This is a genomic window from Shewanella sp. UCD-FRSSP16_17 (assembly GCF_001675935.1).
GTDB classification, from domain to species: domain Bacteria; phylum Pseudomonadota; class Gammaproteobacteria; order Enterobacterales; family Shewanellaceae; genus Shewanella; species Shewanella japonica.
The window spans coordinates 1-57,671 of the sequence record NZ_LZFV01000003.1 but is presented as its reverse complement, the minus strand read 5'-3'; the positions used below and the strand labels follow the sequence as shown (position 1 = coordinate 57,671).

General features: G+C 41.4%; 53 protein-coding genes and 1 rRNA gene. 28 read left to right on the top strand and 26 right to left on the bottom strand.

Annotation, left to right across the window (positions count from 1 at the left end; all coding sequences use genetic code 11):
• Positions 1 to 305: 305 nt before the first annotated feature.
• Positions 306 to 758, bottom strand: coding sequence for an FMN-binding protein MioC (mioC, locus tag A9267_RS07720; RefSeq protein WP_065108814.1), 453 nt, complete (start codon positions 756 to 758; stop codon positions 306 to 308).
• Between the two features lie 114 nt (positions 759 to 872).
• Between mioC and A9267_RS07715 the strand changes: the two genes are divergently transcribed.
• A complete protein-coding gene (locus A9267_RS07715) occupies positions 873 to 2,258 on the top strand; it encodes an alanine/glycine:cation symporter family protein (RefSeq protein WP_065108813.1) in 1,386 nt (461 codons plus the stop codon).
• A gap of 61 nt (positions 2,259 to 2,319) precedes the next feature.
• Here the strand turns inward: A9267_RS07715 and A9267_RS07710 are convergent, their stop codons facing one another.
• Entirely contained in the window at positions 2,320 to 2,811 is a 492-nt protein-coding gene (locus A9267_RS07710) for a MarR family winged helix-turn-helix transcriptional regulator (RefSeq protein ID WP_065108812.1), read from the bottom strand.
• Between the two features lie 99 nt (positions 2,812 to 2,910).
• On the opposite strand from A9267_RS07710, the gene A9267_RS07705 reads away from it, so the two are divergent.
• Complete coding sequence (locus A9267_RS07705; RefSeq protein ID WP_065108811.1) at positions 2,911 to 4,113, top strand: multidrug effflux MFS transporter; 1,203 nt, start codon at positions 2,911 to 2,913, stop codon at positions 4,111 to 4,113.
• A gap of 202 nt (positions 4,114 to 4,315) precedes the next feature.
• On the opposite strand, the gene fghA is transcribed toward A9267_RS07705, so the two are convergent.
• Positions 4,316 to 5,152 carry an S-formylglutathione hydrolase gene (fghA, locus tag A9267_RS07700; protein ID WP_065108810.1) on the bottom strand — a complete coding sequence of 279 codons (837 nt, stop codon included), beginning with the start codon at positions 5,150 to 5,152 and terminating at the stop codon, positions 4,316 to 4,318.
• Between the two features lie 113 nt (positions 5,153 to 5,265).
• Positions 5,266 to 6,396 (bottom strand): S-(hydroxymethyl)glutathione dehydrogenase/class III alcohol dehydrogenase, encoded by a 1,131-nt coding sequence (locus tag A9267_RS07695; protein WP_065108809.1) that lies wholly within the window; start codon positions 6,394 to 6,396, stop codon positions 5,266 to 5,268.
• A 143-nt stretch (positions 6,397 to 6,539) separates the two neighbouring features.
• On the opposite strand from A9267_RS07695, the gene A9267_RS07690 reads away from it, so the two are divergent.
• The 3 genes from A9267_RS07690 (at position 6,540) to A9267_RS07680 (ending at position 9,529) form a co-directional block, all read left to right on the top strand.
• Positions 6,540 to 7,415 carry a LysR substrate-binding domain-containing protein gene (locus A9267_RS07690; RefSeq protein WP_065108808.1) on the top strand — a complete coding sequence of 292 codons (876 nt, stop codon included), beginning with the start codon at positions 6,540 to 6,542 and terminating at the stop codon, positions 7,413 to 7,415.
• Between the two features lie 215 nt (positions 7,416 to 7,630).
• A complete protein-coding gene (locus A9267_RS07685; RefSeq protein WP_055025468.1) occupies positions 7,631 to 9,151 on the top strand; it encodes a flavocytochrome c in 1,521 nt (506 codons plus the stop codon).
• Positions 9,152 to 9,175: 24 nt separating this feature from the next.
• Positions 9,176 to 9,529, top strand: a complete 354-nt coding sequence (locus A9267_RS07680; RefSeq protein ID WP_055025469.1) for a cytochrome c3 family protein — start codon at positions 9,176 to 9,178, stop codon at positions 9,527 to 9,529.
• 218 nt (positions 9,530 to 9,747) lie between these two features.
• Here A9267_RS07680 and A9267_RS07675 read toward each other — a convergent pair whose 3' ends face one another.
• On the bottom strand, positions 9,748 to 10,623 hold the full coding sequence (locus tag A9267_RS07675) for a LysR family transcriptional regulator (protein WP_055025470.1): 876 nt from the start codon (positions 10,621 to 10,623) through the stop codon (positions 9,748 to 9,750).
• A 134-nt stretch (positions 10,624 to 10,757) separates the two neighbouring features.
• Between A9267_RS07675 and A9267_RS07670 the strand changes: the two genes are divergently transcribed.
• Positions 10,758 to 11,405 carry a TetR/AcrR family transcriptional regulator gene (locus A9267_RS07670; protein WP_065108807.1) on the top strand — a complete coding sequence of 216 codons (648 nt, stop codon included), beginning with the start codon at positions 10,758 to 10,760 and terminating at the stop codon, positions 11,403 to 11,405.
• Positions 11,406 to 11,410: 5 nt separating this feature from the next.
• On the opposite strand, the gene A9267_RS07665 is transcribed toward A9267_RS07670, so the two are convergent.
• The 6 genes from A9267_RS07665 to rpmH form a co-directional block, all read right to left on the bottom strand.
• On the bottom strand, positions 11,411 to 12,016 hold the full coding sequence (locus A9267_RS07665; RefSeq protein WP_055025472.1) for a 3'-5' exonuclease: 606 nt from the start codon (positions 12,014 to 12,016) through the stop codon (positions 11,411 to 11,413).
• Positions 12,017 to 12,022: 6 nt separating this feature from the next.
• Positions 12,023 to 13,381, bottom strand: coding sequence for a tRNA uridine-5-carboxymethylaminomethyl(34) synthesis GTPase MnmE (gene mnmE, locus A9267_RS07660; protein WP_055025473.1), 1,359 nt, complete (start codon positions 13,379 to 13,381; stop codon positions 12,023 to 12,025).
• A gap of 84 nt (positions 13,382 to 13,465) precedes the next feature.
• Complete coding sequence (gene yidC, locus A9267_RS07655) at positions 13,466 to 15,097, bottom strand: membrane protein insertase YidC (RefSeq protein WP_055025474.1); 1,632 nt, start codon at positions 15,095 to 15,097, stop codon at positions 13,466 to 13,468.
• Positions 15,098 to 15,100: 3 nt separating this feature from the next.
• On the bottom strand, positions 15,101 to 15,355 hold the full coding sequence (gene yidD / locus A9267_RS21470) for a membrane protein insertion efficiency factor YidD (protein ID WP_082972277.1): 255 nt from the start codon (positions 15,353 to 15,355) through the stop codon (positions 15,101 to 15,103).
• Positions 15,322 to 15,678: a ribonuclease P protein component gene (gene rnpA / locus A9267_RS07650; protein WP_055025475.1), complete on the bottom strand. Its 357-nt coding sequence runs from the start codon at positions 15,676 to 15,678 to the stop codon at positions 15,322 to 15,324. Before rnpA ends, yidD begins: the two co-directional genes overlap by 34 nt.
• A 16-nt stretch (positions 15,679 to 15,694) precedes the next feature.
• Positions 15,695 to 15,832 (bottom strand): 50S ribosomal protein L34, encoded by a 138-nt coding sequence (rpmH, locus tag A9267_RS07645; RefSeq protein ID WP_011867659.1) that lies wholly within the window; start codon positions 15,830 to 15,832, stop codon positions 15,695 to 15,697.
• A gap of 448 nt (positions 15,833 to 16,280) precedes the next feature.
• Here rpmH and dnaA point away from each other — a divergent pair, with 448 nt between their 5' ends.
• From dnaA to A9267_RS07620, 5 genes are all read left to right on the top strand, one after another.
• Entirely contained in the window at positions 16,281 to 17,669 is a 1,389-nt protein-coding gene (gene dnaA, locus A9267_RS07640; RefSeq protein ID WP_055025476.1) for a chromosomal replication initiator protein DnaA, read from the top strand.
• Positions 17,670 to 17,688: 19 nt separating this feature from the next.
• The gene (gene dnaN, locus A9267_RS07635; RefSeq protein ID WP_055025477.1) at positions 17,689 to 18,789 is read left to right on the top strand and encodes a DNA polymerase III subunit beta; all 1,101 of its coding nucleotides are present in this window, start codon (positions 17,689 to 17,691) and stop codon (positions 18,787 to 18,789) included.
• A 103-nt stretch (positions 18,790 to 18,892) separates the two neighbouring features.
• Positions 18,893 to 19,975 (top strand): DNA replication/repair protein RecF, encoded by a 1,083-nt coding sequence (gene recF, locus A9267_RS07630; RefSeq protein ID WP_065108806.1) that lies wholly within the window; start codon positions 18,893 to 18,895, stop codon positions 19,973 to 19,975.
• Between the two features lie 15 nt (positions 19,976 to 19,990).
• Entirely contained in the window at positions 19,991 to 22,408 is a 2,418-nt protein-coding gene (gyrB, locus tag A9267_RS07625; RefSeq protein WP_065108805.1) for a DNA topoisomerase (ATP-hydrolyzing) subunit B, read from the top strand.
• A 107-nt stretch (positions 22,409 to 22,515) separates the two neighbouring features.
• The gene (locus A9267_RS07620; protein WP_065108804.1) at positions 22,516 to 23,598 is read left to right on the top strand and encodes an HDOD domain-containing protein; all 1,083 of its coding nucleotides are present in this window, start codon (positions 22,516 to 22,518) and stop codon (positions 23,596 to 23,598) included.
• Between the two features lie 94 nt (positions 23,599 to 23,692).
• Here A9267_RS07620 and glyS read toward each other — a convergent pair whose 3' ends face one another.
• Complete coding sequence (glyS, locus tag A9267_RS07615; protein WP_065108803.1) at positions 23,693 to 25,762, bottom strand: glycine--tRNA ligase subunit beta; 2,070 nt, start codon at positions 25,760 to 25,762, stop codon at positions 23,693 to 23,695.
• A 10-nt stretch (positions 25,763 to 25,772) separates the two neighbouring features.
• Complete coding sequence (gene glyQ, locus A9267_RS07610) at positions 25,773 to 26,678, bottom strand: glycine--tRNA ligase subunit alpha (protein WP_055025482.1); 906 nt, start codon at positions 26,676 to 26,678, stop codon at positions 25,773 to 25,775.
• A gap of 120 nt (positions 26,679 to 26,798) precedes the next feature.
• Here glyQ and A9267_RS07605 point away from each other — a divergent pair, with 120 nt between their 5' ends.
• On the top strand, positions 26,799 to 27,359 hold the full coding sequence (locus A9267_RS07605; RefSeq protein WP_065108802.1) for a DNA-3-methyladenine glycosylase I: 561 nt from the start codon (positions 26,799 to 26,801) through the stop codon (positions 27,357 to 27,359).
• Between the two features lie 74 nt (positions 27,360 to 27,433).
• Here A9267_RS07605 and A9267_RS07600 read toward each other — a convergent pair whose 3' ends face one another.
• The 5 genes from A9267_RS07600 to fadB form a co-directional block, all read right to left on the bottom strand.
• Entirely contained in the window at positions 27,434 to 30,622 is a 3,189-nt protein-coding gene (locus tag A9267_RS07600; protein ID WP_065108801.1) for an amidohydrolase family protein, read from the bottom strand.
• Positions 30,623 to 31,046: 424 nt separating this feature from the next.
• Positions 31,047 to 31,487, bottom strand: a complete 441-nt coding sequence (locus tag A9267_RS07595) for an MOSC domain-containing protein (protein WP_055025485.1) — start codon at positions 31,485 to 31,487, stop codon at positions 31,047 to 31,049.
• A gap of 2 nt (positions 31,488 to 31,489) precedes the next feature.
• Entirely contained in the window at positions 31,490 to 31,735 is a 246-nt protein-coding gene (gene tusA / locus A9267_RS07590; protein WP_055025486.1) for a sulfurtransferase TusA, read from the bottom strand.
• A gap of 207 nt (positions 31,736 to 31,942) precedes the next feature.
• Positions 31,943 to 33,112, bottom strand: a complete 1,170-nt coding sequence (gene fadA / locus A9267_RS07585) for an acetyl-CoA C-acyltransferase FadA (protein WP_065108800.1) — start codon at positions 33,110 to 33,112, stop codon at positions 31,943 to 31,945.
• Positions 33,113 to 33,134: 22 nt separating this feature from the next.
• Positions 33,135 to 35,288: a fatty acid oxidation complex subunit alpha FadB gene (gene fadB, locus A9267_RS07580; protein WP_065108799.1), complete on the bottom strand. Its 2,154-nt coding sequence runs from the start codon at positions 35,286 to 35,288 to the stop codon at positions 33,135 to 33,137.
• A 247-nt stretch (positions 35,289 to 35,535) separates the two neighbouring features.
• On the opposite strand from fadB, the gene pepQ reads away from it, so the two are divergent.
• The 4 genes from pepQ (at position 35,536) to hemG (A9267_RS07560) (ending at position 39,588) form a co-directional block, all read left to right on the top strand.
• Positions 35,536 to 36,858, top strand: a complete 1,323-nt coding sequence (pepQ, locus tag A9267_RS07575; protein ID WP_065108798.1) for a Xaa-Pro dipeptidase — start codon at positions 35,536 to 35,538, stop codon at positions 36,856 to 36,858.
• Positions 36,851 to 37,465, top strand: coding sequence for a YigZ family protein (locus A9267_RS07570; RefSeq protein WP_065108797.1), 615 nt, complete (start codon positions 36,851 to 36,853; stop codon positions 37,463 to 37,465). Before pepQ ends, A9267_RS07570 begins: the two co-directional genes overlap by 8 nt.
• 94 nt (positions 37,466 to 37,559) lie before the next feature.
• Positions 37,560 to 39,017: a TrkH family potassium uptake protein gene (locus A9267_RS07565; RefSeq protein ID WP_055025491.1), complete on the top strand. Its 1,458-nt coding sequence runs from the start codon at positions 37,560 to 37,562 to the stop codon at positions 39,015 to 39,017.
• A 28-nt stretch (positions 39,018 to 39,045) separates the two neighbouring features.
• Positions 39,046 to 39,588 (top strand): menaquinone-dependent protoporphyrinogen IX dehydrogenase, encoded by a 543-nt coding sequence (gene hemG, locus A9267_RS07560; RefSeq protein WP_065108796.1) that lies wholly within the window; start codon positions 39,046 to 39,048, stop codon positions 39,586 to 39,588.
• Between the two features lie 32 nt (positions 39,589 to 39,620).
• Here the strand turns inward: hemG (A9267_RS07560) and A9267_RS07555 are convergent, their stop codons facing one another.
• Complete coding sequence (locus tag A9267_RS07555; protein ID WP_055025493.1) at positions 39,621 to 39,929, bottom strand: ArsR/SmtB family transcription factor; 309 nt, start codon at positions 39,927 to 39,929, stop codon at positions 39,621 to 39,623.
• 189 nt (positions 39,930 to 40,118) lie between these two features.
• On the opposite strand from A9267_RS07555, the gene hemG (A9267_RS07550) reads away from it, so the two are divergent.
• Positions 40,119 to 40,673 carry a menaquinone-dependent protoporphyrinogen IX dehydrogenase gene (hemG, locus tag A9267_RS07550; protein WP_065108795.1) on the top strand — a complete coding sequence of 185 codons (555 nt, stop codon included), beginning with the start codon at positions 40,119 to 40,121 and terminating at the stop codon, positions 40,671 to 40,673.
• A 431-nt stretch (positions 40,674 to 41,104) separates the two neighbouring features.
• On the opposite strand, the gene A9267_RS07545 is transcribed toward hemG (A9267_RS07550), so the two are convergent.
• Genes A9267_RS07545 through def form a run of 5 tightly spaced genes read right to left on the bottom strand, consistent with a single transcriptional unit; the run spans position 41,105 to position 46,772 of the window.
• Positions 41,105 to 42,547: a TrkH family potassium uptake protein gene (locus A9267_RS07545; RefSeq protein WP_065108794.1), complete on the bottom strand. Its 1,443-nt coding sequence runs from the start codon at positions 42,545 to 42,547 to the stop codon at positions 41,105 to 41,107.
• Positions 42,548 to 42,553: 6 nt separating this feature from the next.
• Positions 42,554 to 43,963: a Trk system potassium transporter TrkA gene (gene trkA, locus A9267_RS07540; RefSeq protein WP_055025496.1), complete on the bottom strand. Its 1,410-nt coding sequence runs from the start codon at positions 43,961 to 43,963 to the stop codon at positions 42,554 to 42,556.
• 30 nt (positions 43,964 to 43,993) lie between these two features.
• The gene (gene rsmB, locus A9267_RS07535) at positions 43,994 to 45,277 is read right to left on the bottom strand and encodes a 16S rRNA (cytosine(967)-C(5))-methyltransferase RsmB (protein ID WP_065108793.1); all 1,284 of its coding nucleotides are present in this window, start codon (positions 45,275 to 45,277) and stop codon (positions 43,994 to 43,996) included.
• Positions 45,277 to 46,251, bottom strand: a complete 975-nt coding sequence (gene fmt / locus A9267_RS07530) for a methionyl-tRNA formyltransferase (protein WP_065108792.1) — start codon at positions 46,249 to 46,251, stop codon at positions 45,277 to 45,279. Before fmt ends, rsmB begins: the two co-directional genes overlap by 1 nt.
• Before the next feature lie 8 nt (positions 46,252 to 46,259).
• Complete coding sequence (def, locus tag A9267_RS07525) at positions 46,260 to 46,772, bottom strand: peptide deformylase (RefSeq protein ID WP_055025499.1); 513 nt, start codon at positions 46,770 to 46,772, stop codon at positions 46,260 to 46,262.
• Between the two features lie 135 nt (positions 46,773 to 46,907).
• Here def and A9267_RS07520 point away from each other — a divergent pair, with 135 nt between their 5' ends.
• The 6 genes from A9267_RS07520 (at position 46,908) to hemF (ending at position 51,917) form a co-directional block, all read left to right on the top strand.
• Complete coding sequence (locus A9267_RS07520) at positions 46,908 to 48,002, top strand: LysM peptidoglycan-binding domain-containing protein (RefSeq protein WP_055025500.1); 1,095 nt, start codon at positions 46,908 to 46,910, stop codon at positions 48,000 to 48,002.
• 84 nt (positions 48,003 to 48,086) lie between these two features.
• Positions 48,087 to 49,100, top strand: coding sequence for a DNA-processing protein DprA (dprA, locus tag A9267_RS07515; RefSeq protein ID WP_065108791.1), 1,014 nt, complete (start codon positions 48,087 to 48,089; stop codon positions 49,098 to 49,100).
• A gap of 2 nt (positions 49,101 to 49,102) precedes the next feature.
• Entirely contained in the window at positions 49,103 to 49,576 is a 474-nt protein-coding gene (locus A9267_RS07510) for a DUF494 family protein (protein WP_055025502.1), read from the top strand.
• A gap of 150 nt (positions 49,577 to 49,726) precedes the next feature.
• Positions 49,727 to 50,290 carry a DNA topoisomerase family protein gene (locus tag A9267_RS07505; RefSeq protein ID WP_065108790.1) on the top strand — a complete coding sequence of 188 codons (564 nt, stop codon included), beginning with the start codon at positions 49,727 to 49,729 and terminating at the stop codon, positions 50,288 to 50,290.
• Between the two features lie 129 nt (positions 50,291 to 50,419).
• The gene (locus A9267_RS07500) at positions 50,420 to 50,986 is read left to right on the top strand and encodes an L-threonylcarbamoyladenylate synthase (protein ID WP_065108789.1); all 567 of its coding nucleotides are present in this window, start codon (positions 50,420 to 50,422) and stop codon (positions 50,984 to 50,986) included.
• A 10-nt stretch (positions 50,987 to 50,996) separates the two neighbouring features.
• Positions 50,997 to 51,917 (top strand): oxygen-dependent coproporphyrinogen oxidase, encoded by a 921-nt coding sequence (hemF, locus tag A9267_RS07495; protein WP_065108788.1) that lies wholly within the window; start codon positions 50,997 to 50,999, stop codon positions 51,915 to 51,917.
• Here hemF and A9267_RS07490 read toward each other — a convergent pair.
• Positions 51,914 to 52,351 (bottom strand): group II truncated hemoglobin, encoded by a 438-nt coding sequence (locus A9267_RS07490; RefSeq protein ID WP_065108787.1) that lies wholly within the window; start codon positions 52,349 to 52,351, stop codon positions 51,914 to 51,916. The genes hemF and A9267_RS07490 overlap by 4 nt on opposite strands.
• A 195-nt stretch (positions 52,352 to 52,546) precedes the next feature.
• Between A9267_RS07490 and A9267_RS07485 the strand changes: the two genes are divergently transcribed.
• From A9267_RS07485 to A9267_RS07470, 4 genes are read left to right on the top strand one after another with little or no spacing between them, the layout of a single operon-like run.
• The gene (locus A9267_RS07485; protein WP_065108786.1) at positions 52,547 to 53,941 is read left to right on the top strand and encodes an amidohydrolase; all 1,395 of its coding nucleotides are present in this window, start codon (positions 52,547 to 52,549) and stop codon (positions 53,939 to 53,941) included.
• 47 nt (positions 53,942 to 53,988) lie between these two features.
• Positions 53,989 to 55,188, top strand: coding sequence for an amidohydrolase family protein (locus A9267_RS07480; protein ID WP_065108838.1), 1,200 nt, complete (start codon positions 53,989 to 53,991; stop codon positions 55,186 to 55,188).
• 46 nt (positions 55,189 to 55,234) lie between these two features.
• Positions 55,235 to 56,050: a shikimate dehydrogenase gene (gene aroE, locus A9267_RS07475; protein ID WP_065108785.1), complete on the top strand. Its 816-nt coding sequence runs from the start codon at positions 55,235 to 55,237 to the stop codon at positions 56,048 to 56,050.
• Positions 56,051 to 56,061: 11 nt separating this feature from the next.
• Positions 56,062 to 56,322 (top strand): DUF1488 domain-containing protein, encoded by a 261-nt coding sequence (locus A9267_RS07470; RefSeq protein WP_065108784.1) that lies wholly within the window; start codon positions 56,062 to 56,064, stop codon positions 56,320 to 56,322.
• A gap of 21 nt (positions 56,323 to 56,343) precedes the next feature.
• On the opposite strand, the gene A9267_RS07465 is transcribed toward A9267_RS07470, so the two are convergent.
• Positions 56,344 to 56,895, bottom strand: coding sequence for a gamma carbonic anhydrase family protein (locus A9267_RS07465; RefSeq protein WP_055025510.1), 552 nt, complete (start codon positions 56,893 to 56,895; stop codon positions 56,344 to 56,346).
• A 581-nt stretch (positions 56,896 to 57,476) separates the two neighbouring features.
• Here A9267_RS07465 and A9267_RS07460 point away from each other — a divergent pair.
• Positions 57,477 to 57,671, top strand: a 16S ribosomal RNA gene (locus tag A9267_RS07460); the annotation flags it as partial.

The following is a 57,671-nucleotide window of genomic DNA, read 5'->3' as shown; positions in this document are numbered from 1 at the left end:
CTTTTTAAAGATCTCTTTGTTATGTTTATTATTAGGATCGTACTTTTCTGTGGGTAAGCCTAATTTTTCTTTATATTCAACGGGTAATAGATAAACGATCTTGTGATCTAACTGCGATCTAATTCAAAATAAGTTGGGGATAGATCGGCTACTTATCCACAGGGGGGATCTTTAACCAGATCAGGTGTGGATCAATACAAAGTTATGATCGGATAAAATAATACCTTATCCACATAGTTATCTTGTAAATTAACTTATTGTGGATAAGATTGACTGTTATTGTGAGTATAAATGAAGATATTAACTTAATTAGTGGGAGTGATCGACGATTGCCATTGAGCTAACCAAGCAAGCGCGGCATCTTCAGGTACTGGATCCATTTGAACATCGATTTGGATCTTATTCACAAATGAGATTGCACCGAGTTGATCTAACCTTGAAATTATTTTTTCTGGGCCTTGGCAAAAAGTATCGTAACTTGAATCACCAATAGCGCATAACGCATATTTTAGCTCTGTAAGATCATCATTTGTGGCGATCAATTGTTGATAAAAAGGCGCTATATTGTCGGGAAGATCACCAGCTCCATGTGTAGAACTGACGATTATCCATAGGGATTTGGGGTCTAATTCAGATAAATTAGGAGCGAGATGTATTTGAGTTTCGTGGCCTAATTTGTCTAATTCTGCAGCCATATCGTCAGCTACATATTCAGTACCACCTTGCGTTGTACCGACTAAAATTTCGATTTTTGCCATATTATTGCCTTTGAATTAACCGTTAATTGTCATAGTTTACGCTGATTTATCATTGCACAAAGCGGTTTTTGTCCGTATTTTCAATAGTTACATTTAACAAAAATATAACTTTTCATGTCTCTTGTTTCTATTACTGCCCAAATAGCCGATTTAGCTTGGGGCCCACATATGTTGGTATTACTTGTGGGCGGAGGGCTTTTTTTCCTTATTTATTCGAGGTTTATTCCGTTTCGATATATTGGTCATGCCATTAATATTGTAAGGGGTAAACATCCAGATAAAGGTGCAGAAGGGCATATTAGTCACGCTGGTGCACTCTCCAGTGCAATGGCAGGTACCGTTGGAATGGGCAACATCGGCAGTGTCGCTGTCGCAATCATGGTGGGTGGTCCAGGCGCTATTTTTTGGATGTGGATCAGTGCCATTGTTGGAATGGCGACCAAATTTTTTACTTGTACCTTAGCGATAATGTATCGAGGTAAAGATGAAAATGGCGATGTACAAGGTGGCCCTATGTACATTATTACTCAAGGGTTATCTAAAAAGTGGCACTTTTTAGCAGTTTTCTTTTGTGTTGTAGGCCTAGTGGGTAACTTTCCATTATTTAACTCTAATCAACTGGTACAGATTATTCGTGAATGGCTAATTGTAAAACCAGGATATTTTCCAGCTAATGAATCTACTTTTTGGATCGATTTATCACTGGGTATCGTCGTTATGCTGATTGTTGCTAGCGTTATTTTAGGCGGGATCAAACGTATTGCATCTGTGGCATCAAAGGTGGTGCCATTGATGATCCTCATTTATATGAGCTGTGCTTTTTATGTTATTGCGACTCATATAACTGAAATACCTCATTACTTTGCATTAATTTTTACTGAGGCTTTTTCATTAAACTCAGTTGGGGGCGGCATATTAGGTACGATGCTAATTGGCATTCGTCGTGCGGCTTTTTCAAATGAAGCGGGTATTGGTACCGAAGTGATGGCTCATGGTAGTGCGAGAACCAATGAACCTGTTAAAGAAGGCCTTGTCGCTATGCTTGGTCCAGCCATTGACACTTTGTTAGTGTGTACTGCAACAGCAATGATCATCTTGATTTCTGGGGTTTGGCAAACGGGTGAAGCACAAGGTGTTAATTTATCTGCCCAAGCGTTTGAAATGACAATGCCAGGAGTAGGGCCTTATCTGTTGATATTGTGTGTGGTGTTTTTCAGTATCAGTACCATTTTTACTCAAGCATTTTATGGTGGCCAGTGCTTTGCATTTTTATTTGGTCGTCAACGGTTACGTTTATATCAGTACTTTTTCTTGTGTGCGATTTTATTTGCTGCAACGGCAAGTATTCAAGAAATTGTTAATATTATTGATGCGGCATATGCCTTAATGGCTATTCCGACGATGACGTCTGCTATTTTACTTGCGCCAAAGGTGAGGGCAGAATCTAAACGTTACTTTGCTAAACTTGCCAATAAGTCACTGACTACAAATCATCATTAATGAATAGAAATAGATAAAATGCCAGCTAACATTTAGCTGGCATTTTTATTGCTGTTGAGTGTTAATTCCAACTCAAGAGTAGTTTACTAAGTAGTATATCTAGCTGTTTTATTTCATCTTCTGACAAAATTGCTAATTTTTTTTGTTCATTTTTATGAAGTTCAACGATGATAGCGTCAACCAGTTCTTTTCCCATTGGTGATAACTTAACCAGCTTGCTACGCTTGTCGTCTGGATTATCAAGTCTTTCTATTAGCTCAGCTTGCTTCATCCTGTTTAGGACTTTTGTTAAACCGCCTGAACTGAATAGCAGAGAGTGGTAAAGGGTGGTTGGTGACAAACAATAAGGCTCGCCACTTCTTCTTAAGGTTGCCAGAATACCGAAGTCTGCACCTTGTATTTGGTAATGACCTAATAGATCTTCGAGATCTGTTCTGATGTGATGATGAGCTCTGAGTAATTTCAGAATCGACGGAGAAATATGGTCATATGCTTCAGGCCAATTAATTTTTGTTGATTGTAAAATGCTATCGACACTTTCTTGTTTTGGCAAAATCTATTCATTTTATCAGTGGGTGTTGCAAGTAATATATCTTGCTAGAAAGGTAAAATCTAGCTAGTATCTTTCCGGAAAGGTACTTTAGAGGTGTAAATGCAACAATCCATATCTAAAAGCTTAATTCTGTTACTGGCTGCTGTTTTTGCGATGACTCCATACGCGATCGATAGTTATTTGCCAGCTATTCCAATCATTGCAACTGATTTCAATGTCGACACTTCTTTGATTGCGATTACCGTCAGCATGTATGTTTTCGGGATGGCAATTGGTCAGTTAGTCGGTGGACCACTATCTGATAAATTTGGCCGTCAGCCAATTATGTCATTAGGTTTACTGGTGTTTGGTGTATGCAGTTTAGTGTTGGCTTTAGTCGATTCTCTGGCACTTTTTTGGCTTTGGCGTTGCTTGCAATCAATTGGTGGCGGTATGGCTGTTGTTGTTGTACCTGCAACTATTCGTGATAATGCAGAAGGAAAAGAAGCGGCGAAAGTATTCTCACTTGTGATGCTAATAATGATGATAGCCCCTTCTATTGCTCCCGCCATTGGCACCTTAATTATGAAAATATCCAGTTGGCATTGGATTTTCTTATCATCTGCTATTTTAGCAATCCTTGTGGCAATCTGTGCATTTTTTGTTATGCCAAAGCATATAAAGGCTAGTGATACTATGCCTAGTACTAGCTTTAAAAGTATTCTTAAGTTCAAACCTGCGCGGGGATATTTAATTGCACAAGTATTTTCTTATGCGCTATTAATCACGTTTATTACCAATGCACCTTTTGCTTATTTAGTTAAGTTTGGTGTTAGCGAAACGCTCTTTTCAGGGTTATTTATTGCTAATGTTGTGGGAGTTGTGATCATCAATCGTTTAAATGCCTATTTGCTTAATCGTTATGATGCTGAGCAAATGCTACTGGCATTTTTAGGGTTAAAAGTGTTCGGTGGACTTGTTTTGTTCTGCTCAATTTTGATTATGCCAAATAATCTATGGTTTGCTGTTTTTGGCTTTGTTATCTGTATGGCGGCGACTGGTGGGACAATATCTAATGCAAGTGTAAGCTTTTTAAAGCACTTTGGTAGAAGTGCAGGTACTGCTTCAGCGTTAATGGGAGCTATGCAGTTTTTCATCGGCGCAATTATTAGCGGTATAACAGCATTACTGTTGAAAGACGCTTTATGGCCAATGGTGCTGATCATGTTTGGATGTTCGGTTATTGCACTTTTAGCGACATTAAAAGCTAATGCACTTAACAGAAAGATGACTGAGACAAAGATGAGTTATTGCGTTAATTAGTCTTTCTATCAAGTTATTTTCTTCATTATCAGTGCGCTTAGATGCCTAGCCTATAGTAAAGCCTCAATGTTATTCACATTGAGGCTTTACTATCTTTATAAGACTGTTATTTCTATTTTGAAACTCTAACTATGTTTCACATGGAACAATGACCTCTTTTTTAGGTAAAGGCTCATTGATCATTTTCATAGTCGCTTTCTACTTATAAATACTTTGCATGGAACCTTAAATGGTCTTCGATAAAACTACTAATGAAGTAGTAGCTATGATCGTAGCCTTCTTGCATACGCAGGGTTAAAGGGTATTCCTGTTCTTTGGCTGCATCGACTAATACTTGTGGTTTTAACTGCTCTGCTAAGAAGTTATCATCGCTACCTTGGTCCACCAGCATTGGAATAGCGGCTTGAGTAAGCTTCATTAATTCCGTGCTGTCATATTCAAGCCAATCTTGTTTATCTGTACCTAGATAACCAGTAAAAGCCTTTTGTCCCCAAGGGCAATTAATAGGATTACAAATCGGGCTGAATGCTGAGATTGACTGATAACGCTGCGGATTTTTAAGACCAATACTGATAGCACCATGACCGCCCATTGAGTGACCACTTATGCTGCGCTGCTGAGAAACAGGAAAGTGTTGTTCAATGAGTTCTGGCAACTCGTTCACAACGTAGTCATACATTTGATAATGGGTATTAAAAGGGGCTTGAGTCGCATTGACATAAAAACCTGCGCCTAGACCAAAATCATAAGCACCTTCGCTGTCGTCTGCGACATTCTCACCACGTGGGCTAGTATCAGGAGCGACAATGGCGATACCCAGTTCCGCAGCAATACGCTGAATACCTGATTTTTGCATCACATTTTCATCGGTGCAGGTTAAACCTGATAACCAATAAAGCACAGGCACTTTTTGAGTTGCCGCTTGTGGTGGTAAGTAAATGGCAAAACGCATTTGGCAATTTACCGTGTCTGAATGATGGTTATACTGCTTTAACCAACCACCGAAAACTTTATTACTGCTGACATTTTCTAACGTCATGTTGTTATCACTTCTTTTGAAAATGCCTTATCAACTGATAAGGCATATGGTTGTCTTAAGGTGTTCAATTCAGAATATGTTAGCGTTCTGAATAGATAACATTTGTGTAGATCTTACTTGTCGAAATGAATGACAGAACGAATACTTTCTCCGCTGTGCATTAAATCGAAAGCATCATTAATTCCTTCAAGGCCCATAGTGTGAGTGATGAAGTGATCTAATTTAAACTCACCATTTAGATACTGCTCAACAATGCCTGGTAATTCACTGCGCCCTTTAACACCGCCAAATGCGCTGCCTTTCCAGACTCGGCCTGTCACCAACTGGAATGGACGAGTTGAGATTTCTTGTCCTGCACCAGCAACACCAATAATCACAGACTCTCCCCAACCTTTATGACAACACTCAAGTGCGCTGCGCATCACATTGACGTTACCGATACATTCGAAAGAGAAATCAACACCACCGTCGGTTAGCTCTACAATGACATCTTGAATAGGTTTATCGTAGTTTTTAGGGTTAATGCAATCTGTCGCGCCAAGCTTTGTGGCTAGCTCAAATTTAGATTCATTTAAGTCAATACCAATAATACGTGAAGCTCCAGCCATGGTAGCGCCAATAATTGCTGATAAACCAATACCACCTAAACCAAATATGGCTACGGTATCGCCTTTTTGAACCTTAGCGGTATTAAGTACGGCGCCCATACCTGTAGTGACACCACAACCTAATAAACAGACTTCTTCTAGTGGCGCATCTTTATTCACTTTTGCAAGTGAGATTTCAGGTAATACGGTGTACTCGGAGAATGTTGAACAACCCATATAATGGAAAATGGGCTCACCATCTTTATAAAAGCGAGTAGTACCATCAGGCATTAAGCCTTTACCTTGGGTTTCACGTACTGCGCTACATAGGTTGGTTTTACCTGATGTACAGAACTTACATTTACCACACTCAGCGGTGTAAAGAGGAATAACATGGTCACCGACTTTAACACTAGTGACTCCTTCACCGACCATTTCAACAATCCCGCCACCTTCATGGCCCAGAATTGCCGGGAAAACACCTTCTGGATCATCACCTGATAGGGTAAATGCGTCAGTATGACAAACACCTGAAGCGATAATCTTTACCATCACTTCTCCCGCTTTCGGGTACATGACATCAACTTCTTCAACTGATAAAGGTTGTCTAGGTCCCCATGCAACAGCGGCTTTAGACTTAATAAATTGTGCTGACATTGTGTTTGTCCTTATTAAAGATGAACGACTAAATTGAATCTACTTAGTGTAGATGAGATTTTGTAGTGATAGAGCTATTGTATTTATTTTCTGTCAGTTGATAATAAGCTTAAATTACAAATGACTTTTACAGGTGAGTAATAATGCTGCCATGGGAAGGGGTTTATGAGTTTGTCGCAGTAGCGGAAACGGACAGTTTTACCGCTGCTGGTAAGCGTTTGTCTATTTCAACAGCCCAAGTTAGCCGTCAAATTAGTCAGATTGAAAATAGATTAAATACTAAACTTTTTTACCGTACCACCAGAAAAGTCTCTCTGACAGAAGAAGGGCAAGTTTTTTATCGGCATTGTAGGCAGGTGATTGATGGTCTCGAAGAAGCTGAGCGAGCCATCAGTAGCCTGCAAAATAAACCGCAAGGGTTAATCAAGCTGACAGCACCAGTGACCTATGGTGAGAAGTTTATCATGCCGATTGTGACTGACTATATGCAGCAATATCCTGATGTCGAAGTGATTTGTGAATTAACAAACAGGCAATTAGATTTAGTTGAGGGCGGTTATGATTTGGCTATTCGCTTAGGCCGATTACCTGACTCTAGTATGATGGCAAAGCGACTAACCAGTCGTGAGCAATTTGTGTGTGCTGCACCTGAGTATATTAATCGTTTTGGTGCGCCATATTCATTATCTGAACTGAGTCAGCATAATTGTTTAATCGGTTCGCAATCTCACTGGCACTTTAATGAATTAGGTAAGGCGAGAAGTATCAAAGTACATGGGAACCTGCAATGCAGTAGCGGTATTAGTTTATTGGATGCGGCATTAAAAGGCCTAGGAATTGTGCAATTACCTGGTTATTACGTTAAACAGGCTATTGCTGACAATGAGCTAAATGTACTACTGGCATCTTTTCAACAAGAAAAAGAAGGCATTTGGGCTTTGTACCCACAAAACCGTCATCTATCTCCTAAAGTCAGATTATTGGTAGATAAACTCACTGAATGTTTACCTAAGCAGTAATCTGTAATGTGTTATTGATTCATCTTGCTTTGAAGTAGCGATTTGGAACCTATTCCAAATCGCTATCTCACATCCATATTTGATTAAAATATGCGCTGTGGTTCATTTTTGTAAATCTACCTATTTAGATATAAGTAAACCTTGGTTGATTCCCTTTTTGGAATTGATTCCATCTTTATGATGAAGGAGTCAATTTAAAAAAAGGGTGATGACCTATGAGTAATGTAGATCTGTTAGGACGCCGTAAATTTATCGCAGGGCTTGGTGTTGCAGCAGGTGCTGCAATGGTGGCTCCAGCGATGGCTGTTTCTGAAAAAGCAGACGGTGTTAAGTGGGATAAAGAAATTGAAATCGTCATTATTGGTTCTGGCTTTGCAGGGTTAGCAGCAGGAATTGAAGCGACGAAATTGGGTGCCAAGGACGTTCATATTTTTGAAAAAATGTCCTATTTTGGAGGTAACTCAGCCATTAATGGTGGCTTATTTGCTGCACCAGGTACGCCAATGCAATCAAAAGAAGGCGTTAATGATTCTGTAGATCGTATGGTTGCAGACCAATTAGCGGCTGGACGTGGTATTGCTGACGAAGCTTTACTACGCCATGTTGCTGAGCATGCTATGGAAGCATTGCAAATGACCTTTGATGCAGGGTCTGAATATCATCCATATTTACAGCAACTCGGCGGTCATTCGGTTGCTCGAACTTACCAAACAACGGTGAGTTGTGGTGCTGGTATTACTCAGCCTTTGTTACATAAATGCCGTGAATTGGGTGTGCACACCCATAACCGTTCTAAGTTTGAAGGCTTCCTTGTCGGCGAAAAAGGTGAAGTGTTAGGCGTTAAAATGCGTGACAACTATCACTTTGGCGAAGATCAGCCTGGCAAAGTGATTAATATCCGTGCAAAACGTGGTGTGATTATGGCGACAGGAGGTTTTGCTCAAAATGTAAATCTACGTATGGCGCAAGATCCAACGTTAACTTCTGAAGTAGGTTGTACCAATGCACCAGGTGCTACAGGCGAAGGCATGTATGAAATGTTCCGCCTTGGTGCCGTCCCTGTTCATTTAGCACATATTCAGTCTGGCCCTTGGGCGTCACCTGATGAAGGTGGTTTTGGTTATGTATCTAACTATTCTATCTATAACTTCCCTCATTCTATTGCGATTAACCGTTTAACTGGTCAACGTTTTATGGATGAAATTGCTGACCGCAAAACGCGAGCTGATGCTGAACTTGCGTGCCGTGATGAACAAGGGAATGCATTACCACCTATTTTAATCACTAGCTACAAAGATTCTAAAAAGCACCCTAATACCAAAAAAGTCATTAAGTACAACGTGGGGTGGAAGTTTGATTCTGTTGAGGAATTAGCTTCGCATTTTAATGTACCGTTAAAAGCACTCAAAACTCAAATTGAAGAATATAACCAATACGTTAAATCTGGTGAAGATAAGCAGTTTGGTAAAAACATGACTAAGGCTGCAGGTAAGTATATTGAAGCGCCTTTTACCGTTGTGCGTTTATGGCCAAAAGTGCATTACTGCCAAGGTGGCGTTCAAATTAATACCAAAGCAGAAGTAAAAGACAGCTTCACGGGTGTTGCGATTCCAGGGCTTTACGCTGCTGGTGAAGTCTGTGGTGGTATCCATGGTGTAAGCCGCTTAGGAAGTTGCTCTATTCCTGAGTGTATGGTCATGGGAATGACTGCTGCTCGTAGCATGATGAAAGCGTAACCCAATTTACAAGAGGAATTATTGATGAACACATTAAAGATAATGCTTGCATTGGGATTATTATGTTTAAGTAGTGCCAGCGTTCAAGCAGTAGAAATTAGAGACCATCATAAGGAAGTGATTGGTAAGGATTGTAAAGCTTGTCATGATCAGGGGATTAAACAATTCCCTTCAGATCAAGCTTGTCAGCAGTGTCATGATGTTGATGAGTTAGCTGAAACAACAGCGCGTAGTGAAGAAGACAAGTGGCAGAATCCACATAATAACTTGCATTATGGCAAAGAGTTACCTTGCCAAGAGTGTCATGGTGAACATAAAGCGAAAAAGCCTATTTGTAGTGATTGTCACACGTTTAAATACGACAAACATAAAGAGTAGTTCTTTAGTGTTTTAGTTAACTTATAACAGCAGATAAGTCAGCAGTTGCTTATCAATTGCCTCCCCCTTTGGGTAAGATAATTGCTGATAATCAAAGCCTCTAATTCATCATCTTAGGGGCTTTTTTTATGTTTTTATTGCGGTTTATTTGTAGGTTTTATCTTATTAATAAGTACAACTTATGCTTTGATATCGAACCTTCAGTAAGGCGAGTTCACTTATTCACTGTCATCATTATGATGTGCTAGATTTTCAACATTGGCTTTAATCAACGAAATTAACTGTAAGGTTGCATCTGTTTGGGTATCAGGATTGAGATAAAGTGCTTCGTTGAATACCGGTAATATTGGCAGTCCATGCTCAACGGGATCGAGTATTTGCATTTTATCGCTGATCCGAAATTCAGCAATGGGGGCAATGGTAAGATCGTTTTCAACGGCCATACACAATGCTTGTGGTGACGGGGTTGATAGTAATACATTGATCGAGCGCATTGTTAATTGATGATTGGCAAAGACTTGCGCGCGAATTGGGCAATTTTCTGGGTACAGTGCCATAGGAATAGCGCTGCGTTTATGGGCATTACCATTCTTGGCTGCTACCCAATGAAAGCGTCGTTCAAAAAGTAACTCTCCATTAGCCGGTGTTTGCCAATGAGTTGCAACGATGACATCAAATTCACCTTGTTGTAAGCGTTTGTATAAATTTCCGCTCACGTCAGTATCAATCACTAATTCAATTCGCGTAAATTCACGAATAAATTCTAATAAACAGCTGCTTAAATATCGTTTTATATAATCTGTTGGAACTCCTAATCGAATGATCTCTCGATTTTGGCCATCTTTTAAATCATCTAAAGCTTGTGAACTTAACTGCATCATTTTATAAGCATAGTTAAGCAAAGTGACACCTGATTCAGTCAAGGTGACCCCTTTGTTATCACGGATAAGTAGTGGTTGACCAACGCTTTCTTCAAGCTTTTTAATCTGCAAACTTAATGCAGATTGAGTGCGGCAAATTTGTTCAGCAGCCTTTGATAAGTTGCCATTTTCTGCCACAGCAATAAAGCTTTCAAGCAATTCTATTTTTAGCATTATCTTTAGGAATATTGGCTATTGGAATTGTTCATAGTGGTATCAGTATTACTTAATATCGAATAAGTAAGAAGCTTGTTATTGTACGAATGTGAAGTGATAACAAATTATTGATGAAAAGTAAGGGATGCATTATGAGTAGCTGGCAACAACGAGGTGATTACTTAGTTGAAGTGTCACAGCGCTATTTAAAAGGACATAAAACCTTCGATCTTTGTCGTTCGCACTTAGTGAAGGCTAGCCAAATTTCAAAAGGAACTGTGTATAACCATTTTCCCAATGAAGCAGATTTAATTGTGGCAATGGCCATTGATGATTTAAACCATTGCTTAGCCCAAGCAAAACTTGATGAACAAGCTTATGCAGATCCACTCAATATGTTTCTGTTTCATCAATGCAGGCGTTTACATGATGCGTTAGTTAATCAACGTTTTGTGATTGAACGAGTGATGCCAAATGAAGATATTTTATCCCATGCAAGTGAGGTATATCAGCAAGCGTATCAGCAGCGCTATGATGAGTATTTTGCTTGGTTTCACCATGTGATTGATAAGATAGGTAAGATTGTTGGTTTTAATCGAGCTGAACTGGTGACGCATTATTTACGTGGCGCCATCATCAATACTGATGATGCGGGTAAAGATGGTCTTGATCCTAATTTATATTATCAATATTGCTACGCTATTACCCAGTTGCTTGGCCATTCAGATAAGCGATTACCTAAGCTTACTGTATTTAAAGATTGGCTAAGCAAAATGCCGCAACAACAATCTGCGGCATAACTATTCTATTGGCTAAGAAAAGCGATAACTTTAGCTTTTGGCATGCCTGTTATCATCTGGATATGCTCAAAAGAGATCGCTTGTTGAGGTTTATATTGCTTGATAGTTTCAAGTTGATGGAGCCATAAATGACCTGTCATGGTTGCATCTGCTAATGCTCGGTGAAAAACACCATCATTTGGCAATTGATGATAATCAACTAATGTCCCCAGTTTATGATTAGGTGCATCTTGATTTATCCTACGAGATAAGAGTAAAGAACAAGCAAATTGACCTGAGTATTGATGATTGATCCTATTGAACTCTGCGTCTAAAAATTTCTTATCAAAGCTGGCGTTATGGGCAACGAGATTAAAGTCGCCCATAAAGTCTGCAAAGCGTGCCATGACCGTTTCGCAATCATCAGCAGTTTGTAGCATTTGATTGCTAATTCCTGTGTAGTTTTCAATGAAACTATTTACCCGTCGGCCTGGGTTCATCAGTTCTTGAAATGAGTCAACCACGACACCATCTACTAATTTTACTGCACCAATTTCAATGGCTCTATCACCATTATCGGGTGATAAACCTGTGGTTTCAAAATCAAGAACGACGACATTATTTGCTGACATATTGTGTTACTTACCAATACAGAATGAACTGAAGATTTTACCGAGTAGATCATCGGAGGTAAATTTACCTGTGATTTCTGATAAGGCCATTTGCGCCATTCGGAGTTCTTCTGCAAGTAACTCGCCTGCCAAGTAAACTTCAAGTTGTTCTTTACCTAATTGCAAATGGCTTGAAGCGAGATCTAATGCCTCTAAATGACGACGACGGGCAATAAAACCACCTTCAAGGTTACTTTGATAACCCATTAAGGATTTTAAGTGTTGTTTAAGTTCGTCAACGCCTAAACCTGTCTTAGCTGAAATACGGTAAACATTGTAGCCGTGCTCATCAGTTGTCATGACAGGCTCACCCGTTAAGTCGGCTTTATTTCGCACCACAGTAACGCCAAGTTTAGCGGGGAGGCGGTCGATAAAATCTGGCCAGATTTCATGTGGATTTACGTCAGTAGTTGTGGTGCCATCAACCATAAATAGCACTCGGTCTGCTGTGGCTATTTCATCCCAAGCACGTTCGATACCTATTTTTTCAACCGTATCGGCTGTATCACGTAAGCCTGCAGTATCGATAATATGCAATGGCATGCCATCTAAGTGGATATGCTCACGCAGTACATCACGTGTGGTACCCGCAATTTCGGTTACAATGGCTGATTCTTTACCAGCAAGAGCATTTAACAGACTAGATTTACCCGCATTAGGACGTCCTGCAATGACTACTTTCATTCCTTCACGGATAATCGAGCCTTGTTTAGCACTGGCTTGAACTGAATCGAGTTTGTCGATGATGTTATAAAGTGAATTAGCAATTTTACCATCAGATAAGAAGTCGACTTCTTCATCAGGGAAGTCAATCGCTGCTTCGACGTATAAACGCAAGTTAGTGACTTGTTCGACAAGTTGGTGTACTTCATCTGAGAACTCACCTTGGAGCGAGTTTAAGGCGCTTTTAGCGGCCTGTTCGCTGGTGGCATCAATTAAGTCAGCGATAGCTTCAGCTTGGGTTAAATCAAGCTTGTCATTCATAAAGGCCTGCTCACTGAACTCACCTGGTTTAGCAATGCGAAGACCATCCACTTCCATTACACGCTTTATGAGCATGTCTAAAACGATTTGACCACCATGGCCTTGAAGCTCTAATACATCTTCACCAGTAAAGGAGTTAGGCCCTTTAAAGAACAAAGCAATTCCTTGGTCAATAACATCACCAGCAGCATTTTTAAAATCGCAATAATCGGCATAACGGGTTTTAGGTAAATGGCCTAACACCTGTTGTGCTACATCAGCGGCTTTATCACCCGAAATACGAATGATACCTACACCGCCACGACCTGGTGCGGTTGCTTGTGCCACGATAGTGTCTGTCATTGAGGAAAACCTTTGTTTAAATTTAATAAATGAAAAGGCGGCTCAATAGCCGCCTTTAAAGATTATATCAGTTTGAGCTATGACTTATTTTAAGCCTTTTTTCTCAAGACCTGCATAAATAATCTTTTGTTGTGTGATTGCGACTAAGTTACCTACTAACCAGTAAAGTACTAGACCTGATGGGAACCATAGGAAGAATACTGTAAAGATAACTGGCATCCATTGCATCATTTTCACTTGCATTGGATCCATGGTTGGTGCCATTGGCTGCATTTTTTGCATTAACCACATAGACACACCCATTAGTAGTGGCAATACGTAGTAAGGATCTTGAACCGATAAATCGTCAATCCAAAGCATGAATGGCGCATGGCGTAACTCATAACTTTCTAGTAATACCCAGTATAGTGCAATGAAAATTGGCATTTGTAGCAAGATTGGAAGACAGCCGCCCATAGGGTTAACTTTCTCTTTCTTGTACAACTCCATCATTGCTTGACCCATCTTCTGACGGTCATCACCAAAGCGTTCTTTTAACTCTGCAAGCTTAGGCTGCAAGTTACGCATCTTAGCCATTGAAGTGTATTGCGCTTTTGTAAGTGGGTATAAAATACCACGTACAGAAAGCGTAATTAGGATAATTGCAACACCCCAGTTAGTGACAATCGACTGGAAGAACATCAATAGTTTGTAGATAGGAATTGCTAGCCACCAAAGGAAGCCGTAATCAACAACTAAGTTTAATGTTTCAGAAATGTCTGAAAGTGCTTTTTGGTCTTTAGGACCAACGAAGAACTGAGCACTAATCGTTTGTTGTGCACCAGGAGCAATATCATGTACTGCGCCGCGGAAACCAATATTAGCTTGGCCACCCGCACTCATGCTAGAGAAGATAGTATTTGAATCGTTTGCTGGTGGTACCCAAGCTGACACGAAGTAATGTTGAAGCATCGCTGCCCAACCACCTAATGTTTGTTGGTTTAGGTTACTCTTAGCAATATCTTCAAAGTCATATTTTTCATAGCGTACACTTTGAGTCGAGAATGCTGCACCACGGTATGTTGGCATCATCATGCTACTTTCAGATGCTTGTACCGTTTGTTTAATTTGACCGTACATTTGCATTTGAAGCGGCGCTGAAGTGGTGTTATTTACGTTGTAATCAACAGTCACATCAAATTGGCCACGGGTGAAAGTAAATACTTTGGTATAGCTTGCGCCATTTGCATCCACATAACTTAATGGTACAGATAACGTATCTTGACCATCAGCTAGTTGATAAAGTTCTGACTCTGCAGAGAAGTGTGCACGTCCGTGAGTACTGCTATCAATACCATCACGACCGATTAAACCACTTTGAGAAATATAGTTGAATGCGCCATTTTGCTCTAAAAGAACAAATGGGTCATTACTATCAATTTCAACTTTATGGTCAACCAAAGCAGCATAAACAATATCACCGCCGACTGGGTCAATTTTAATGTCTAACTGATCGGTTTTAACTTCAATCAGATTTTGAGTTGCCGGTAATTGAACAGGCATACTTGAATCTGCATCGGGTACATCGCTATTGCTGTGCGATGGTACATCATTCGTTTGAGCAACCGTAGTTTGTGTCGCGACTGGTTGCGGTGCTTTATCGTCTTGCCATGCTTGCCAAAGTAAAAAACTGACAAACAGTAGTGCGATAAGCATTAAATTGCGTTGAGATTCCATAGCCTATTTGTTACACCTGTCATTTTTAGGGGGGACGGGATCACTTCCGCCGGGATGTAAAGGGTGACATTTTAGTATGCGTTTCGCTGCAAGCCAACAACCTTTCACTGTTCCATGCATTTTTATTGCGTCAATCGCATAATAAGAGCACGTTGGGTTGAATCTACAGCGAGGACCCAGCATGGGGCTGATAAGAAGTTGGTAACCACGAACAGCCTTAATGGCTAGCCATTGTAACGGCGACTGAGCTTGCGCCATAACTTCTCTGTTAACTTGTGTAATTCTGCATTTTCCATATCGACCACACCATTTCTAACCAAGACAACAATATCAAGATTTGGAATGTCGTGCTGATTTAAACGGAAATTTGTTCTGATTATTCGCTTAATTCGGTTGCGATCACTGGCATTTTTAACAAAACGTTTTGCAACTGTTAATCCAATACGAGGATGTTGTTCAGAATTAGGTACAGCGAGCAGAGTTATTTCAGCAGAAGATGCTTTGATAGGATTTGAGAATACAGATTTAAATTGCGCGGGAGTTAACAGACGTAACTCCCGCGTAAAAGCATAGCTAGTCACTATGGTTATCTACTGATTAAGCAGATAAACGAGCGCGACCTTTTGCACGACGACGTGCAATCACTTTACGGCCGCCTACAGTGGCCATACGTGCGCGGAAGCCGTGAGAACGCTTACGCTTCAGGTTGCTTGGTTGAAAAGTACGTTTACTCATTTTGGCAATCCGTATATTTAGTAGTTAATAAACCTTACATTCTTAAAATAAGAGGTAAGGGCAAAAAAGAGGCCGAATTGTAATCACTTTAATCACTACCGTCAACAAGGAAAGTGGCTATATGAACAATTTTTACCTAATTAACTTTGAGGCAAACATCAAAAATGCACTATACAGTGTGGATAACTCTGTGTACCAACACTATATGTAGTGGATCAAAGGCTGTTTAACCAGATCAAAGCGCGGCTATTATAGATCAAGAGTGATCGGTTAATAAAGCAGGATCTGTGAACAAATCACATTAATTGGATCGTTTTTGATCTTTAAAGATCACAGATATCCACATACAATGATCTGCTTGGGGATAAAATTTTTTTTATCGATAGCGATCATTGAGATCTAACGATAGAATAGCCCTCCTTCAACAAACGATATTAAGGAATATTAAGTGGCGGTTTCACTTTGGCAACAATGTATCGGCAGGCTGCAAGACGAACTTTCTGCGCAGCAATTCAGTATGTGGATCCGTCCGTTACAGGCTGAAATGGATGGCGATACCTTGGTACTTTATGCACCTAATCGTTTTGTACTTGATTGGGTTCGAGATAAGTACATCAATATCATTAATCAATTTTTTACCGAACAGTTAGGTGGTAATGCCCCTAAACTGCGCTTTGATATTGGTAGCCGCCCGTCTGCAGTGAGAGCGCCTGAGCCTGTAAAAGCAGAAGTTAGGCCAACACAAAGCACACAAACTAAGCAACGTGTTAGCACTGCGTTTAATACTCAAGCGGAACCCGTTGAGCATGCTAACCACCGCAGTAATATCAATCCTACTTATCAGTTTGATAATTTCGTTGAAGGTAAATCAAACCAATTAGGTAAAGCTGCTGCACTGCAAGTGGCAGAAAATCCTGGCGGTGCTTATAACCCGTTATTTTTATATGGCGGCACCGGTTTAGGTAAAACCCATTTATTACATGCTGTAGGCAACGGGATTATCAAAAACAATCCCAATGCAAAAGTGGTCTACATGCATTCAGAACGCTTTGTGCAAGACATGGTTAAAGCGCTACAAAATAATGCTATTGAAGACTTTAAACGTTATTACCGTAGTGTTGATGCGCTTTTTATTGATGATATTCAATTCTTTGCCAATAAAGATCGTTCACAAGAAGAATTCTTTCATACCTTCAATGCACTATTAGAGGGTAACCATCAGATCATTTTGACTTCGGATAAATACCCGAAAGAAATTGATGGGGTTGAAGATCGCTTAAAATCACGTTTTGGTTGGGGCTTAACAGTTGCTATCGAACCACCTGAGCTTGAAACCCGTGTAGCGATTTTAATGCGTAAAGCACAAGAAAGTGGCATTAATTTGCCTGATGAAGTGGCATTTTTCATTGCCAAACGTTTACGTTCAAATGTGCGTGAATTAGAAGGGGCGTTAAATCGTGTTATTGCGAATGCTAACTTTACCGGCCGACCAATTACGATTGATTTTGTCCGTGAAGCATTACGTGATTTACTCGCGCTACAAGAAAAGTTAGTGACCATAGATAATATTCAAAAAACGGTTGCTGAATATTACAAAATCAAAATGGCTGATATGCTATCTAAACGTCGCTCTCGCAGTGTAGCGAGACCTCGTCAAGTCGCGATGGCATTATCAAAAGAGTTAACAAACCAAAGTTTACCTGAAATTGGTGACGCCTTTGGGGGTCGTGATCATACTACCGTATTACACGCATGCAGAAAAATTGCCCAATTGCGTGAAGAAAGTCATGACATTAAAGAAGATTATGCTAACTTGATACGTACATTATCTTCTTAATATCAGGAAATTGAGACGAATGAAATTTTCAATTGATAGGGATGCCCTATTAAAACCACTTCAATTAGTGTGTGGTGCAGTAGAAAGACGCCACAACTTACCTATTTTATCAAATTTACTTGTCGAAGTTAGTGAGTCCTCACTTAAGCTTACAGGTACTGATTTAGAAGTAGAACTTGTTGGCCAAGCGGCCATTCAAGGTGAAGTTGAAACTGGCCGAACAACCGTGCCAGCTAAAAAGCTACTCGATATCGTCAAGTCACTTCCTGAACAAGTCGAAATCAAAATTGAGCAGCAAGATAACAAGTGGCTATTACGTTCTGGTCGTAGTCGTTTTTCACTGGCGACTTTACCTGCAAGTGATTACCCCAATGTTGAAGCCTTTGAAGCCGATATCGAGTTTAGTCTTAAACAAGGTACATTGAAGTCGATTATTGATTCGACCCAGTTCTCAATGGCGAACCAAGATGTTCGATACTATTTAAATGGCTTACTTTTTGAAACTGCGGGTAACTCGTTAAAAGCGATTGCGACAGATGGACACCGTCTAGCATTAAGTCATCGTAATATCGACATTAGCCTTCCTGAAAAGCAAGTCATCGTGCCACGTAAAGGTGTGGTTGAAATGTCTCGCTTACTTGAAAGTGAGGACAGTGAAATTACCATTGCTATTGGTGATAGCGCCATTCGTGCAACAACGCAAAATGCTGTATTTACCAGTAAGCTTGTTGATGGACGTTTTCCTGATTACCGCCGAGTATTACCAAAAGGCGGCGATAAAATTGTGGTGGCGAGCCGTAATCATTTAAAACAAGCGCTCACACGTGCATCGATTTTATCCAATGAAAAGTTTCGTGGCGTGCGTATTCAGCTTGAACCAGGATTATTACGTATAACTGCGAATAACCCAGAGCAAGAAGAAGCGGAAGAGATCATTGATGTTGAATACAATGCTGACAACCTAGAAATAGGATTTAACGTGAGTTATTTACTCGATGTATTGAACAATTTAGCCAGTGATGATGTCAGAATCACGCTGATTGATGGAAACTCAAGCGCATTAATAGAAAACCACGTCGAAGAAGATTCAATGTATGTGGTTATGCCTATGCGTTTATAATGTAAGATAACGTTTCACGACGTTTTAGAACCCAAAAAGGTGCTAGATTAAGGCACCTTTTTTAGTTTTACTGCATCACCATAGGTTTGAGAAATTAGCACCCATGAGTTTAGCCCGTCTTAATATTGCCAACTTTCGCAATATCCTTTCTGCGTCATTGCAACCTGAATCAGGATTAAACTTGATTTATGGAGAAAACGGCAGTGGAAAAACCAGTATATTGGAGGCGATTTATTTTTTAGGCATGGGGCGTTCGTTTCGTAGTCACTTATCCCAAAGAGTGATCAATATTGAACAGGATAACCTTACTTTATTTGCACAACTTGAGATGCAAACCGGTGAGGCGAAATTAGGCTTAAGGCGATTTCGCAATGGCGATATTGATGTCAAATTAGATGGCGATAAAGTGAAGCGTTTATCTGTTTTGGCAGAAACTTTACCGATTCAAGTTATCACGCCAGAAAGTTTTTCATTACTTTTTGAAGGGCCAAAAGCACGTCGACAATTTATCGATTGGGGCGCGTTTCACTCTGATGCGAGTTTCTATCAAGCATGGGTGAATACAAGACGGATTTTAAAGCAAAGAAATCAACTCCTTAGAGATGGTTCTTCTTATGCAACAATTCAATTTTGGGATAAGGAATTGGTGCGGTATGCTGAACAAGTTACTTCGATACGAAATCAATATGTAGACTCGTTAAATGAGCTACTTAAGGGTATAATCGGAGAGTTTTTACCACGAGTTGATATAAAGGTTTCTTTTACTCGTGGCTGGGATAGCAAAACGGATTTTGCTGAGTTACTCGAAACTCAATATCACAGAGATTTATCTTCGGGAAATACGGGTAGTGGACCGCATAAAGCGGACTTGAGATTGCGTGTAGGCAACTTACCTGTGCAGGATGCATTATCCCGAGGACAGTTAAAATTATTAGTCTGTGCACTGCGCATTGCACAAGGCAAGTTGCTTCAAGAACAACAGAACAAGCATAGTATTTACCTTGTGGATGATCTTCCATCTGAGTTGGATGCACAACATAGGCAACTATTGCTAAAACAGTTAACCGAAACCGGTGCACAAATTTTTGTCACAGCGATTGATCCTGTAGCAATAGTCGATTCGCTGGCAAGCCCGCCAAGTAAGATGTTTCATGTGGAACATGGGCAAGTCACGGTAGTTGAATAAAAACGAGAGAGAAATATGTCAGAGAATAGTTATGATTCTTCGAGTATTAAGGTATTAAAAGGCCTTGATGCAGTTCGTAAGAGACCAGGGATGTACATCGGTGATACAGACGATGGTACAGGTCTTCATCACATGGTATTCGAAGTGGTCGATAACTCTATCGATGAAGCCTTAGCTGGCCACTGTAATGACATTACTATTACCATTCATGCTGATGGCTCTGTGTCAGTACAGGATGATGGCCGTGGTATTCCTGTTGAGGTTCATGAAGAAGAGGGTGTTTCTGCTGCTGAAGTTATTATGACCGTACTTCATGCCGGTGGTAAGTTTGATGATAACTCTTATAAAGTATCAGGCGGCTTGCACGGTGTAGGTGTGTCGGTAGTAAACGCACTGTCTGAAAAACTGCAAATGACCATTCGTCGTAATGGTAAGGTTTACGAACAGTTTTATACAATGGGCGTACCTGAAACTCCTATCACACCTGTCGGTGATTCAGATAAAACGGGTACCTCTATCCGTTTTTGGCCTAGCCCAGAAACCTTCTCTGATACCCTGTTCCATTTTGATATTCTTGCCAAACGTGTGCGTGAATTATCATTCTTAAACTCAGGTGTTGGTATTCGTCTTGTTGATGAACGCGATGAGCGAAATGAGTTCTTCAAATACGATGGTGGTATCAGCGCATTCGTTGATTACCTAAACCGTAACAAAACCCCAATCAACAAAGATGTTTTCCATTTCACCCAAGAGCGTGAAGATGGCATTACTGTTGAAGTGGCAATGCAATGGAACGATGGTTACCAAGAAAGCATTTTCTGTTTCACAAACAACATTCCACAACGTGATGGTGGTACTCACTTAGCGGGTTTCCGTGGTGCATTAACACGTAACTTAAATAACTACATGGAGCGAGAAGGCTTCAATAAAAAAGGCAAAACCAATGCTACGGGTGACGATGCTCGTGAAGGTTTAACTGCGGTTATTTCAGTTAAAGTGCCAGATCCTAAATTTAGCTCGCAAACCAAAGACAAGTTGGTTTCTAGTGAAGTGAAAGGCGCGGTAGAACAAACAATGGGTGAGCAGTTAAATGACTACCTATTAGAAAATCCAGTCGATGCTAAGTTAATTGTAGGCAAAATCGTTGATGCAGCGCGAGCTCGTGAAGCCGCTCGTAAAGCCCGTGAAATGACTCGTCGTAAAGGCGCATTAGATTTAGGTGGCCTGCCAGGTAAACTTGCAGATTGCCAAGAGAAAGACCCTGGTCTTTCTGAAATATACATAGTGGAAGGGGACTCTGCTGGCGGTTCAGCCAAGCAGGGACGTAACCGTAAAAACCAAGCGATTCTTCCACTTAAAGGTAAAATCTTAAACGTTGAAAAAGCGCGCTTTGATAAAATGTTATCTTCACAGGAAGTTGCCACACTGATTACTGCATTAGGTTGTGGTATTGGCCGTGACGATTACGACCCTGAGAAAACACGCTACCATAACATCATCATCATGACCGATGCTGACGTCGACGGCTCGCACATTCGTACGCTGTTGTTGACCTTCTTCTTCCGTCAAATGCCTGAGCTTATTGAGCGTGGTTACATTTACATTGCTCAACCACCTTTATTCAAAGTGAAAAAAGGTAAGCAAGAGCAATACCTGAAAGATGAACCTGCGTTGACAGAATATTTAACGACTCAAGCGTTAGATGGTACTCATATTTATCCAGCGCCAGGTGCGCCAGGTATGTCTGGTGAACCATTAGAGCGTTTAGTAAGTCAGTACCGTGAAGTTGAAACGATTATTGAGCGTCTTGCTAAGCGCTACCCTGAGTCAATTACCAATCGTATGATCCATCATCCTGGCATTAGTAATGAAATGCTTGCTGATGAAGGGCAAATGAAGCAGTGGTGTGATGCATTCGTCGCTGACTTAATTGAAATTGAATCTGACGGTGTGATTTACAGCATTGAACCTGTATTAGATCCAGAACGTCAAGTTTACTTACCGAGCTTAACGATCCGTAAGCATGGTATTGATACTAACTACCTATTTAGTTACGACTTCTTCCAATCTAACGATTACGCACTTATTGCCAAATTAGGCAAAGCGTTAGACGGTATGATTGAAGAAGGTGGTTACATCAAGCGTGGCGAACGCATGAAAGAAGTTGAGAGCTTCATTGAAGCGCTTGATTGGACGATGTCTGAAGCGAAACGTGGTTTATACATTCAACGTTATAAAGGATTGGGTGAGATGAACCCTGAGCAGTTGTGGGAAACCACAATGGATCCTGAAACTCGTCGTATGCTACGAGTGACTATTGAAGATGCTGTCGGTGCGGATCAATTATTTACGACCTTGATGGGCGATCAAGTTGAGCCTCGTCGTGACTTTATTGAAACCAACGCATTAAACGTTGCTAACCTAGACGTATAATGCGTCTGTGTTAAATTAAATGGGTGCCAAGTGGCACCCATTTTTAGTTTTAACCCTTTTAAATCTGCTTTTTCCAATGCTGTTACCTGTCTAAGTGGTATTTTGTTATGTTTAAAAAGCTATTTTATAAGTTGTTTAATGTTCGTCCGACCCAAGAGGTCAATGCGGCTAAATCATTAGACAGTCAACAATCTGTATTATTAAAACGTTCAGCTAATGCCCAAGTTGCGTCTAGGCCAAAACAAGCTCGTCCTCAGCAAACTTCTGAGCAAGCCTCCGTTACCGTGCCGACAAGTGTTCTTGATGCTGGTGCACTGTTTTATAGTTTGTTATTTCCATCAAGTAGCCAAGATACTGGTGCAATGGCAAATGACTTAGAGCGCAGTGTGCTGGCTAAAATTGAACAGGCTTTTACAGCGCCGCAAGCGATTGCTGAAAAGGTGCTTAAACTGCCTAGTCGATTATCAGAAGTGGACAGACAAATAGCCCAATCAGATGTCGATACCAAGTCTTTGCTTCTGCTGATAGAGCAAGATCCGGTATTGAGTATTGAAGTATTGAAGCTGTGTAATTCGAGTGCTTTCAAACGTTCTGATAAGCAAATCACCAGCTTGCAACAAGCTGTTGTGCAGATTGGTTTAAGCCAATTACAACTATTTGTACGAACAAGCTTAATGAAGGAAATGATTAACATTAAGCCTATTTATTTCAGACGCTTTGGCGCTGAAATTTGGCGCCACTCTATGCAGGTTGCATTTTTGGCTAATGAACTTGCAGAACATGATGGCGATACGGCATTCTTTTTAGGCTTACTACATGATGTTGGCAAAATAGCCATTTTTAAAATGATGATTGAAGCGTTTCGACAAGCTGAACCTGGTGAGCAGCCTAGTTCGGTATTGTTCAAACAAGTCATGACGACCAAGTCATTAGGACTCAGCGCATTGCTTGTTAAATATTGGCAATTGCCCGCTGAATTTGAAGTGCCGTTAACCCAATTGGCTAACTGTCATCACAAACCAACAGATAGCATGGCTTTGATTATATGGCGTGCCAATATCATTAGTGAATGTTCGATGCTTAAACAGGCGGATAAGTTGACAGAGCAGGCGCAGGCACAGTTGCTTTCTCAAGTCGCTATTAGCCATGATGAGTTTGAGTTACTGCATCAAAAGTTAATCACTCTATAATGTAACTTTAGTTGGATTTTCGTTTAATCTACACTGACGTTAGCCATAAAAAACGCGCCTTAAGGCGCGTTTTTTTGTGATGACTCAGATATCATTATTGTAATAATGAAATATCAGCGGCATGTAAGAATTGCTCACGTAGACTATTAAGAAGTGCTAAACGGTTATTCTTAAGTGCTGCATCATCTGCCATAACCATTACATCTTCGAAGAAGGTATCAACGCTTTCACGTAGGCTCGCTAATAATGCGAGTGCTTCTTGGTAGTTTGCTGCTGCAAATAATGGTGCCAGCTGTGGCTGAAGCTCAGTCAGTTTATCTGCTAATGCTTTTTCAGCACTTTCGACTAATAGGCTTGAATCGATATTGGTTGGGATTTCTCCTTCAACCTTAGCCAAGATATTCGATACACGCTTGTTCGCTGCCGCAAGCGCTGAGGCTTGCTCTAGGGTTCTAAAGTGAGCCACAGCTTTGATGCGACTTTCAAAATCTGCCGGTGCGGTTGGTTTACGTGCGAGAACAGCTAGGATCACGTCAACACCCACGCCTTGATCTTGATACCATGCACGGAAACGGCCCATAAAGAACTCAAGAACTTGCTCTGATACCTTGTCATTAGTGAGGTTTTCACCGTGTAACTCTTTAGCTTTAGCAATCAAGTCAACTAAATCTAACGGTAAGTTGTTCTCTAAGCAAAGACGTAAAATACCAATAGCAGCACGACGAAGTGCAAATGGATCCGCTGCGCCTTTTGGTGCTTGACCAATACCAAAAATACCGACTAGCGTATCTAGCTTTTCTGCCAGCGCAACACAGATTGAAATCGGTGCCGTTGGTACAGTATCGCCAGAGAACTTAGGCTTGTATTGCTCTGCCAAGGCAACTGCGACAGCTTCTGTTTCGCCATCTAAGCGGGCGTAATGCATACCCATAGTGCCTTGAAGGTCGGTAAACTCCATTACCATGTTCGTCATCAAGTCAGACTTTGACAGTAGACCTGCGCGAGCAGCCTCTTCACTGTTTGCACCTATGCTATTGGCAATGTAGCCAGCCATTGCAGAAATACGCTCAACACGGGCTTTAATCGTGCCCAACTGTTTTTGGAAAACAACAGACTCTAAGCTGGCTAAACGCGTTTCTAATGACTCTTTTTTATCTGTTTCAAAGAAGAACTCTGCATCAGCAAGGCGAGGACGAACTACTTTTTCGTTACCTGAAATAATCTGCTGAGGATCTTTAGATTCGATGTTCGTTACGAAGATAAAGTTAGGCAACAACTGACCTGCATCATCAAATACTGGGAAGTATTTCTGGTCGCCTTTCATGGTGTAAACCAAGGCTTCAGCTGGGACATCTAAGAATTTTTCTTCAAAGCTTGCTGTTAACACAACAGGCCATTCAACCAATGCAGTGACTTCTTCAAGTAAATCATCTTCAAGCTCAGCAATACCACCAATCTCTTTTGCGGCAGCTTCAGCATTTAGCTTGATGATATCCTTACGACGTTGGTAATCAGCTAAGACTTTACCTTCAGTTTCTAATTGCGAGAGGTAGTTATCAGCGTGTTCTAGCTCAAAAGTATCAACACCCATGAAACGATGACCACGAATAGTGCGAGCTGATTCGATACCTAACAATTCACCAGGAACGAGTTCATCACCTAACAGCATGGTGACAGTATGAACTGGGCGGATAAATTGTGTTGTATTACTACCCCAACGCATTGGCTTAGGGATAGGTAATTTATCTAATGACTTTTGTGCCATTGCAGCAATTAAAGACTTGGTTTCAACACCAACCACTTTAGCTTGGTGTAATAACCATTCGCCTTTGTCTGTTTTAAGACGGTCAGCTTGTTCAACAGTAATGCCGTTACCACGAGCCCAGCCCATAGCGGCTTTCGTTGGGTTACCTTCAGCATCAAATGCTTGAGCGACGGCAGGTCCGCGTTTCTCAACCACTTTGTCAGCTTGAGCAACAGCAAGTTGTTCAACACTAATTGCCAAACGGCGAGGGGCTGCATACCAAGTTGCATTGGTAAATGCTAACTCTGCCTTGGTCAGTTCTTCGGTGAAATTAGCGAGAAATGATTCAGCTAATTTACGTAATGCCTTTGGTGGTAATTCTTCTGTACCCACTTCAATGAGTAAGTTTTTAACGTTCATTTTTCTACCTCTACTTACACATTGGGAAACCAAGCGCTTCACGTGCTTGGTAATAAGATTCTGCAACACCTTTAGCCATAGTACGAACACGCAAAATATAACGTTGGCGTTCAGTTACTGAGATAGCGTGGCGAGCATCAAGTAAGTTAAATGCGTGTGAGGCCTTCATCACTTGTTCATAAGCAGGTAGCGGTAGTGGCTTTTCTAGTGCTAATAATTTCTGGCAAGCCGCTTCACAATCTTCAAACTGTTTAAATAAGACTTCAACATCAGCATGTTCGAAGTTATATGTAGATTGTTCAACTTCATTTTGGTGGAAGATATCGCCGTACATGACTTTGCCCATAGGGCCRTCAGTCCAAACAAGATCGTAAACACTGTCTACTTCTTGAATGTACATTGCTAGACGTTCTAAACCGTAAGTAATTTCGCCCGTTACAGGTTTACACTCTAGGCCACCTACTTGCTGGAAATAAGTAAATTGTGATACTTCCATGCCGTTTAGCCATACTTCCCAACCAAGGCCCCAAGCACCAAGAGTCGGTGATTCCCAGTTATCTTCAACAAAACGAACGTCATGAACGCCCATATCAACGCCAAGAGCTTCTAAAGAGCCAAGGTATAATTCTTGGATATTACTCGGAGAAGGCTTTAGCACGACTTGGTATTGGTAATAATGCTGCAGACGGTTAGGGTTTTCACCGTAACGGCCATCGGTAGGTCGGCGACATGGTTGCACATAAGCACTGCTCATTGGCTCTGGGCCTAATGAACGTAAAAATGTCATTGGGTGGAATGTTCCGGCACCCACTTCCATGTCCAATGGTTGAACGATTGCGCAACCTTGCTGCGCCCAGTATTCCTGCAGGGTCATAATGAAGCCCTGGAATGTCTTTACGTCGTGTTTCGTCGTCATGTCCGCTTATCTACTGGTTGAGGCTAAAAATAGAAAATGGTTTTGATTATACCTTGTAGATTAAGGCATATGTAGGTTATTTTTTAACGTAGAGATTAAAAATTTAAAAGGGCCTTATAAATGGATTTAAAACGTTGTGCTTGGTTGAGTGATGATCCGCTTTATGTTGACTATCACGACAATGTTTGGGGAAGGCCTGTTTATGATCCTATTGAGCTTTTTGAAAAGCTATGTCTTGATGGTCAACAGGCAGGGTTATCTTGGATCACTATTTTAAAAAAACAGCATAATTACCAAGCATTATTTGCCAATTTTGACCCTAAGATTATTGCTACTTTTGACGACGAGAAAGTAGAACAACTGCTGTTAAATCCAGGAATTGTTAGAAATCGTTTAAAAGTAAATTCAATTATTCGAAATGCTAAAGCCTATTTAGCTTTCGTCGAATCCGGGAATGACTTTTCAACATTCCTTTGGGACTTTGTCGGTGGACAACCTAAAGTGAATCATTTTAGCTCTATGTCAGACGTGCCTGCGCAAACGCCAGAATCAGAAGCAATGTCAAAAGCATTAAAAAAATTAGGCTTTAACTTTGTTGGCCCAACAATTTGTTATGCTTTCATGCAAGCGGTAGGAATGGTCAACGACCATACAACAGATTGTTTTCGTTATGGAAAATAATTAATTGTTGTTATTGCCGAAATTAAAAAGGGATGTTCCACGTGGAACATCCCTTTTTTTATGACATAACGTACTTACTTTGTGTCTTCAAAGAAAAACGGTTTACGTTCTTGTTCATCACCATTTAACAGGTTCATGGTTTCTGAGTTGTAAAGCTTGCCATTCGCCATGGTATAAGTGACTTTGTCTGTAACTCTAATGTCGGTTAAAGGGTCGCCATCAATAACGATGATATCTGCCAATTTACCGGCTTTAATCGAACCAAGTTGATGATCCATTCCAAAGGTTTTGGCAGGGTTGATGGTTGCTGTTTTAAGTACATCCATATTGCTCATACCGCCTTGAGCGAACATCCACATTTCCCAATGTGCAGCTAAACCTTCGCGTTGACCGTGTGCTCCAATATTTGGCTGGATACCAATATCATTTAGCTCATTTGCTACGCGAGCAACATTGAAATGATTGTAATGCGCATCTGGTGCCTTGGTGCGTCGCATAGAACGAGCATTCAAAATATCACTAGGTACATACATACTTAGACGGGGATGAGCCCATACGTCAGTTTTGTCATACCAGTAATGTTCACCTGATATTCCGCCGTAAGCAACAACAAGTGTTGGGGTATAAGCCACTTCTGTTTGCCCCCAGAATTGCTTGATGTCACTGTAAATTGAACCTGTTGGTAATGAATGTTCAATCGTTGTGTGACCATCAGCAATCATCGATAAGTTATGCTGTAATAAACTACCGCCTTCAGGCACCACCATCATTTCTAATTCACGTGCAGCTTGGATTACTTGCTGACGTTGATTACGACGAGGTTGGTTATAGCTTTTAACACTGAAAGCGCCGACTTTTTTCAGACGCTCTAAATGAAATTTCGCATCATCTAACGAGTCTACGTGTGAGGTATAACCTGGTGCATTTGCACCATATAAAATAGTACCCGTAGAGAAAATTCGTGGCCCTACAATATTGCCTGCTTTTTGTTGTTCTGATGCAGCAAATATTTCTGTTGTGTCATTCGATGGGTCATGTATTGCGGTGACACCTAGCGAAAGACCTGAGTAAAGTTGCCAGTTTTGTTGTGGAATGATTTCATCATCAGCTTGAGAACCGTGAGCGTGAGCATCAAATAAGCCAGGCATTAATGTTTTGCCCTTAATATCGATCACTTGAGCGCCACTTGGAATATTTGTCTTTGCATCACCAACAGTCACAATTTTGTTGTCTTTAACGATAACAACGCCATTGTCTATGACTTCGTCATTTTCCATAGTGATAATTTTGCCACCGACAAAAGCGACTGTTCCACGTGGAACATCTGCTTTTTGAGTGAAACCAATTGAGGTTACTGTTGGTTTGCTTTCATCATCAGTTTTGGCGTATTGGGTATCGACTTTTGCTTGATAAAGTTCAGGGCCAAGAGTCCAATAAAGTTCACTATTATCTGCGTTCCAACTGATACTTTCACCAGCCCGAGCACTAAGTTGTGTGACAGGTAAGTTAGTCGCTTTAGGGCTAATACGTACTGTTTCACCGTGTTTTGCAAAAGGGGTGACATATACACGAAAACGTTCTGCAAATGCTAAGTGTTCGCCGTTAGGCGATACTCTAAATTCTGTTGCATGCTCACTGGTGTAATGGGTACGTTTTTCGAAACCATCTAAGCTGATTGATGCGAATTCAGGTGTTTCACCATGATCCATAAAGAATACACGATTATTATCACTGCCAAATTGTGGTTGGTACCCATTAGCTGTGATTTTAACATTGTTCTTTTTCTTTAAGTCGACTTTATACAAGCCAGGCTCTTGAGACCAAGTACGAGGCGTGACATAACCACCTTTAGCTTTGCGGTACACAACGACTTTACCATCAGGAGAAAAGGTCGGTTCAACATACTTACCAGGCTCTTTTGTCAGTGTTTTACTTCTTCCGCCTTTTGCGCTGACAATGCTCACCGTTCCTTGGTCTTGATCATTCCAAGTGGTAAACACGATATTTTTGCCGTCTCTTGACCACTGCGGGAATAACTCATTAATATCGTCGTCTAGGCGAGTTAAGCGTTTTTGTTTACCGTCTTCAATATCACGGATCCACAATTTCCCTAAAGCTTCGAACACCACTTTTTCACCATTAGGAGAAACTTGAGCCATTCGTAACATTTTTACGTCGAAATTGTCTTGGTCTAAGTTTTGTGTAAAACGAACTGAAGGCTGAACATCTAATTCAGTTTTGACCGTAAAAGGAATATTCTTTACTTCCTTATCATCAATGCTCAGTTTATTGATTTTACCTTTAGCCCAGAATACGATTTCTTCATTATCTTGAGTCCATGACATTGTTGGGTAAACACCATGAATTGCCCAAGTTTCTTGCATATCACGATCGAGATTGTCGTATAACTTAGTGTGCTCACCTGACTTTAAATCTAATAAATACAATGTAGATTGAAAACCGTCACGCTTAATGTAAGCCAGTTTGGTACCATCTGGGCTTGGAGTCGGTCTAATTGCGCCACCAGTGCCTTCAATTAATACTTCAATATCACCGGTTTGAGTATCGTAGCGCTTAATTTTATAAATGCCCTTTACCGAATCTTTTGAGTAGTGGAATGTTTTGCCTGGGGTAGCATCTTGGCTGAAATAGATATAGCGACCATCAGGAGAGTATGCCGGCTCGCCTAAGTCTTTTTGATCATTAGGGCGTTCAGTTAACTTAACACCTTCACCACCGGCAACGTGGTACATCCATACTTCACCGGCTCCCAAACTACGACTAGCGGTAAAGTGCTTTCGAGCAACTAAATATTGCGAGTCTGGGCTCCATGCTGGGCTGTTTAATAAACGAAAGGTTTCTGACGTAACAGGGCGTGGATTACTACCGTCAGCATCCATTACCCAAATGTTGTCACCACCATCTTCATCAGATGTAAAGGCAATTGATTTACCATCAGGGCTATACACTGGCTGCATTTGCCAAGCGATACCTGAAACTATTTTCTTGGCTTCTCCACCAGAAATTGGCATTTGATAAATATCACCAAGTAAATCGAACACGATGGTTTTTCCGTCAGGAGACACACTGACGTTCATCCAAGTACCTTCAGCAACATCAATTTTTACTTTTTCAAGCGGGGCATTTTCTGGCGCATTAACTTGCCATTTAGCTGTATCTTCTGATGCATTAACTGCAAGTGATGCACTGGCCAGACTAAGTGCAATAGCGGTATACAATGGTTTTATTTTTGAGGTAAACATGCACAATCCATTATTATGATTATCGTTATTGATCGGAGTTACACTTTTATCAATCAAGTGTTGTTTGCGAGTTATAAAACTGATGATATTTATCGCATAAATTAAGCAAGAACTAAACATTTATTCTGTTTCAATTGATGACAGAAAAAGCTGATTATTGGATTGAAATAAGTTTGCAGAAAGTCGGGGGTATTAATGGTGATAACGGTAAAAAATGTTTAAAGAGTAACAAAACGAATTTGCGTAAACATGTTTGAATACGGTTAGTTAACTCATTATGTATAAAGAATAAATGGAGGGGAATAAGTATAAGTAAGCTTACTTAACTGGTTAATATGATTTTGGTTTTTTATAAAATCGAAAACCGCAGGTTAAGTGCGGTGATCATGTACCAATTATCAAAAATACATTACAGCTGAATCCGTTATGCAATAACCACAGGATCTTCTGTTTGAATTAATCCTTCCGTAACGACCTTGCAAGTTACTCCGCCGCGCCAGTGTGGTGACAAGGCTTGTTCTAAACCGGGCTGAGCTATTTCCATTTTAGCGCATGGATCGGTTTCACCAGTTATAACTAGAGAAACGTGCTCACCAATCGAAATGGTTTTACCTACATCGGCAGCACTAAATTCATGACCATCAATTAATAGATTAGCTCGACGGGTAAGCCAGTCTAAATTAACGTTGATTTCTTGGCATGCCGTTTTCCATTGCTCTATCGACATTACGGTTACTTGGCGCTTGCTTGGCCGACCAAAGACATCGTTTTCTACACCACGAAGCAAACTCACATTCGCGCAAAAAACGGGCTTCATTGGGCCTTTTTTTACCGTTTTGTATGCGATAGCTTGTAGTGTAGACATGATTAAAGTCCTTTTCTGATCATATATTTATAAGGTGTCTGATTTGTGTCACTTGCAATAAGAGTGTGATCCATAAACTCACAAAAACTTGGAATATCTCTGGTTGTTGCTGGGTCGTCAGCGGTAATAAGTAATGTTTCACCTTCAGCCATTTTACGGACTGTCTTACGGATCATCATGACAGGTTCAGGACAACGTAAACCTAATGCATCTAAATGATGCTGCGCTGTTGAAAATATTTCGCTCATACCCACTCTTATATACGACAGACTAACAATAATTGCGCTAATTTTACTCTGCTGAGTTACTGTTGCAAGGGCTTAACCTTAGCTTTATTAGTAAATCGTGAACTAGTACCCATTGTTCCACGTGGAACACGTGTCGTGCTTGCAATAAAAAAAGCCGTACTTCTGTTCAAAGTACGGCTTTTTACACAATTATTATATCAGCAGAGGTTAGCTTTCTACGCGCTCAAAAATAGTCGCAATACCTTGGCCTAAACCAATACACATGGTTGCTAAACCATATTTAGCATCTTTAGCTTCCATTAAGTTAATTAAAGTCGTTGAGATACGTGTACCAGAGCAGCCTAATGGGTGGCCTAATGCAATTGCACCGCCGTTTAAGTTAACTTTCTCGTCAACCACATCGGTTAGCCCTAAGTCTTTAACACATGGAAGAGACTGAGCTGCGAATGCTTCATTTAGCTCAATTACATCCATATCATCTACAGTTAAACCTGCACGCTTAAGCGCTTTTTTAGTTGCAGGAACAGGACCGTAACCCATGATTGCTGCATCACAACCAGCAACAGCCATTGAACGGATACGAGCACGAATAGGCAAACCTAACGCTTTGGCTTTTTCTTCTTCCATAACTAACATTGCGGAAGCGCCATCAGATAAGGCTGAAGAAGTACCCGCTGTTACAGTTCCGTTAGCTGGATCAAAAGCTGGGCGTAAACCTGATAAAGACTCAAGTGAAGTTTCTGGACGGATGACTTCATCGTGGCTTACTTTAATCAAAGCGCCATTAGCATCATGACCTTCAATTGGCACAATTTCATTGTCAAATCGACCTTCAACTGTTGCTTCGTGTGCACGTTGGTGTGAACGCACTGCAAAAGCGTCTTGCTGTTCACGGGTGATGCCATGCATTTTTCCAAGCATTTCAGCTGTTAAGCCCATCATGCCTGAGGCTTTAGCTACATTGCTCGCAAGGCCTGGATGGAAGTCAACACCGTGGTTCATTGGTACGTGACCCATATGTTCAACACCACCTACGATAAAGGTATCGCCTTGGCCAGTCATGATGGCACGTGCAGCTTGATGTAACGCATCCATTGATGAACCACATAAACGATTCACCGTTACAGCTCCTGCTGTTTTAGGTATGCCAGCTAATAAGGCTGCATTACGTGCAATATTAAAGCCTTGCTCCAATGTTTGTTGCACACAACCCCAAATGACATCTTCGATCTCGTTCGGGTCAAGCTGGCTGTTGCGGCTTAATAGTGATTTCATTAGTTCTGCAGAAAGGGTTTCTGCACGTACATTTCTGAATACTCCAGCCTTTGAACGGCCCATTGGAGTACGAATGCAGTCGACGATTACAGCGTTTTTCATGATGATATTCCTTTACTGCTTATTAGGCTGCTGGGTAGTAAGTGCCGTTATTGGCTGCAAGCTCACGCATTGCATCAGTCACTTGATATAGGCCACCTAAGTGCGCAAATTTATCTGCCATAGCAACAAAATTAGCAACACCCATTGTGTCTAAGTAACGGAATACACCACCTCTGAATGGTGGGAAACCAATACCGTAAACTAAGCCCATATCGCCTTCAGCAGGAGAAGCAATAATGCCTTCTTCTAAACAACGAACTGTTTCGATAACCATTGGGATCATACAACGTGCGATAATCTCATCAGATTCGAAATCTTTAAGCTCACCAAATTCTTTACCAAGCAGTTCATAGCTAGTTGGGTCCAAATCTTTCTTAGGTTTACCACGACGGTCAACAGAGTAAGAGTAGAAACCTTTAGTATTCTTCTGACCAAAGCGTTCACTCTCAAACATAATGTCGATAGCGTCTTTGCCATTTTTACCCATGCGATCAGGGAAACCTTCAGCCATAACGGCTTGTGCATGGTGTCCAGTATCAAGACCGACAACGTCAAGCAAGTAAGCAGGGCCCATTGGCCAGCCAAACTGTTTCTCCATGACTTTATCTACTTTGGCAAAGTCAGCACCGTCAGCGAGTAAGCCACTGAACCCTGCAAAGTAAGGGAATAACACACGGTTAACGAAGAAACCTGGGCAGTCATTAACGACAATCGGGGTTTTACCCATTTTGCTGGCGTAAGCGACGACAGAAGCAATGGTTTCTTCAGAGCTGTTTTCACCACGAATAACTTCAACCAATGGCATTTTGTGCACAGGGTTAAAGAAGTGCATGCCACAGAAACGTTCAGGTTTCTTCATGCTTTTAGCCAGTAAGTTTATTGAAATTGTAGAAGTGTTAGAGGCGATGATGGCATCGTCTGCTACGTGTCCTTCTACTTCTGCTAATACTGACGCTTTAACTTTTGGATGTTCAACTACAGCTTCAACGACGACGTCAGCATCTTTAATTGGTGCGTAATCTAAAGCTGGAGTGATGTTGTTTAATACTGCAGCCATTTTAGCTGGAGTAGAGCGGCCACGTTTAACCYGAGCAGTTAACAATTTAGCGGCTTCGCCGAGTCCTAAATCAAGTGCAGGTTGGGCAATATCTTTCATGACGATAGGCGTACCTTTACTGGCACTTTGGTAAGCAATACCACCGCCCATAATACCAGCGCCAAGTACAGCCGCACTGTCGACGTTTTTAGCCAGTTTGCCTGCTTTCTTTGCTTTGCCTTTAACAAATTGGTCATTTAAGAATATACCAATTAACGCAGTGGCTACTTCAGTTTTCGCAAGCTTGATAAAGGCTTGGTTTTCAACCTTCAATGCTTCTGCGCGATCAAGTGTTGCAGCTTGCTCTATGACACTAACAGCCATCATAGGTGCAGGATAGTGTTTACCTGCCACTTTGAATACCATGCCTTTTGCTGTTGCGAATGACATCATCGCTTCAACTTTTGGTAAGGTCAGTGGTTTTAGTTTGCGGTTACGACGAGACTGCCAATCTAACTTTTCGGCAATAGCGTCTTTTAGCATTTGAAGCGCTGCTGCCTCTAAATTCTCGGGTGCAACAACGGCGTCAACGGCGCCAACTTTCAAAGCTGCGTCTGGGCGTTGATCTTTACCTGTGGTAATCCACTCAAGGGCGTTATCTGCACCGATTACACGTGGTAAACGCACTGTGCCACCAAAGCCAGGAATTAACCCAAGTTTGGTTTCTGGTAAACCAATACGAGCATTGGTGTCAGCAATACGTAAATCAGTAGCAAGTATGGCTTCACAACCACCACCAAGTGCAAACCCGTTAACTGCAGATGCTGTTGGGAACGGTAGATCTTCTAGCTTATCAAACACGGCACTGGCTTGTTCAACCCAGCTAAGTAATGTGGCGTCATCCAGTTTGAATAACCCTAGAAACTCAGTGATATCTGCACCGACAATAAAGGTACTTTTACCTGATGTGAGTAATAAACCTTGGATGCTAGCATCTTGTTTAATGCTCTCAAGAGCTGCATCTAATGAAGAAAGAGTTTCTTTATCGAATTTGTTTACCGAGCCTGGTGCGTTAAAGCACAACTTGGCAATGTTATCCTCTAATAACTCTACTTGAATTGTAGGACTTTGGTAGATCATTGCTTGCTTCCTTTTTGCTAAAAGCGACTTCCACATCACAATTACTGTGTTGTTATCTAGCTTTGTTTCACAGCAGCGACGGCCATCATTTGACCAGTTGCCAAACAGTGTGCGACGAAATGAAATAAATTACAACACCCAATTTAAACGTCCGTTTAAATATTTATCTGCTAGAGGCCATTTTGTCCTTTGTGATACACTTCACAAGTTGTCAAACAAGAAAAATAACATCACAGGGATAGCCAAAATGGATCAGCTAGCTAATTTTTATCATGCTCACATTGCAGAATTAAATCGTCGGGTTGCCGAGATTGTTAGTCGCGAAAATCTCGCGGGGTTAGTGATACATTCTGGCCAAGCTCATCGTCAGTTTTTAGATGACTTAAGCTACCCGTTTAAAGTGAACCCACAATTTAAGGCTTGGGTGCCCATTTTAGATAATCCTAACTGTTGGATTGTGGCCAATGGCATAGATAAACCAACGCTGATTTTTTATCGCCCCGTTGATTTTTGGCACAAAGTGAGTGACGAGCCGACTGATTTTTGGGCAGAGCATTTTGATATTAAATTATTAACCAAAGCCGATAGGGTTGCTGAGTTATTGCCAAACAATATTGCTGACTGGGCCTATTTAGGCGAGCATCTTGATGTAGCTGAAGTGTTGGGGATGAGTCGTCGTAATCCTGATTCTGTACTTAATTATCTGCATTACCACCGAGCCGATAAAACCCAGTATGAATTGGAGTGTTTACGCCGTGCTAACCAGATTGCAGTAAAAGGGCATTTAGCGGCAAAAAATGCTTTTTATAATGGCGGTAGTGAGTTTGAAATCCAGCAGCAATATTTGTCTGCGATTGGCCAAACTGAAAATGAAGTGCCTTATAGCAATATTGTCGCGCTAAACCAAAATGCTGCGATTTTGCATTACACTGCGCTTGAGCATCAAATTCCATCGCCTCGTTTGTCTTTTTTAATTGATGCGGGTGCTAACTATAATGGTTATGCGTCAGATATTACGCGTACTTATTCATTTGAGAAAAACCGTTTTTACGAATTGATAGTAGAAATGAATAAGATGCAGCTAGCCATTGTCGATATGATGAAGCCGGGTGTTAAGTACACCGACCTTCATTTAACCACACATGCCAAATTAGCTGAATTAATGCTGCAATTTGATATTGCATCGGGTGATGCTCAAGGTCTTGTGGAACAAGGCATAACTAATGTGTTTTTCCCTCATGGGTTGGGGCATATGTTAGGGCTTCAAGTTCATGATATGGGTGGCTTTTCCCATGATGAGCGTGGCACTCATATTCCTACTCCCGAAGGCCATCCATTTTTGCGTTGTACTCGTGAGATTGCAGCGAACCAAGTATTCACCATTGAACCTGGGATCTACATTATTGATTCATTATTGGCGGAGCTAAAAAACGATCAACGCCATACACAAGTAAATTGGAATACGATTGATGAATTGCGACCATTCGGCGGTATTCGAATTGAAGATAATGTTATTGTTCACCAAGACCGTAATGAAAATATGACTCGAGAGCTTGGACTGGTTGACTGAACAATACTTAATTCCCAATCAAACATTAACGATTGAAGAAGATATAAAGCATAGCCGTTTCATTACTGTACTATTTCATTGCAGTAGTGAAATAGCGCTTAAGTGTGCACTTACTAACCTCAAGGCGCAATACCCTGGTGCTAACCATTATTGTTATGCGTATGTGGCAGCTGATCCTTCTAACAGCATTGCTATTGGCAGTAGTGATGACGGTGAACCTGCAGGCAGTGCTGGTAGACCTATGTTAGCAACGCTTCAAGGTTCAGATATTGGTGAAATAGGCGTGGTTGTTATTCGGTATTTTGGTGGAACCAAGCTAGGTGTTGGTGGATTGGTTAGAGCTTATTCTTCCGGCATTAAATCGGGGTTAACCCAGCTAACTACCGAAACCAAATACATTCGTTACCGGTCATCATTAATCTGCAGTTACTCGCAACTCAATAATATTGAATACCTGATAAATCAATTTGATGGGGTTATCATCAATAAATCATTTTTGGCAGAGATTGAAATTGAGTTTGAAATCGCCAAAGTTTTTCATCAAGAGTTTAATCGCGAATTAGCGACACAAACCCAAGGCCAGCTTAAAGCAAAGTTTAACGTTTGATGGGGCTAAAAAGTATGCCAGAATATAACGTTACCAGCAGAATAATAAGTGCAATTAAGAACCAATACTATGCAAACTAGTGCAAAAGTAATCCATGCAATATAAAACAATTATTAGAATAACCGGCCTATTGATGGGATTATTTTCTATCACTATGTTGCCGCCAGCATTGGTTGCCATTCTTTATAAAGATGGTGGCGGTACTGCTTTTATTCAGGCATTTTGCGTGAGTTTATTTCTCGGGTTTTTATTGTGGTACCCCAACCGCAGACAAAAAGGGGATTTACGTACTCGTGAAGGCTTTTTGATTGTTGTGATGTTTTGGACGGTACTGGGATCAATTGGGGCGCTGCCCTTTATATTTTCAACCGAACCTAATCTTAGTTGGACTGATAGCTTCTTTGAGTCTTTTTCTGCGCTAACAACAACAGGGGCCACCGTGATTGTGGGGCTTGATGACTTGCCTAAAGCCATTTTATTCTACCGGCACCTACTACAATGGATGGGCGGCATGGGTATCATCGTACTGGCTGTCGCGATTTTGCCTTTACTCGGAATTGGTGGGATGCAGCTGTATAAAGCTGAAATTCCAGGCCCTGTAAAAGACAGTAAAATGAAACCCAGAATTGCAGAAACAGCTAAAGCATTATGGTACATCTACCTGCTGCTTACTGTTGCTTGTGCAACAGCATTTTATTTTGCTGGTATGGGGGCGTTTGATGCCATTTGTCATTCATTTTCGACCATTGCGATTGGCGGATTCTCAACTCACGATGCCAGTATTGGCTACTTTGATAGCCCATTAATTAACGTAATTTGTGCTGTTTTCTTATTGATTGCTGCAGTGAACTTTAGTTTGCACTTTGCCGCTTTTAGCTGGCGAGGGATCAATTTTAAAGTTTATTTTCGAGATGCTGAGTTTAAAGCGTTAATTGGTATTCAGCTGACACTAACAGCAATTTGTTTTGCTACTTTATATAGCTCTGGCATTTATGACACGCCAGAACAAACCTTAGATTATGCCTTCTTCCAAGTGGTGTCTATCTCGACCACTGCAGGGTTTGGCACTGAGAGCTTTCATTCCTGGCCTTTATTTCTGCCTATCTTATTAATCTTCTCAAGCTTTATTGGCGGATGTGCTGGTTCTACTGGTGGCGGGATGAAAGTCATTCGTTTTGTTTTATTGTTGCTTCAGGGCTCTCGTGAAATGAAGCGCTTAATCCACCCAAAGGCAATGTATTCAATTCGAATAGGAAAGTCAGCATTACCTGATAGGGTTGTCGATGCGGTGTGGGGATTCTTTTCTGCTTATGCGTTGGTGTTTGTTATTTGTATGGTGTTATTGATGGCAATGGATATGGATGCCATTACTGCATTTAGTGCAACGGCAGCGAGTATCAATAATTTGGGACCTGGTTTGGGGGATGTGGCGAGTAACTATGCGAGTGTTACCGATGGCGCTAAATGGGTATTGGTTTTAGCAATGCTATTTGGGCGGCTGGAAGTGTTTACTTTACTGGTCTTATTTACGCCTACATTCTGGAAGAACTAGGTTTACCACATCAATGACAGGGAAAAACATGTCGAACTATCTGATAATCTATTCCACTGTGGACGGTCAAACTCACGCTATTTGTGAAGCGATCAAGGCAGTTGTCGTTAATGCTGAGGAACAGGTTGAACTTGTATCATTAGCTCAAGCCAATGAACTTTCTCAGTCTGGCAGACTCGCTGATTTTGACAAGATATTGATTGGGGCGAGTATTCGTTATGGTAAGCATCGCCCGCAATTATTTGAATTTATTACCCAGTATCAAACCGAACTTGAGCGAGCTAAAAGTGGCTTTTTCACGGTCAATGTTGTGGCGCGTAAATCTGAAAAAAATACCCCTGACACCAATCCTTATATGCAAAAATTCCTAACGCTTACCAAATGGCAGCCTAAGTTGTTAGGGGTATTTGCTGGGAAAATCGATTACCCTAAATACCGCACTATCGATAGAGTTATGATCCGGTTCATCATGTGGATGACCAAAGGCCCCACAGATACCTCTGGCACCTATGAATTTACGGATTGGAATAAGGTCGATGAGTTCGCAAAAGGCTTTTTAGCACTCAAGTAAGCGTGCCGAAATAGCCTGCATTGTGAGTTGTGTTATTTGGCGCAATACAAGCGGTGTAAAATGGAAATCACCTCAGTAACTTCAGCGTTTTTTAGAGTGTAATAGACATTTTGAGAGCTTTTGCGTGTGTTGACTAAGTCTTGAGCCCTAATGACGGCTAAATGCTGTGATAAGGCTGATTGGCTTAGTGGCACGGTTTCATTAAGCTCTGTCACGCTTAACTCTTTATCCAGCAACAAACACAAAATCATTAAACGATATGGATTGGCAATTGCTTTAAGCCATTTAGCTGCCATCTCGGCATTGCCTAGCATTGAATCTACATCAATATTTTCAGACATTTATCTACCTGCTACTCACATATGTTTTTGTAAAATGGATACACCATTAGCATCATACTGCTGGCTAACCGAGATCTCAATTTTATCATTCAATTATATGAGACGTTTCTAATTTGTGATCAAAGAGCACGATTGAATCGCCTTTTTTTGCCACAATAATATTCCAATAGAGCAACAATCGGTGTGCAAATGGCAAAAACATTAGTGATTTATTACTCAAGAGGCGGGCATACAGCCCAAATCAGTCGCGCGATAGCTGAGCAAATTGTTCTGAGTGGTCATCAGTGCGATGTCGTTAATATTCTTGATAATAATCATGCTGATATTGATTGGAATAGCTATGATGCAATCGCACTTGGTGCTTGTGTGCTTTATGGTTCATATCATAAGTCGGTATTTGAATTTGTTAATCGTTATCAAACTGAGCTAAGTAGCAAGCCGAACAGTTTTTTCTGTGTAAACGTAGTGGCGCGCAAGCCTGAAAAACGCATTCCTGAAAACAACAAATACCTACAAAAGTTCATGGAACTTTCACCTTGGAAACCACAAGATGTGAAAATCATCCCTGGTAAAGTCAATTACCCTTCATGGACTTGGTACGACAGTTTGGCGATTCGTCTAATCATGAAGATGACCGATGGACCAACCGATCCGACAAGTGTGATTGATTATACAGATTGGGATGATGTCAAAGTCTATGGTGACCATATTGTCAGTTTGATTGCTAGCGAGGCGGTCAGTTAACTTTGAGTCATGAAACTCTAAAGCCTTAATGAAAATTAAGGCTTTTTTATTGGCTTTATACTAATCTGTCGCGCCAAAACTCAGGAGCGAATAACACGGCAACTGTGACTTTAAAGTCTCAATAAAGATTAAGTTTTTTTATTGGGCTTTATACTAATCAGTCGCGCCAAACTCAGGAGCGAATAACACGGCAACCGTGACTTAAAGCCTCAATAAAGATTAAGTTTTTTTATTGGCTTTATACTAATCAGTCGCGCCAAACTCAGGAGCGAATAACACGGCAACCGTGACTTTAAAGCCTCAATAAATATTAAGTTTTTTTATTGGCTTTATACTAATCAGTAGCGCCAAAAATCAGGAGCGAATAACACGGCAACCGTGACTCAAAGTCTTAATGGAGACTAAGTTGTTTTTATTGGCTTCTATATTAATCAGTAGCGCCAAAACTTAGGGGCGAATAACACTGCTACCGTGATAATTTCTAAACGGCCTAAAAGCATGCCAAATGCTAATGCCCACTTAGCGATATCTGGTAGGCTTGAAAAGTTACCCGCAGGCCCAATAACAGGGCCAAGGCCTGGGCCGACATTAGTGACTGCTGTGATTGCGCCTGTAATACTGGTTACAGCATCTAACCCTGAAAGCACTAATGTAATCGCTAATAAGAGTATTACCAGAAAAAACAACATTATAAATGCCATAATAGAGCGAATAATATCGTTATCTATGGTGCGTTTGTTATAGCGTTTTTTAATGACTGCTTGAGGATGAAACTGCTGTGTAAGCTGTTGATACATTACTTTAAGAGAGATTTGAAAGCGAAATATTTTTATTCCGCCCGAGGTGGAGCCTGAGCAACTACCGACAAACATTAAAAACAAAAAAGTTAAACTGGCAACGGCGCCCCAAGCTTGGTAATCAGTTAACCCATAACCCGTTGTGGTGACCACTGAAACCACATTAAAGCTGGCTAATCTTAATGCATCTAAATAAGGCATATCGGCGCTAAACCAAAGCCAAGTACCTAAGCTAACAGAAACAAAGCTAATAAATTTAAGGAACCCTTTTACTTGTTCATCATCCCAAATTTTCATCGACTTTTGTTGTAGGGATTGAACAAACATTAGTAAAGGCAACCCCCCAGCCGCCATAAAGACCACCGCAATCCAGTGCGCGGAAGCTGAAAATGAAGACATCGAACTATCTGATGTGGAATAGCCGCCAGTAGAAAGCGTTGTCATGGCATGGTTAATGGCTTCAAACCAGTGCATTCCTGATGTGTGATATGCCATTGCACATATAATGGTGAGCACAAGGTAAACCTTGAATAGGTGTTTTGCCATGTGTTGAGTACGAGGAGTCGCTTTATCGCCCCAGTCTGATGATTCAGTGCGAAATAATCGCATACCACCGACATTTAAAAACGGCAAAATGGCCACAGCCATAACAATAAAGCCTATCCCCCCAAGCCACTGCAAGAGCGAACGCCAAATTAAAATGCTGTGGTCCATGTCATCAAGACCGGATAATACGGTTGAGCCAGTAGTGGTGATACCTGACATGGTTTCAAAAAAGGCATCGGTATAGTTTATGCCGTGATAAAGAGTAAAAGGTAAGGCGGCAAACAAACTGACAATTAACCATGTGACTGTGGTTAAAAAGAACATATCACGAATGTTGAGGTTGATTTTTCTACTGTGGCCACTTTGAATACATAAAATGGCAATTAGGCCAGTAAATAACCCGGACATCATAAAGTCGCCGATGGTTTCTTCATGATAAAACAATGCAAAAGCCATTGGCACCAGCATAAAGCCGGTGAGAATCGACAGGAATATGCCAACAACAAAGAGTAGCGGCTTAATATTCAGCATAGGCTGTTAAAAGAAAAACGCACTCGGTTGGAATAGCTTTTCTACATCGCCAATGAATTTTTTATTCACTAAGAATAAAATCACATGATCTCCTTCTTCAATGATGGTTTTATCGTGGCCCATGATCACTTCATCATTACGCACAATTGCGCCAATGGTCGTTCCGGGTGGCAGTTTGATATCGCTGATTTGCTTGCCGACAACTTTAGATGTTGATGAGTTACCATGAGCAATTGCTTCAATTGCTTCTGCAGCACCACGGCGTAATGAATACACATTACAAATGTCGCCTTGACGAATATGGGTTAGTAAGGCTGAAATGGTGGTTTGTTGTGGCGAGATGGCAATATCGATATTCGCTTCTTGAACGATATCAACATAGGCTTCACGCTGAATAAGCACCATGACTTTTTTGGCGCCCATTCGTTTTGCTAATAGTGCCGACATGATATTGGCTTCATCATCATTGGTGACGGCAATAAACACATCGGTTTGATCAATATGTTCTTCAAGGAGTAGCTCTTGATCAGAGGCATCACCATTGAATACTGTGCAGTTTTCAAGTTTCTCGGATAAGCTTTCTGCTCGCTCTAAACTGTGTTCAATCAGTTTTACCGAATGATTTTTTTGTAAACGTTTAGCTAGGCCTAAACCAATATTACCGCCACCAGCAATCATGATGTTGCGGTAAGAGTTATCCAGCTTTTGCATTTCGCTCATCACGGCACGGACATGTCGAGTGTCGGCGACAAAAAACACTTCGTCATCGGCTTCGATAATCGTGGTGCCTCGTGGCATGATCGCTTTGCCTTTACGGAAAATAGCCGCTACTCGGGTATCAATATTCGGCATGTGTTCGCGTAAAGCTGCAAGGGCATTCCCCACTAACGGGCCGCCGTAATAGGCTTTTACGGCAACTAAGCTAAGCTTACCTTTCGCAAACTCAAGGACTTGTAGCGCTCCAGGGTACTGAACCAAACGTTCAATATAAGCTGTGACGAGTTGCTCTGGTGCAATCAGTTCATCAATGACAAATCCACCACGTGTTTTGGTATCACTGCCTTTAACTTCGGTATTAATGAAGAGCTTTTCTTGAAGGTCTAAATAGGCTTCTGAGCGGATACGAGCGATTTTAGTGGGGGTACCAAATAAGCTGTAAGCAATATGACAAGCTGCCATATTGCATTCATCACTATTGGTCACAGCAATGAGCATATCAGCATCTTCTGCGCCGGCCTTTTTCAAAGTGCTCGGGTGAGCACCGTGGCCAATAACCGTTTGTAAGTCGAACTTATCTTGTAAATATTTAACTCGAGTACGGTCATTATCAACAAGGGTAATATCGTTATTCTCACCGACAAGGTTTTCGGCTAGGGTACCGCCGACTTGTCCTGCGCCTAAAATAATAATCTTCATTACTGTGCTGGTATCCCTGCTATAACACGCTTAAATCGCTTTAATCAAACGGGCGTAATAAAAACCGTCCATATTGTTTTGTCCTGGTAAAATCTGCCAGCCGATATCATCTGCAGATGGCTGTTGTGCAATCGGATCAAGCGTTGCATCTGGTGTACGTTGTAAAAACTGTTCTATTTGCTGACGATTTTCTTGAGGCAAGATAGAGCAGGTGGCATACAGCATGGTGCCGCCAGGTTTTAACCACTTCCAACAATGATCAATAATCTGTTGCTGTAATAGTGCTAATTCTTCAATATCTGCATTTTTACGTAGCCACTTAATATCAGGATGACGACGGATAACCCCTGTTGCTGAGCAAGGGGCATCTAATAAAATGCGATCAAATTTCTCACCTGACCACCAACTGTCAATATCTGCAGCATCACCATGAATAACTTGCGCTTTTAATTGCAGTCTGTCTAGATTTTGTTGCACTCGCTCGAGACGTTTTGCGTCAAAGTCGACGGCAACCATAGAAATACTTGGTTCGCACTCTAGGGTATGACAGGTTTTACCGCCAGGGGCTGCACAAGCATCAAGAATGAGCTCATTGGCTTTTGGTGCGAGTAAGGTTGCTGCCCACTGTGCTGCGCCGTCTTGCACCGATGCAGCGCCATCAGCAAAGTTCGGTAGTTGCATGACATCTTTTGGACTTGCTAGCAAAATGGCGTCATCACTATCACCTGCTGTTGCTTCAATATCTTGCTCTGCTAATCGTGCTAAATATTCTTCACGAGCTTGAGATAATTGGTTATTACGAAGCCACATAGGTGGGCGTTGGTGGCTTTGCTCAATAATATCCGCCCAATTATCTGGGTAGGCACTTTTAAGGCGCTTAATAAACCACGCTGGCGTGTTGTATTTTRATGTGTCGTTATCTGTATTTAAGGGTGCCTCTTTACGCTGAATATTACGTAACACGCCATTAATGACTTTGACCAGACCATCAAACTTCATTTGACGACAGGCTTCTGCGGTTTCTGAAATGGCTGCATGAGCAGGAATACGAGTAAAGTAAAGCTGGTAACAACCAACCAATAACAGCTGGTGCAATACACGTTGTTTTCCCTTAAAGGGTTTACTTAAGCAGTCACTAACACATTTATCTAGCTGAGGAAGTTGGCGCATTACGCCATAACAAAGTTCTGCCAATAAGGCTTTATCTTTGCCATTTTGTAAATGCTGCTGTTGCTCTGGTAGGGCAACCGATAGTGAAATGCCTTTTTCTAGTACGTTAAAAATGGCTTTTGCCGCTAGCGCTCTCACATTCATTATTGTGCAGCCTCTGTTTTATCTTCAGGACAAATAAAGCAAGTGCCTTGGCTAAACCAATCAGCACGAGAATTTAAAATGTCCGCGACAGGCATTTGTTTTTTCCCAGGTAGTTGCATGACTTGTAGTTGCAGACATCCTTCACCTGTGGCGACGGTAATACCTTGTTTAGTGCTATCGATAATGGTGCCAGGTTCTGCAGAAACGTTATCAAGTGTATATTGAGCCTGCCAAACTTTTATCGTATTGCCTTGATGAGTGAAGTGGCTTGCTGGCCAAGGGTTAAAAGCACGAATTTCTTGCCATAATTGTTTGGCGGGTTTACGCCAATCAATCTGCGCTTCTTCTTTTGATAGCTTTTCTGCGTAATTAGCGAATGCTTCATCTTGTTTCTCAGCGCTAATCGAACCATCACTGATACCGACTAAAGCTTGAACTAAGGCTTGAGGACCTTGCTCTGCAAGTTTGCTGTATAAAGTGGCTGAAGTGTCAGTGTCTTCGATTGGTAGCGAAGTTTTTAATAACATGTCACCCGTATCTAAGCCGATGTCCATCTGCATAATCGTGACACCTGTTTCTGTGTCACCTGCCCACAAAGCTCGTTGAATAGGTGCTGCACCACGCCAACGAGGTAGGATGGAGCCATGAACGTTAATACAACCTAGTTTAGGCGTATCTAATACTATCTTGGGTAAGATCAAACCATAAGCAACCACGACCATGATATCGGCGTTAAGCGACGCTAATTCTGCTTGAGCGTCTTCTTTACGTAATGATGCTGGTTGAAAAACAGGAATGTTGTTAGCTACGGCAAGCTGTTTTACAGGACTTGCTTGTAACTTTTTCCCTCGCCCAGCAGGTCTGTCCGGTTGAGAATAGACTGCAATGACATTATGCTCAGAATTAATGAGTGCTTGCAGATGCAATGCGGCAAAGTCTGGCGTACCAGCAAAGATAATATTTAACGGTTTCAAATGGAGTCCTATGCTTCTTTAGCTGCTAAACGCGCTTCTTTTTCAAGCTTTTTCTTAATGCGATCACGTTTCATTTTAGACAAGTAATCTACAAATAGTTTGCCTTGTAAGTGATCCATTTCATGTTGCAGACAAATAGCGAACAGGTCATCAGCTTCAACAGTGAACTCTTCACCGTGACGATCTAATGCTTTTAATGTTACAAATTCAGCACGGTCAACTTTGGCGTAAACACCAGGTACCGATAAACAGCCTTCTTCATTCGTAAAGTCGCCGCTTTTCGCTACGATTTCAGGATTAATGAAAATGGTTGGGCGTTCAACATCGTCTTGTAAATCCATCACAATTAATTGCTGGTGGAAATCAACTTGGGTTGCTGCTAAACCAATGCCTTTTTCTTCGTACATTGTTTCAAGCATGTTATCTATTTGAGTCTGTAGAGCGTCACCAAAATCGGTGACAGGCTTGGCTACAGTGCGTAATCTTTCATCTGGAAAACGTAAAACTTTTAATAATGGCATATATAAACTCTTAACAAGTCTGTCAAATTTCAGCCAGTTAGCTATACTGGCTAAGTTAATGGGTTAATTTTAATCCTTACTGACCATCAATAACAGCAAAAGCTCTAATAAAGAGCTAAACACATGGAATGAACCATGAAACGGATATTTTTACTCGCGTTTTTGTTACTTAGTACACTGTTTGTTAATGCAGATACATTAACATTAAAATCTGGGCACCCCGATTCTTACATCGTTAAGAAAGGTGACACTCTTTGGGATATCTCGGCATTTTTCCTAGAGGACCCTTGGCGCTGGCCTAAATTATGGGGCGCTAACCCGCAGATTGCTAACCCACATCTTATTTATCCTGGTGATCGACTGACCCTTGTCTTTATCGATGGTCAACCTCGCTTGGTACATAAACAGCATATCAAAAAAGGTCCAGAAGGGCGTATTAGTTCAAAAGGTGGCCCGATCCCTGCGATTGACCTTTCGCTCATTCAACCTTATTTGGTACAAAACCGCGTTGTCGATCCTGAGTGGTTTGAAGGCTTACCAATGATTTTAGGTGGTGAGAGTCCATCTCGTCATCATGTGATGAATGATATTGTATATATCAATGCGAATTTACCATTAGGGCAAAAGTTAGCAGTGTATCAAGAGGGGCGTGAGTTTCTTGATAAGGAAACCAGTGATACTTTGGGCCAAGAAATCATTTTAACGGCAAGTGGCCGTGTGACTGAGTCCGGCGACATTTCTAAGGTTCAACTGTTAAGTAATTGGCGTGAATCAAAAGCTGGCTTTAAAGTTGCGCCTGTAGAAGATGAAGCCTTGATGTCTGCTTATTTCATTCCTAAGGCTGCGCCAGAAGGCGTACCAGCAAATGTCATTGCTATAGAAAAGGACATTCGTGAAGTTGGTAAGTTGGATATTGTTTACTTAGACAAAGGTGAGCAAGACAATATTGAAACAGGTCATGTGTTTGCGATATATCGAAATGGTGAGCAAATCGTCATTAATGGTGATGGTGTTCCTGTTCCAACGTTAGATCGCACTGCTTATGATAGCTTAAAAGCGAAGATTTCAGATGATGAAGTCTTCACTATGCCTGACGTATACCACGGTAAATTAATGGTATTTAAAGTGTTTGAAAAAACCAGTATGGGAATTGTTATTGCTAACGAGCATCCTGTAAGAGTGGACGACAAGTTAATTACACCAAAAACAACGGATTTACGAGGCGAATAAATCTCTGAAAAGCTGGTCGATTGGCTAGTTGTTTGTGCAGTATCCGGGCTAGGACCCGCTCGGATTCAACAATTATTAACTCAAATGGATGTTGAGGAATTAAGACAACGTTTAGAGTTCGAAAAGCAGTCTTTGCCGCTATCGGCAAAGCTGCTTTCACAATGTCAGATAGATTTTGATAAAGTTGATGCCGCGCTGGATTGGCAGCAACAATCCTCCAACCACCATATCCTGTGCCTTTCCGATCCGGAATATCCTGCATTACTGAAGCAAATCTCAGATCCTCCCTCAGTGCTTTTTGTGAAAGGTCAGTTAGAAAGTTTGCTGTTGCCATCTATTGGCATGGTTGGCAGTCGAAATGCATCAGTAGGTGGATTAAACATTGCCAATGCACTTGCTGGTGAGCTTGTAAGTCTAGGCTTTTCTATTACAAGCGGTATGGCAACAGGGATTGATGGCGCCGCTCATAAAGCGGCGCTAGGGCATCAAGGCGTAACGGTGGCTGTATTGGGCACTGGGGTAGAATGCATTTACCCCAAAAGGCACAGTAATCTGTATCACCAAATACAAGACTCTGGTTGTGTAATAAGTGAGTATTGGCCAAATATAGGTCCGTTTGCAGGAAACTTTCCTAAACGTAATCGAATTATTAGTGGTTTATCATTAGGGTCGATTGTGGTTGAGGCAACGCGTAAAAGTGGCTCACTTATTACCGCTAGGCTGGCGATGGAGCAGAACCGAGAAGTGTTTGCTGTACCAGGCTCAGTGGCTGGTGGATACAGTCAAGGTTGTCATGATTTGTTAAAGAATGGGGCTAAATTGGTTGAATGTGCGGCGGATGTTGTTGAAGAATTGTCCACAATGATCAGCTTTCACCTTGAAGATGTCGCTAATCGTCACCATATAGAAGATAATACAACAAATTTGCCATTTTCTACGCTGTTAGCTAGTGTAGGTTATGAGACTACCAGTTTAGATTCGGTAGTTGAGCATAGCGGGAAGTCGATAGATCTGGTGTTAGTTGAAATGCTTGAACTTGAATTGCAGGGCTGGGTTGCGCAAGTGCCTGGTGGTTACGTCAGACTAGAGAGGAGATAACCATGTTTGATATCCTCATGTATCTTTTTGAGAACTATGTTCACAGTGAAGTTGAGCTATTAGTTGACGAAGATGAACTTACCAAAGAGCTAACTCGAGCAGGGTTCCATCAGGCTGATATTTTAAAAGCCTTATCGTGGTTAGAACGTTTAGCTGATTTGCAAGAAAGCGATAAGCCTTACTTGTGTAATCATGCTCAACAGTCATTTCGTATATACACAAAAGATGAAATGGCAAAACTGGATGTTGAAAGCCGAGGCTTTTTATTGTTCTTAGAACAAATCCAAGTATTGAGTGTTGAGACTCGTGAGATGGTGATTGACCGAGTGATGGCGCTTGATGAAACGAGCTTGATTTTAGAAGATTTAAAATGGGTTGTTCTGATGGTGCTATTTAATGTGCCAGGGAATGAATCCGCTTATGAGCAAATGGAAGATCTTATTTTTGAGCAGCCAGATGGCCGATTACACTCTTAAATAGTCGATTGTTTTGACCAAGTGATGAAAAGGGAGGCATAGCCTCCTTTTTTGATCTTGATATTTGCTACACTAGTCTTGAGAGTTATTTATATCATAGCCTTATGACCGCAGTTTTCTATTGCAGTTATGGTTTGAGTTGAGAGCGACATGTCTAAAATTGATCAACAATTATTTACTGTGCATGAACATGCTTTAGAAAAAGAGTTTGAACTCTGCCCTAAGTGTGGCTGCGAATTATCAGTTAAAAACAGTAAACATGGTGGTTTTGTTGGTTGTAATAATTACCCGACATGTGATTTAACTCGACCATTAGTGCAACATGAATCTATTGAAACTCAGGTCATCGAAGGTTCAGAATGCCCAGAGTGTGGCTGTGAACTTGCTGTCAAATCAGGTCGATTCGGGATTTTTATCGGTTGTACTAATTACCCTGAGTGTAAACATATCGAAAAACATGATCATGATGCAGAAGCGGAAGTGATTAGCTGTCCTCATTGTAAAAAAGGTCACTTAGAGTCTCGAACAAGTCGTTATGGTAAAACCTTCTTTGCTTGTAATACGTACCCTAAATGCAAATACCTAGTGAACTATCCGCCTCATAATGAAACCTGTCCAGAGTGTGACTTTGGAATACTTGTTGAGCGCAAAGGCGCCGCAGGTAGCCGATTAGAATGCCCACAAAAAAGTTGTAAATATAAACGGCCTATATAACGGTGGGATGTCTATTTTGGGTTTGCCATAAGTAAACTCGTTGCTTCACCATAATCGTATATCAGCAATTGTTCATATCTGCAGAGTCTGTATAATTTGTCTTTAATTTATATAGGTTAAAGGTTTTTTATGCAGCTGTTGAACGCATCTGAAGTCGCTGAAGTGTATGCCCAAGGTGGGGTGATTGCCTATCCAACAGAAGCTGTTTACGGCTTAGGTTGTGATCCTGATAATCTTAATGCCATTCAAAAGCTCCTCGATATTAAACAGCGTCCTTGGCAAAAAGGCTTGATTCTGGTTGCCAGTGACTTTCAACAGTTAGCACCTTATATCGATGAGTCACAGTTAACCACTGCCCAACTTGAGTTTGCTTTCAGTAAATGGCCTGGGCCATTTACCTTTGTGATGCCAATAAAGCCAGGCGTTAGTAAATTACTTTGCGGTCAATTTGATTCCATTGCTGTTCGTGTTTCTTCGCACCCAGTAGTCAGAGCCTTATGCGATACCGTTAACAAGCCTTTTGTATCAAGCAGTGCCAATATTGCAGGTCATGATCCTGCGATGTCAGCGGCTGAAATTGAGCATACTTTCTCTAACGATATTACAGCGCTGGTCGTGGGTGAATTAGGTTCACAACGCCAGCCTTCGACAATTATTGATGCCCGTAGTGGTAAAATATTACGTAATGGACAATAAGGATTTTGATATGGCACTACCTGATGCCTCAGTAGTAAAACATTATTTATTATCACTTCAAGCAAGCATTTGTGAAGGCCTTGAAACCTTGGATGGTAAAGCAACTTTTCAAGCCGAGTCATGGGAGCGTGCTGAAGGCGGTGGCGGCACCAGTAGAGTATTAACTAAAGGTAAAGTGTTTGAGCAAGCTGGAGTAAACTTCTCTCATGTTATGGGAGCGGCCATGCCTGCTTCAGCGACAGCACATCGCCCAGAGTTAGCTGGACGCAGTTTTGAGGCCATGGGGGTATCGTTAGTCATTCACCCTAATAACCCGTTTATTCCGACGACGCATGCTAATGTACGTTTCTTTATTGCCCATAAAGAAGGTGCCGATCCTGTTTGGTGGTTTGGTGGCGGATTTGATTTAACACCATATTACCCATTTGAAGAAGATGTGGTTTCTTGGCATCAAGCAGCGGCAGATATCTGCGCACCATTTGGTGAAGATGTCTATCCAAAATATAAGAAATGGTGTGACGAGTACTTTTTCTTACCACACCGAAATGAAACTCGCGGTGTTGGCGGATTATTTTTTGATGATCTAAACGAGCCTGGCTTTGAAAAGAGCTTTGACTTTATGCAAGCGGTAGGCAGTGGTTTCTTAACGGCTTATGCGCCTATTGTCGAGCGAAATAAAGAACTTGAATATAACGATGATGAACGCCAGTTTCAGCTATACCGCCGTGGGCGCTATGTTGAGTTCAATTTAGTTTATGACCGAGGTACCTTGTTTGGTTTGCAAACTGGTGGTCGCACCGAATCGATATTGATGTCGATGCCACCACTGGTGCGCTGGGAGTATGGCTTTACGCCAGAAGAAGATTCGCAAGAGGCTGAGCTGTACGAACGCTACCTTAAACCACAAGATTGGTTACAACTCGAACGTTAATCTTTATTACGCATGTTGTTAGCTAGAGTTGAAATAGCCTGAAATATCACTTGTTGATGTTCAGGCTTTTTTATTGCCTTGATAATGGCTTGTTCCATACAGGTAAGCCATTGTTCAACCATCGCTTGATCAATGGCAAACGGCATGTGCCTTGCTCTTAACGCTGGGTGCCCGTATTTTTGTTGATATAACTGAGGTCCGCCTAACCAGCCGCTGAGAAACTCATATAGTTTTTGTTCTGAATCAGCAATAGGCGCGCGATGGATGCTCAGCAATGACTGAGTATCTGGTCGTTGCTGCATTTGTTGATAAAAATAATGGGCAATCAAGCGGATTGTTTTTTCGCCGCCAATAAGATCGTAGGCATTCGACTGCGATGGATCTCTATCATCAGCTTGAGGTTTGCTGGCAAAAAGTTTTTTAAACCAATTCATTATTAAGCTTTGCTAAGTAAAGTAGTTTTGGATTATAGCGGGATTTCCTACCTGACAGTATGTATGAATGATTCGAAAAGTAACACTTTGTTAATGTTTTGCTACAAATCTTATCAAGCATTGGCTGTATTTCCCTGCTTAACCTCGTTAAATTATACCGTGTCGGTTAATAACAATAATAACAGGGAGTAAAACATGTCCAAATTTGCGCCGTCCTTGACGGTCATTGCAGTGTCAGTTGCTTTACTTGGGTGTAATCAAACCCAAAAGCAAGATCCTCAAGTCACGATTAACAAAAATCCATACCCAAGCACATATCAAGCCTTGCCCCGCAGTGCCACGTTACTCACTAATGCGACAGTATTAACAGGTAAAGGCGAAAAGCTTGAACAAGCAAATGTATTAATGGTGGATGGTAAGATTAAAGCTGTTGGTACTAACATTGCCGATGAGTTAGTTGCTGGCGCAACTGTTATTGATGCAACCGATATGTGGATTACCCCAGGTATTATTGATGTGCATTCACATTTAGGGGTATACCCAAGCCCAAGTGCCGACGCTCATAGTGATGGCAATGAGGTGACTAATCCTAATACTGCAGAAGTTTGGGCTGAGCACAGCGTTTGGCCGCAAGACCCTGCCTTTAACCGTGCTCGGGAAGGCGGTGTGACCACGCTTCAGATTTTACCCGGCTCAGCGAACTTAATTGGTGGTCGTGGGGTGACACTTAAAAACACGCCATCTACCACGATGCAAGGAATGAAGTTTCCTGATGCTCCTTATGGTTTAAAAATGGCTTGTGGCGAAAACCCTAAAGGCGCGTACGGCAGAAAGCAAACTGTTGCACCAATGACGCGTATGGGCAATATGGCTGGTTACCGCCAAGCCTTTATTGAGGCGACTGAATATAAGCTAGCATGGGATAAATACGAAGCCGATTATGCTGCAGGTTTAAACCCTAAAGCCCCTGAACGTGATTTAACTTATGACACGTTAAAAGGCGTATTAGAAGGAGAAATCCTAATCCATAACCATTGTTATAAAGCAGAAGAAATGGCAATGATGGTGGATTTAGGTAAAGAATTTAACTACCACTCAGGTACATTCCATCATGCAATTGAAGGTTACAAGATTGCCGATTTACTGGCAGAGAATGGTAACTGTGCTGCGATGTGGCCTGATTGGTGGGGCTTTAAAATGGAAGCTAACGACATGATCGTTGAAAACGTTGCCATGGTCGATGCTGTCAAAAATTCGTGTGCGGTAGTGCACTCTGACTCAAGCACCACTATTCAACGTCTTAATCAAGAGACAGCGAAAATCATGTATAGCGCCAATCAGCATGGTTTCAATTTAACAGAAGAGCATGTTATTAGCTGGATCACCTCAAATGCGGCTAAATCATTAGGAATTGCAGATAAAACCGGCTCACTGGAAGCGGGCAAAAATGCCGATGTTGTCATTTGGAATGGCAACCCATTCAGTGTTTACGCTCAAGCCGATAAAGTATTTATCGATGGCGCTAAGGTATTTGACCGTCAAGATGATGCGTACCGTGCAAAAAGTGACTTTATGCTAGGCCAACAATAAGGAGCAAGATATTGAAACATTTTAATTATTCACTCGTTGCTATCTCAATGCTTGCTGGATTACTGCCTGCGTTAGTACAAGCCGATACCCTTGCCGTGACTAACGCCAAGATTTACACCTCAACTGAGCAGGGGGTGCTTAGCAATGCCTCTGTCATTATAGAAGATGGTAAAATCATCCAGTTAAACCCAGATGTGGTAAATGCAGATACTATTATCGATGCCAACGGCGGTATTTTAACCCCTGGCTTTATTGGAGCGATGAACCCGCTTGGTTTAGTCGAAGTGGGTCAGGAAAAAATGACCCGAGACACTAATGACAAAGCGGCTGACATGACGTTTGATCCAAGTTTAGCGTTTAACCCTAAAAGTGTTGCAATTCCATTCGCCCGAAAAGGTGGTATAACACGTAATATCGTTGCTCCAGGTGGCGGTGAAACCATATTCTCCGGGCAAACAATTGAAGTCACTCTCACCGGTGAGTGGGACAGTGTTGTCGCTACTGAACAGGCCTTGTTTGTGTCATTAGGCGCAAAACACGAAGGCTCTCGTATCATTGGTATGCAGAATCTGATTAATAAATTAGAAGAAGGTCAGAAAGCGCTCGCTAAATCTGATAAAGACGCCGATAAAACTCCAAGCAAAGAAGCGTTAATCATCAATGCAGTGTTAAGTGGTGACAAACCTGTTATTGCTTATACCGATCGCGGTAGTGATATTTTGCAGCTGATTAAACTCAAGCAGCGTTTTAATATCGATTTAGTGTTACTGCAAGCAGCTGACGCTGTTTTACTTGCAGATGAAATTGCTAAAGCCAAAATCCCTGTGGTTATGGATGCAATGCGAAACTTACCTGAAAGTTTTGATTCTTTGCATAATTCACTGGATAACGCTGGCAAATTGAGTAAAGCTGGCGTCAAAGTCGTGTTAGCCACTCCGGGTGATGCTCACAATAACTATGCATTACGTTACAGTGCAGGTAATGCGGTTGCTAATGGCATGAGTTACGATGATGCTATGGCAGCGATAACCAGTAATGTTGCAGATACATTCCACTTAGAAGCGGGGCGTATTGCTGTCGGTATGCCTGCTGACATGGTGCTTTGGAGCGGCGATCCGTTTGAATACAGTAGCCATATTGAAAAAATGTGGATTGGCGGTGAAGAGCAAAGTACTGAAAGCCGTCAAGATGTATTGCGTGATCGCTATATGACAAAATCCTCAATGCCACAAGCTTATACTAAGTAGTGGTACATGAGATAAACCAAACGAGTTAATGAAAGAGAGAATATTAATGATCGATAAGTATGCTGTATTTGGCAATCCAATCGCACAAAGTAAGTCGCCATTTATACATACTGAGTTTGCAAAACAAACTCAGCAAGCAATTAGCTATCAAGCCATTCTTGCACCTGCCGATCAATTCTCTCAATCATTAATGGCTTTTTTTGCTAATGGCGGTAAAGGTGCGAATGTTACCGCACCTTTTAAAGAGCAAGCTTATGCTGCTTGTGATGAATTAAGTGAGTTAGCCAAACTTGCAGGTGCAGTCAATACACTCATCTATTTACCCAGCGGCAAAATACGAGGCGATAATACAGATGGGGTTGGGTTAGTGACTGATGTTATTCAGCACTTTGGTGATATTGCCAATAAGCAGGTTTTGCTTGTCGGTGCAGGTGGCGCAGCGAGAGGTTGCATAAAGCCTTTATTACAAGCAGGTGTCAGATTAACGATATGTAACCGTACATATAGTAAAGCTCAAAAACTAGCAGACTTATTTAATCAGTTTGGAGATGTTAATGCTAAATCGATTGAAGAGTTAGCCACATCCTTTGATCTAATTATTAATTCAACTTCAGCGGGACTCGCCGGAGAGCTAATCAAGTTACCGTCATGCATTATAGACTCTAACACTCAATGCTATGACATGTCTTATGGTGCTGAGGTGACGCTCTTTAATCAATGGGCGCTATCTCAAGGTGCAAATGAAGTAGCAGATGGTCTCGGTATGTTAGTTGGACAAGCTGCACATAGTTTTAATATTTGGCGCGGCGTGATGCCATCGACTCAAGCTGTGCATCAAGTTTTGCGGACTCAATTATCATAAGGCTGATAACGATGAATCAAAGTATCCTCTTTACTGATATTGTTGACTGGCACGATGCACAACAGAAATTATCACTTGTGGCACAGGTACAAGGTATGAATGTTACTTGTATGATTAAGGCTGAAACCATTGAGAAACTGGCAGCAATAAAGATTGAAAATAGCCAGCAAGCGCTTGCTGCTTTCGAGCAAATCAGATTCGACATTGAAGATTTAGCAGAAGAGCTCATCGAATCTGAAGCATTCGATGAGCAAGGTATGATTCAACTATAATGAAATGAACATTGAATCTGTTTAACTCGATTGTTGTAAATCGACCAAGTATTCATTTTTCAATCTGACATAGTTATCTGCTGACTGTGGTAAGAATGCCAATTCTTTTTCAGTTAATGGGCGTACCTGCTTACAAGGACTGCCAACATATAAAAAGCCACTTTGTAATACTTTACCTGGTGGAACTAATGACCCAGCACCTAATATCACATCATCCTCAATGATGGCTCCATCAAGAATAATAGCGCCCATTCCTACCAGCACACGGTTTCCAACAGTACAGCCATGAAGCATTGCTTTATGACCAATAGTGACATCATCACCTATTAACAGTGGATTACCTTCCGGGTTTGTTGGTGATTTTCGCGTTACATGTAAAACACTGCCATCTTGAACATTACTACGCTTACCTATTTTAATTATATTCACATCACCACGCGCGGCGACCATTGGCCAAATACTCGCATCATGATCGAGTGTAATATCGCCAACGATAACTGCTGCACTATCTATATAGACATTATCTGCCAATTTAGGGTGGATTCCTTGGTAAGAACGAATTGAGCTAAACATATAAAAATCCCTAATAAATGTAATTAGCTTAAGTATAAGGGCTAAAAGGCCATGTTTGCTGCTAAAAAAGCATAAAAAATAGCTGATTAGTTTAAATTCTCAGCAAGCGAACAGTAAAAGTGAATAATCTTTAAAAAAGCCCTTGCGCTGATTCAGAATCTCCCTATAATGCGCATCCACTGACACGGCGACAGGCCAACAGGCTCAACGTATCAGGGTTAATTGGAACGGTTTTTAAACCTACTAATTAACGGGCAGAAAAGAGTTTTTAAATTAGTTTAAAAAACGCTTGACGCCAACAACGGGAAGTGTAGAATACGCCTCCTCAAGCCAACGACCTAGCGTCTTACGGCGATATCTGAAAAATTGATATCACGCTCTTTAACAATCAAACAAGTAAATCTGTGTGGACACTCACAGGTGTTGAGTTAATCGAAATTGTCACTTAGGTGGCAATCAAAATTATTATCAATGTAACGATGAGTGTTCATAGCAATATGTAACAAACAGGATGTAGATTCTTCCGAGTCTGCATAATGTAATCAGAATTCATTGAGCCGAGACCTAGTCTCAAAAAACTTTAATTGAAGAGTTTGATCATGGCTCAGATTGAACGCTGGCGGCAGGCCTAACACATGCAAGTCGAGCGGTAACAGAAAGTAGCTTGCTACTTTGCTGACGAGCGGCGGACGGGTGAGTAATGCCTAGGGATCTGCCCAGTCGAGGGGGATAACAGTTGGAAACGACTGCTAATACCGCATACGCCCTACGGGGGA

Coding starts and splice junctions, on each gene's coding strand:
- hemG (WP_065108795.1), top strand. CDS start 40,119: ATGGCAAAAACATTAGTGATTTATTACTCAAGAGGCGGGCATACAGCC.
- A9267_RS07505 (WP_065108790.1), top strand. CDS start 49,727: ATGTCTAAAATTGATCAACAATTATTTACTGTGCATGAACATGCTTTA.
- A9267_RS07545 (WP_065108794.1), bottom strand. CDS start 42,547: ATGCTGAATATTAAGCCGCTACTCTTTGTTGTTGGCATATTCCTGTCG.
- A9267_RS07470 (WP_065108784.1), top strand. CDS start 56,062: ATGAATCAAAGTATCCTCTTTACTGATATTGTTGACTGGCACGATGCA.
- A9267_RS07465 (WP_055025510.1), bottom strand. CDS start 56,895: ATGTTTAGCTCAATTCGTTCTTACCAAGGAATCCACCCTAAATTGGCA.
- A9267_RS07690 (WP_065108808.1), top strand. CDS start 6,540: ATGCTGCCATGGGAAGGGGTTTATGAGTTTGTCGCAGTAGCGGAAACG.
- A9267_RS07680 (WP_055025469.1), top strand. CDS start 9,176: ATGAACACATTAAAGATAATGCTTGCATTGGGATTATTATGTTTAAGT.
- A9267_RS07480 (WP_065108838.1), top strand. CDS start 53,989: ATGCTTGCTGGATTACTGCCTGCGTTAGTACAAGCCGATACCCTTGCC.
- recF (WP_065108806.1), top strand. CDS start 18,893: ATGAGTTTAGCCCGTCTTAATATTGCCAACTTTCGCAATATCCTTTCT.
- A9267_RS07665 (WP_055025472.1), bottom strand. CDS start 12,016: ATGTCAGCAAATAATGTCGTCGTTCTTGATTTTGAAACCACAGGTTTA.
- A9267_RS07695 (WP_065108809.1), bottom strand. CDS start 6,396: ATGTCAGCACAATTTATTAAGTCTAAAGCCGCTGTTGCATGGGGACCT.
- A9267_RS07565 (WP_055025491.1), top strand. CDS start 37,560: ATGCAATATAAAACAATTATTAGAATAACCGGCCTATTGATGGGATTA.
- A9267_RS07555 (WP_055025493.1), bottom strand. CDS start 39,929: ATGTCTGAAAATATTGATGTAGATTCAATGCTAGGCAATGCCGAGATG.
- fadA (WP_065108800.1), bottom strand. CDS start 33,112: ATGAAAAACGCTGTAATCGTCGACTGCATTCGTACTCCAATGGGCCGT.
- A9267_RS07510 (WP_055025502.1), top strand. CDS start 49,103: ATGTTTGATATCCTCATGTATCTTTTTGAGAACTATGTTCACAGTGAA.
- hemF (WP_065108788.1), top strand. CDS start 50,997: ATGGCACTACCTGATGCCTCAGTAGTAAAACATTATTTATTATCACTT.
- tusA (WP_055025486.1), bottom strand. CDS start 31,735: ATGAGCGAAATATTTTCAACAGCGCAGCATCATTTAGATGCATTAGGT.
- pepQ (WP_065108798.1), top strand. CDS start 35,536: ATGGATCAGCTAGCTAATTTTTATCATGCTCACATTGCAGAATTAAAT.
- yidD (WP_082972277.1), bottom strand. CDS start 15,355: ATGGCGCAAGCTCAGTCGCCGTTACAATGGCTAGCCATTAAGGCTGTT.
- mnmE (WP_055025473.1), bottom strand. CDS start 13,381: ATGACAGACACTATCGTGGCACAAGCAACCGCACCAGGTCGTGGCGGT.
- rpmH (WP_011867659.1), bottom strand. CDS start 15,832: ATGAGTAAACGTACTTTTCAACCAAGCAACCTGAAGCGTAAGCGTTCT.
- fghA (WP_065108810.1), bottom strand. CDS start 5,152: ATGACGTTAGAAAATGTCAGCAGTAATAAAGTTTTCGGTGGTTGGTTA.
- A9267_RS07705 (WP_065108811.1), top strand. CDS start 2,911: ATGCAACAATCCATATCTAAAAGCTTAATTCTGTTACTGGCTGCTGTT.
- trkA (WP_055025496.1), bottom strand. CDS start 43,963: ATGAAGATTATTATTTTAGGCGCAGGACAAGTCGGCGGTACCCTAGCC.
- gyrB (WP_065108805.1), top strand. CDS start 19,991: ATGTCAGAGAATAGTTATGATTCTTCGAGTATTAAGGTATTAAAAGGC.
- hemG (WP_065108796.1), top strand. CDS start 39,046: ATGTCGAACTATCTGATAATCTATTCCACTGTGGACGGTCAAACTCAC.
- A9267_RS07595 (WP_055025485.1), bottom strand. CDS start 31,487: ATGTCTACACTACAAGCTATCGCATACAAAACGGTAAAAAAAGGCCCA.
- yidC (WP_055025474.1), bottom strand. CDS start 15,097: ATGGAATCTCAACGCAATTTAATGCTTATCGCACTACTGTTTGTCAGT.
- A9267_RS07520 (WP_055025500.1), top strand. CDS start 46,908: ATGAAACGGATATTTTTACTCGCGTTTTTGTTACTTAGTACACTGTTT.
- dprA (WP_065108791.1), top strand. CDS start 48,087: ATGGATGTTGAGGAATTAAGACAACGTTTAGAGTTCGAAAAGCAGTCT.
- A9267_RS07490 (WP_065108787.1), bottom strand. CDS start 52,351: ATGAATTGGTTTAAAAAACTTTTTGCCAGCAAACCTCAAGCTGATGAT.
- A9267_RS07685 (WP_055025468.1), top strand. CDS start 7,631: ATGAGTAATGTAGATCTGTTAGGACGCCGTAAATTTATCGCAGGGCTT.
- A9267_RS07670 (WP_065108807.1), top strand. CDS start 10,758: ATGAGTAGCTGGCAACAACGAGGTGATTACTTAGTTGAAGTGTCACAG.
- A9267_RS07675 (WP_055025470.1), bottom strand. CDS start 10,623: ATGCTAAAAATAGAATTGCTTGAAAGCTTTATTGCTGTGGCAGAAAAT.
- A9267_RS07485 (WP_065108786.1), top strand. CDS start 52,547: ATGTCCAAATTTGCGCCGTCCTTGACGGTCATTGCAGTGTCAGTTGCT.
- A9267_RS07500 (WP_065108789.1), top strand. CDS start 50,420: ATGCAGCTGTTGAACGCATCTGAAGTCGCTGAAGTGTATGCCCAAGGT.
- glyS (WP_065108803.1), bottom strand. CDS start 25,762: ATGAACGTTAAAAACTTACTCATTGAAGTGGGTACAGAAGAATTACCA.
- aroE (WP_065108785.1), top strand. CDS start 55,235: ATGATCGATAAGTATGCTGTATTTGGCAATCCAATCGCACAAAGTAAG.
- A9267_RS07600 (WP_065108801.1), bottom strand. CDS start 30,622: ATGTTTACCTCAAAAATAAAACCATTGTATACCGCTATTGCACTTAGT.
- def (WP_055025499.1), bottom strand. CDS start 46,772: ATGCCATTATTAAAAGTTTTACGTTTTCCAGATGAAAGATTACGCACT.
- A9267_RS07620 (WP_065108804.1), top strand. CDS start 22,516: ATGTTTAAAAAGCTATTTTATAAGTTGTTTAATGTTCGTCCGACCCAA.
- dnaN (WP_055025477.1), top strand. CDS start 17,689: ATGAAATTTTCAATTGATAGGGATGCCCTATTAAAACCACTTCAATTA.
- A9267_RS07605 (WP_065108802.1), top strand. CDS start 26,799: ATGGATTTAAAACGTTGTGCTTGGTTGAGTGATGATCCGCTTTATGTT.
- A9267_RS07715 (WP_065108813.1), top strand. CDS start 873: ATGTCTCTTGTTTCTATTACTGCCCAAATAGCCGATTTAGCTTGGGGC.
- mioC (WP_065108814.1), bottom strand. CDS start 758: ATGGCAAAAATCGAAATTTTAGTCGGTACAACGCAAGGTGGTACTGAA.